The organism is Faecalibacterium intestinale (assembly GCF_040096575.1).
GTDB classification, from domain to species: Bacteria; Bacillota; Clostridia; order Oscillospirales; family Ruminococcaceae; genus Faecalibacterium; species Faecalibacterium intestinale.
In genome coordinates, this window is the sequence record NZ_JBBMEN010000003.1 from 56,793 (window position 1) to 114,463 (window position 57,671).

General features: G+C 51.7%; 49 protein-coding genes, 1 tRNA gene, 1 pseudogene and 1 other annotated feature (2 of these 52 cut by a window edge). Of the genes and pseudogenes, 21 read left to right on the forward strand and 30 right to left on the reverse strand.

All coding sequences use genetic code 11. From position 1 onward, the window contains the following. The 7 genes from WMO20_RS03575 to WMO20_RS03605 form a co-directional block, all read right to left on the reverse strand. On the reverse strand, nucleotides 1–295 hold the start of the coding sequence (locus WMO20_RS03575; protein ID WP_349185872.1) for an ROK family protein. 635 nt of this gene lie to the left of the window's left edge; the window shows 295 of its 930 coding nt (coding positions 1–295); its start codon is at nucleotides 293–295; its stop codon lies beyond the left edge, outside the window. Between the two features lie 18 nt (nucleotides 296–313). Beyond that, nucleotides 314–1,018, reverse strand: a complete 705-nt coding sequence (locus WMO20_RS03580) for an N-acetylmannosamine-6-phosphate 2-epimerase (protein ID WP_097783200.1) — start codon at nucleotides 1,016–1,018, stop codon at nucleotides 314–316. 4 nt (nucleotides 1,019–1,022) lie between these two features. Next, a complete protein-coding gene (locus tag WMO20_RS03585) occupies nucleotides 1,023–1,472 on the reverse strand; it encodes a NanQ anomerase/TabA/YiaL family protein (protein ID WP_349185873.1) in 450 nt (149 codons plus the stop codon). Between the two features lie 73 nt (nucleotides 1,473–1,545). Continuing rightward, a complete protein-coding gene (locus tag WMO20_RS03590; RefSeq protein WP_349185874.1) occupies nucleotides 1,546–2,475 on the reverse strand; it encodes a dihydrodipicolinate synthase family protein in 930 nt (309 codons plus the stop codon). A gap of 316 nt (nucleotides 2,476–2,791) precedes the next feature. After that, complete coding sequence (locus WMO20_RS03595; RefSeq protein WP_097785621.1) at nucleotides 2,792–3,763, reverse strand: carbohydrate ABC transporter permease; 972 nt, start codon at nucleotides 3,761–3,763, stop codon at nucleotides 2,792–2,794. A gap of 14 nt (nucleotides 3,764–3,777) precedes the next feature. Continuing rightward, on the reverse strand, nucleotides 3,778–4,674 hold the full coding sequence (locus WMO20_RS03600) for a carbohydrate ABC transporter permease (RefSeq protein WP_256266809.1): 897 nt from the start codon (nucleotides 4,672–4,674) through the stop codon (nucleotides 3,778–3,780). A gap of 131 nt (nucleotides 4,675–4,805) precedes the next feature. Beyond that, entirely contained in the window at nucleotides 4,806–6,161 is a 1,356-nt protein-coding gene (locus WMO20_RS03605) for an extracellular solute-binding protein (RefSeq protein WP_349185875.1), read from the reverse strand. A 487-nt stretch (nucleotides 6,162–6,648) separates the two neighbouring features. Here WMO20_RS03605 and WMO20_RS03610 point away from each other — a divergent pair, with 487 nt between their 5' ends. After that, complete coding sequence (locus tag WMO20_RS03610; RefSeq protein ID WP_349185876.1) at nucleotides 6,649–7,494, forward strand: MurR/RpiR family transcriptional regulator; 846 nt, start codon at nucleotides 6,649–6,651, stop codon at nucleotides 7,492–7,494. A gap of 73 nt (nucleotides 7,495–7,567) precedes the next feature. On the opposite strand, the gene WMO20_RS03615 is transcribed toward WMO20_RS03610, so the two are convergent. Continuing rightward, a complete protein-coding gene (locus WMO20_RS03615; protein ID WP_349185877.1) occupies nucleotides 7,568–7,780 on the reverse strand; it encodes a hypothetical protein in 213 nt (70 codons plus the stop codon). Nucleotides 7,781–8,059: 279 nt separating this feature from the next. Continuing rightward, on the reverse strand, nucleotides 8,060–8,536 hold the full coding sequence (locus WMO20_RS03620) for a hypothetical protein (RefSeq protein WP_349185878.1): 477 nt from the start codon (nucleotides 8,534–8,536) through the stop codon (nucleotides 8,060–8,062). A gap of 237 nt (nucleotides 8,537–8,773) precedes the next feature. Then, nucleotides 8,774–9,033: a binding site (T-box leader), on the forward strand. 107 nt (nucleotides 9,034–9,140) lie between these two features. Between WMO20_RS03620 and WMO20_RS03625 the strand changes: the two genes are divergently transcribed. Further along, nucleotides 9,141–10,085: a bile acid:sodium symporter family protein gene (locus tag WMO20_RS03625; protein WP_349185879.1), complete on the forward strand. Its 945-nt coding sequence runs from the start codon at nucleotides 9,141–9,143 to the stop codon at nucleotides 10,083–10,085. Between the two features lie 564 nt (nucleotides 10,086–10,649). Next, the gene (locus tag WMO20_RS03630; protein ID WP_349185880.1) at nucleotides 10,650–11,456 is read left to right on the forward strand and encodes an AIM24 family protein; all 807 of its coding nucleotides are present in this window, start codon (nucleotides 10,650–10,652) and stop codon (nucleotides 11,454–11,456) included. Between the two features lie 147 nt (nucleotides 11,457–11,603). Here WMO20_RS03630 and WMO20_RS14520 read toward each other — a convergent pair whose 3' ends face one another. Genes WMO20_RS14520 through WMO20_RS03685 form a run of 12 tightly spaced genes read right to left on the reverse strand, consistent with a single transcriptional unit; the run spans nucleotide 11,604 to nucleotide 31,921 of the window. Next, a complete protein-coding gene (locus WMO20_RS14520) occupies nucleotides 11,604–11,795 on the reverse strand; it encodes a DUF7695 domain-containing protein (RefSeq protein ID WP_423240875.1) in 192 nt (63 codons plus the stop codon). 34 nt (nucleotides 11,796–11,829) lie between these two features. Then, entirely contained in the window at nucleotides 11,830–13,944 is a 2,115-nt protein-coding gene (locus WMO20_RS03635; protein ID WP_349185881.1) for a DEAD/DEAH box helicase, read from the reverse strand. 39 nt (nucleotides 13,945–13,983) lie between these two features. After that, nucleotides 13,984–15,762 carry a GmrSD restriction endonuclease domain-containing protein gene (locus tag WMO20_RS03640; RefSeq protein WP_349185882.1) on the reverse strand — a complete coding sequence of 593 codons (1,779 nt, stop codon included), beginning with the start codon at nucleotides 15,760–15,762 and terminating at the stop codon, nucleotides 13,984–13,986. A 15-nt stretch (nucleotides 15,763–15,777) separates the two neighbouring features. Continuing rightward, nucleotides 15,778–17,880, reverse strand: a complete 2,103-nt coding sequence (gene brxL / locus WMO20_RS03645) for a protease Lon-related BREX system protein BrxL (protein WP_435387754.1) — start codon at nucleotides 17,878–17,880, stop codon at nucleotides 15,778–15,780. Between the two features lie 33 nt (nucleotides 17,881–17,913). Beyond that, nucleotides 17,914–20,436, reverse strand: a complete 2,523-nt coding sequence (gene pglZ / locus WMO20_RS03650) for a BREX-1 system phosphatase PglZ type A (RefSeq protein ID WP_349185884.1) — start codon at nucleotides 20,434–20,436, stop codon at nucleotides 17,914–17,916. A 10-nt stretch (nucleotides 20,437–20,446) separates the two neighbouring features. Further along, the gene (locus WMO20_RS03655; RefSeq protein ID WP_349185885.1) at nucleotides 20,447–22,126 is read right to left on the reverse strand and encodes a hypothetical protein; all 1,680 of its coding nucleotides are present in this window, start codon (nucleotides 22,124–22,126) and stop codon (nucleotides 20,447–20,449) included. 59 nt (nucleotides 22,127–22,185) lie between these two features. Then, the gene (gene pglX, locus WMO20_RS03660; RefSeq protein ID WP_349185886.1) at nucleotides 22,186–25,998 is read right to left on the reverse strand and encodes a BREX-1 system adenine-specific DNA-methyltransferase PglX; all 3,813 of its coding nucleotides are present in this window, start codon (nucleotides 25,996–25,998) and stop codon (nucleotides 22,186–22,188) included. A 13-nt stretch (nucleotides 25,999–26,011) separates the two neighbouring features. Continuing rightward, nucleotides 26,012–26,833 carry a S1 family serine peptidase gene (locus tag WMO20_RS03665; protein ID WP_117554515.1) on the reverse strand — a complete coding sequence of 274 codons (822 nt, stop codon included), beginning with the start codon at nucleotides 26,831–26,833 and terminating at the stop codon, nucleotides 26,012–26,014. A gap of 10 nt (nucleotides 26,834–26,843) precedes the next feature. Beyond that, nucleotides 26,844–30,497, reverse strand: a complete 3,654-nt coding sequence (brxC, locus tag WMO20_RS03670) for a BREX system P-loop protein BrxC (RefSeq protein WP_349185887.1) — start codon at nucleotides 30,495–30,497, stop codon at nucleotides 26,844–26,846. Between the two features lie 18 nt (nucleotides 30,498–30,515). Then, on the reverse strand, nucleotides 30,516–31,106 hold the full coding sequence (locus WMO20_RS03675; RefSeq protein WP_097839703.1) for a DUF1788 domain-containing protein: 591 nt from the start codon (nucleotides 31,104–31,106) through the stop codon (nucleotides 30,516–30,518). Nucleotide 31,107: 1 nt separating this feature from the next. Continuing rightward, nucleotides 31,108–31,683, reverse strand: coding sequence for a DUF1819 family protein (locus WMO20_RS03680; RefSeq protein ID WP_349185888.1), 576 nt, complete (start codon nucleotides 31,681–31,683; stop codon nucleotides 31,108–31,110). Between the two features lie 10 nt (nucleotides 31,684–31,693). Next, a complete protein-coding gene (locus WMO20_RS03685; protein ID WP_349185889.1) occupies nucleotides 31,694–31,921 on the reverse strand; it encodes a helix-turn-helix domain-containing protein in 228 nt (75 codons plus the stop codon). 431 nt (nucleotides 31,922–32,352) lie between these two features. On the opposite strand from WMO20_RS03685, the gene WMO20_RS03690 reads away from it, so the two are divergent. The 12 genes and pseudogenes from WMO20_RS03690 to WMO20_RS03745 form a co-directional block, all read left to right on the forward strand. Then, nucleotides 32,353–35,511, forward strand: coding sequence for a DEAD/DEAH box helicase (locus WMO20_RS03690; RefSeq protein WP_349185890.1), 3,159 nt, complete (start codon nucleotides 32,353–32,355; stop codon nucleotides 35,509–35,511). A gap of 6 nt (nucleotides 35,512–35,517) precedes the next feature. Next, nucleotides 35,518–35,886 carry a hypothetical protein gene (locus tag WMO20_RS03695; protein ID WP_349185891.1) on the forward strand — a complete coding sequence of 123 codons (369 nt, stop codon included), beginning with the start codon at nucleotides 35,518–35,520 and terminating at the stop codon, nucleotides 35,884–35,886. A gap of 14 nt (nucleotides 35,887–35,900) precedes the next feature. Beyond that, entirely contained in the window at nucleotides 35,901–36,299 is a 399-nt protein-coding gene (locus tag WMO20_RS03700; protein ID WP_113621515.1) for a (deoxy)nucleoside triphosphate pyrophosphohydrolase, read from the forward strand. Between the two features lie 324 nt (nucleotides 36,300–36,623). Then, nucleotides 36,624–37,559, forward strand: a complete 936-nt coding sequence (locus WMO20_RS03705; protein ID WP_349185892.1) for a DUF932 domain-containing protein — start codon at nucleotides 36,624–36,626, stop codon at nucleotides 37,557–37,559. An 11-nt stretch (nucleotides 37,560–37,570) separates the two neighbouring features. Continuing rightward, nucleotides 37,571–37,909 carry a DUF3848 domain-containing protein gene (locus tag WMO20_RS03710; protein WP_117949183.1) on the forward strand — a complete coding sequence of 113 codons (339 nt, stop codon included), beginning with the start codon at nucleotides 37,571–37,573 and terminating at the stop codon, nucleotides 37,907–37,909. Then, nucleotides 37,906–38,838 carry a YqaJ viral recombinase family nuclease gene (locus WMO20_RS03715; RefSeq protein WP_349185893.1) on the forward strand — a complete coding sequence of 311 codons (933 nt, stop codon included), beginning with the start codon at nucleotides 37,906–37,908 and terminating at the stop codon, nucleotides 38,836–38,838. Before WMO20_RS03710 ends, WMO20_RS03715 begins: the two co-directional genes overlap by 4 nt. A gap of 121 nt (nucleotides 38,839–38,959) precedes the next feature. Beyond that, nucleotides 38,960–40,159, forward strand: a complete 1,200-nt coding sequence (locus tag WMO20_RS03720) for an ATP-binding protein (RefSeq protein WP_349185894.1) — start codon at nucleotides 38,960–38,962, stop codon at nucleotides 40,157–40,159. Nucleotides 40,160–40,231: 72 nt separating this feature from the next. Next, entirely contained in the window at nucleotides 40,232–40,942 is a 711-nt protein-coding gene (locus WMO20_RS03725) for a Sak single strand annealing protein (protein WP_349185895.1), read from the forward strand. A gap of 112 nt (nucleotides 40,943–41,054) precedes the next feature. Then, nucleotides 41,055–42,728, forward strand: coding sequence for an AAA family ATPase (locus WMO20_RS03730; protein ID WP_349185896.1), 1,674 nt, complete (start codon nucleotides 41,055–41,057; stop codon nucleotides 42,726–42,728). A 90-nt stretch (nucleotides 42,729–42,818) separates the two neighbouring features. After that, the gene (locus WMO20_RS03735; protein ID WP_005924129.1) at nucleotides 42,819–43,157 is read left to right on the forward strand and encodes a DUF3846 domain-containing protein; all 339 of its coding nucleotides are present in this window, start codon (nucleotides 42,819–42,821) and stop codon (nucleotides 43,155–43,157) included. Between the two features lie 12 nt (nucleotides 43,158–43,169). Next, nucleotides 43,170–43,520: an LPD28 domain-containing protein gene (locus WMO20_RS03740; RefSeq protein WP_270834214.1), complete on the forward strand. Its 351-nt coding sequence runs from the start codon at nucleotides 43,170–43,172 to the stop codon at nucleotides 43,518–43,520. Between the two features lie 87 nt (nucleotides 43,521–43,607). After that, nucleotides 43,608–44,061 (forward strand): annotated as a pseudogene (locus WMO20_RS03745) (recombinase family protein); the annotation flags it as partial. Nucleotides 44,062–45,296: 1,235 nt separating this feature from the next. On the opposite strand, the gene WMO20_RS03750 reads toward WMO20_RS03745, so the two are convergent. The 4 genes from WMO20_RS03750 to WMO20_RS03765 form a co-directional block, all read right to left on the reverse strand. Next, nucleotides 45,297–46,436 (reverse strand): XRE family transcriptional regulator, encoded by a 1,140-nt coding sequence (locus tag WMO20_RS03750; protein ID WP_349185897.1) that lies wholly within the window; start codon nucleotides 46,434–46,436, stop codon nucleotides 45,297–45,299. 308 nt (nucleotides 46,437–46,744) lie between these two features. Beyond that, nucleotides 46,745–48,232: a recombinase family protein gene (locus WMO20_RS03755; protein WP_349185898.1), complete on the reverse strand. Its 1,488-nt coding sequence runs from the start codon at nucleotides 48,230–48,232 to the stop codon at nucleotides 46,745–46,747. A 263-nt stretch (nucleotides 48,233–48,495) separates the two neighbouring features. Next, complete coding sequence (locus WMO20_RS03760; protein ID WP_005930833.1) at nucleotides 48,496–49,113, reverse strand: Type 1 glutamine amidotransferase-like domain-containing protein; 618 nt, start codon at nucleotides 49,111–49,113, stop codon at nucleotides 48,496–48,498. Nucleotides 49,114–49,555: 442 nt separating this feature from the next. Beyond that, nucleotides 49,556–49,632, reverse strand: a tRNA-Val gene (locus tag WMO20_RS03765). Between the two features lie 271 nt (nucleotides 49,633–49,903). Between WMO20_RS03765 and WMO20_RS03770 the strand changes: the two genes are divergently transcribed. Next, nucleotides 49,904–50,074: a FeoB-associated Cys-rich membrane protein gene (locus WMO20_RS03770; protein WP_112090835.1), complete on the forward strand. Its 171-nt coding sequence runs from the start codon at nucleotides 49,904–49,906 to the stop codon at nucleotides 50,072–50,074. Between the two features lie 130 nt (nucleotides 50,075–50,204). Here the strand turns inward: WMO20_RS03770 and WMO20_RS03775 are convergent, their stop codons facing one another. Then, nucleotides 50,205–50,498 (reverse strand): hypothetical protein, encoded by a 294-nt coding sequence (locus WMO20_RS03775; RefSeq protein ID WP_349185899.1) that lies wholly within the window; start codon nucleotides 50,496–50,498, stop codon nucleotides 50,205–50,207. Continuing rightward, nucleotides 50,495–50,758, reverse strand: a complete 264-nt coding sequence (locus tag WMO20_RS03780; protein ID WP_112090833.1) for an XRE family transcriptional regulator — start codon at nucleotides 50,756–50,758, stop codon at nucleotides 50,495–50,497. The genes WMO20_RS03775 and WMO20_RS03780 overlap by 4 nt, the downstream gene beginning before the upstream one ends. Before the next feature lie 192 nt (nucleotides 50,759–50,950). On the opposite strand from WMO20_RS03780, the gene WMO20_RS03785 reads away from it, so the two are divergent. From WMO20_RS03785 to WMO20_RS03800, 4 genes are read left to right on the forward strand one after another with little or no spacing between them, the layout of a single operon-like run. Next, on the forward strand, nucleotides 50,951–51,571 hold the full coding sequence (locus tag WMO20_RS03785) for a LexA family protein (protein ID WP_112090832.1): 621 nt from the start codon (nucleotides 50,951–50,953) through the stop codon (nucleotides 51,569–51,571). 24 nt (nucleotides 51,572–51,595) lie between these two features. Continuing rightward, entirely contained in the window at nucleotides 51,596–51,814 is a 219-nt protein-coding gene (locus tag WMO20_RS03790; protein WP_005923111.1) for a hypothetical protein, read from the forward strand. Nucleotides 51,815–51,828: 14 nt separating this feature from the next. Then, nucleotides 51,829–52,527 carry a tRNA (N6-threonylcarbamoyladenosine(37)-N6)-methyltransferase TrmO gene (tsaA, locus tag WMO20_RS03795; RefSeq protein WP_349185900.1) on the forward strand — a complete coding sequence of 233 codons (699 nt, stop codon included), beginning with the start codon at nucleotides 51,829–51,831 and terminating at the stop codon, nucleotides 52,525–52,527. A gap of 12 nt (nucleotides 52,528–52,539) precedes the next feature. Beyond that, the gene (locus WMO20_RS03800; protein ID WP_349185901.1) at nucleotides 52,540–53,418 is read left to right on the forward strand and encodes a LysR family transcriptional regulator; all 879 of its coding nucleotides are present in this window, start codon (nucleotides 52,540–52,542) and stop codon (nucleotides 53,416–53,418) included. 61 nt (nucleotides 53,419–53,479) lie between these two features. On the opposite strand, the gene WMO20_RS03805 is transcribed toward WMO20_RS03800, so the two are convergent. Together WMO20_RS03805 and WMO20_RS03810 are read right to left on the reverse strand one after the other, a co-directional pair. Continuing rightward, on the reverse strand, nucleotides 53,480–54,466 hold the full coding sequence (locus WMO20_RS03805; protein ID WP_349185902.1) for a glycerophosphodiester phosphodiesterase: 987 nt from the start codon (nucleotides 54,464–54,466) through the stop codon (nucleotides 53,480–53,482). Nucleotides 54,467–54,546: 80 nt separating this feature from the next. Beyond that, the gene (locus WMO20_RS03810) at nucleotides 54,547–55,986 is read right to left on the reverse strand and encodes a 6-phospho-beta-glucosidase (protein WP_349185903.1); all 1,440 of its coding nucleotides are present in this window, start codon (nucleotides 55,984–55,986) and stop codon (nucleotides 54,547–54,549) included. Nucleotides 55,987–56,312: 326 nt separating this feature from the next. On the opposite strand from WMO20_RS03810, the gene WMO20_RS03815 reads away from it, so the two are divergent. Then, the gene (locus tag WMO20_RS03815) at nucleotides 56,313–57,182 is read left to right on the forward strand and encodes a phosphoribosylaminoimidazolesuccinocarboxamide synthase (RefSeq protein ID WP_112090827.1); all 870 of its coding nucleotides are present in this window, start codon (nucleotides 56,313–56,315) and stop codon (nucleotides 57,180–57,182) included. Nucleotides 57,183–57,246: 64 nt separating this feature from the next. Here the strand turns inward: WMO20_RS03815 and fabZ are convergent, their stop codons facing one another. Beyond that, on the reverse strand, nucleotides 57,247–57,671 hold the 3' portion of the coding sequence (fabZ, locus tag WMO20_RS03820; RefSeq protein WP_112090826.1) for a 3-hydroxyacyl-ACP dehydratase FabZ. Its footprint extends 46 nt past the window's final position; only the last 425 of its 471 coding nucleotides appear in the window; its start codon lies beyond the right edge, outside the window; it ends in the stop codon at nucleotides 57,247–57,249.

The window sequence follows — 57,671 nt, forward strand, 5'->3', positions numbered from 1 at the left end:
CTTTAATAGGTGCGCCGATGTAGTTGGGCAGATTGCCGCAGGTGCCCGCCACGATGCCCTTGCGGCTGTCGATCTGCCCGGTGGCAGACACGCCGATGCCCGCAAGGCTTTCCGCCGGGACGCTCTGCGCGGCAAGGAATGCCTGTGCAGCTTTGAGCACGGTGGTCAGGATGGGGGTGCGGTAGCCGTCAAAGCTTACGCTCTCCTCAGCTTTCGCCAGCACCATGCCGGCTTCGTCCACGATGCCCAGCTTGACGGCTGTGCCGCCGATGTCGATACCAAGATAGTGTTTCATAGCAGGCACTCCCCTGTGTTATTTTTTTGCGGCGTTGATGGCACCGGTAAAGCGTGCGGTGATCTCTGCCGGGCGGGTAATGGCACCGCCCACCACCAGCGCAAAGGCACCGGCTTCCAGCGCCTTGACCGCCTGCTCCGGGTAGTGGATGTGACCCTCGGCAATGATCTTTGCCGGGCACTCTGCGGACAGCTTGCGGATGAAGTCAAAGTCGATATCGTCAATGCCGGTGGTTTCGGGGGTGTAGCCGCGCATGGTGGTGCCCACAAAGTCGGCACCGGCTTCGGCGCAGAGCATGGCGTTTTCAAAGTTATCGCAGTCCGCCATCACCAGCTGTTCGGGGTACTTTGCCTTGATGGCGCGGATGAACTGCGCAGAGGTAGAGCCGTCCGGGCGCAGCGCACCGGTGCCCTGCACGGCAAGGATATCCACCCCGCAGGCCACCAGCTCGTCCACTTCCTTCATGGTGACGGTAATGTACATGGGCGTGCCGGGGTAGTCCTTTTTGATGATGCCGATGACCGGCAGGTCCACCACCTGCTTGATCTGGGTAATATCCCGCACGGTGTTGGCGCGGATGCCCACAGCGCCGCTCATGGCGGCAGCTTTCGCCATCAGGGGCATCACGCCGCCCTCCTTGGTATACAGCGGCTCGTGCTCCAGCGCCTGACAGGACACGATGAGCCCGCCCTTGATCTGTGCAAACAGCTTTTCCTTATCCATGGTCTTACTCCTCCATTCTGATCTTGACAACGGCCTTGCGCACGCTGACGCATCCGTGCTGTACAAGGCCGGGTTTATGCAGTTCCTCCGGGAAGAACAGTACAAATCGACCCTCGCCCAGTGCACCGGTCACTACGCTGGCGCTAGCCTGAAAGCCGCAGTCCCCGGTAAACTCCCCGATCTCCGCGCCGGGCAGATTGGTGTAGCCCCAGCCCTCGCTGCCGGTAAGGTCTACCTGTAAATCAGCATAAAGCTTGTGGTACTCCGGGTGGTAGCCCGCATCCGGGTGCAAGGTGGCGTCCATCAGGTTGATGAACACCTTGTCCCCGTCCACCTCGGTGCGCCCCAGCGGCAGAGCGGCAAGGTCGTGGGTAAGCAGATAGTCAATGGCGGTATCCAAGTTGGGGTGCAGTCCCCTGTACCGTACCAGATGCTGCAGGGTATCGCAGATCATTTGCGTTTCCTCCAATAAAAGAAGCGCCCGCCTCCCCTCTGGAAAAGAGACGGAGAGGGGCGCTTTTATTTTGTTACAGCTTTGCGATGGCGGCTTCGATCATGGCCTGTGCCGCGGCAACGATGGACTCATCCTCGGGGATCAGGCCGGGCATCGGGGCGCGCACGCTGCCCAGTTCCAAGCCGTACATCCGGCGCAGGATCTCCTTTTGCACCGCATACAGGTTGCCGTGGGCAGAGCACATCTTGTAGATGATGCGGTTGGCCTCGTACTGGATGGCACGAGCCTTTGCGATCTCGCCCTTTTCCAGATGGGCGTTCATAGCCAGATACAGCTCCGGCATCACGGCGTAGGTGCCGCCGATGCCGCCGTCTGCACCGATGACGCGGCCGGAAACAAACTGCTCGTCCGGGCCGTTGAACACCACAAAGTTGCCCTCGCCGCGGGCGGCAATACCAGCATCCTTGAACATCTGGATGTCCTGCGTGGGCATGGAGCTGTTCTTCACAGCCACCACGTTTGGGTTCTTCAGCATCTCGTTCAGCAGGCTCATGGTCAGCGCCGTGCCTGCCAGCTGCGGGATATTATAGATGACGAACTCAGTGTTCGGGGCGGCAGCGGACATATCGTTCCAGTATTTGGAAATGGCGTACTCTGGCAGGTGGAAGTAGATGGGCGGGATGGAGGCAATGGCGTCCACGCCCACGCTCTCGGCGTGACGTGCCAGCTCCATGCTGTCGGCGGTGTTGTTGCAGCCGACGTGAGCGATCACGGTCAGCTTGCCCTTGGCCTCGCTCATCACGGCTTCCAGCACTGTCTTGCGCTCATCGACGTGCTGGTAGATGCACTCGCCGGAGGAGCCGCCCACATACACGCCCTTGACGCCCTTGGCGATCAGGTGGCGGGTCAGCGCCTTGACACCCTCCACCGAAATGTTGCCCTCTGCGTCATAGCAGGCGTAAAAGGCAGGGATGACACCCTGATATTTTTTGATATCTTTCATGTTTCAAGCCCTTCTTTAATTATAATTGTAAGTTGTATCATGCTCGTACGCTTTTCAGTTCGGGCAGCGGCATCAATGCCCTCTTGCGGTGCCCTGCATCCGCTTCGACCCTTGGGCGGGTCTCGCGTCTTGCAGACCGCTGCGCCAAAAATTTCTCCCTGAACATCAAGCTCGTACGCTTTTCAGTTCGGGTAACGGCATCAGCGCCCTCTTGCGGTGCCCTGCATCCGCTTCGACCCTTGGGCGGGTCTCGCGTCTTGCAGACCGCTGCGCCAAAAATTTCTCCCTGTTTCGGCCGCAGGCCGCGGTCGAAATTTTAGCCTTTAACAGCACCCATTGCGATGCCTTTGGTAAAGTACTTCTGGAAGATGAGGAAGATGATGATAATCGGCACAGCAGCCAGTGCAGCACCTGCCATGATCAGACCAAAGTCGGTGCTGTTTTCTGCCTGCAGCTTTGCAATGCCCAGCGAGATGGTCAGGTTGCTGGTGCTGGACAGCATGATCAACTGCATGAAGTAATCGTTCCAGCTGTTGATGAAGGTAAAGATGGCCAGTGCACCGATACCGGGCTTGACCATGGGCAGCACGATCTTGACAAAGGTGCGTGCCTCGCTGGCACCGTCAATGCGGGCAGCTTCCAGCATTTCGGTGGGGATGCCCTCACTGAACTGCTTCATCAGGAACACGCCGAACGGCCAACCCACGATGGGGAAAATGACCGCCCAGATGGTGTTGTACAGGTTCAGTGCGCTCATCTCCCGCAGCAGGGGGATCAGGATGACCTGCTTGGGCAGTGCCATAGCGCAGACGATGAGGGTGAACAGCAGCTTGCGGCCCACAAAGCGCTTTTTTGCCAGCGCATAACCGGCCATGGCGGCGGTCAGGCAGGTAAGGATCATGGACATGACGGCCATGAACACGGTGTTGATCATCCAGCGGATGGCGGCGGGAGCCATGGGACCCACCGAGAAGTAGACAGGCTCGCCGTTGGCGCTGAACTTGGAGCCGAAGGGCACAGCCAGCTGCCATAGCGGGGCACGTTTCCCGGCAAACAGTTTCTGGTAGTTGGTCAGCACCCACTGGCTGGGCCACCACTCCGGGGTGGTCGCGTTGATGGCTGCGCCGGTCTTGAAGGAGCCGGTGATGATCCAGTACAGCGGGAAGGCGAACAGCACCGCCATAATGCTGATGAGGATGATGGCCAGAATGGCGTAGGCGCTCATCTTTTTCAGTTTACTGGGATGGCGCTCCAACGGTTTTTGCTTTTTTGCAGCAGTTGCACGCATTGTTCCGCACCTCCTTAATTATCCTTGTTGCCCAGCTTGAACTGGACAGCAGACAGAATGGCGATGATCACCGCCAGCACCACGCCCATGGCGTTGCCGTAGCCGTACTTGTACTGCTTGAACGCGGTGTAGTAGATGTAGTACATAATGGTATCGGTCTTGTGGTTGGGGCCGCCGGAGGTCAGCAGCTGGATCAGTGCAAAGCACTGGAAGGAGTTGATGGTGGTGATGACCAGGATGTACAGGGTGGTGGGCATGATGGCGGGCCACTTGATCTTCCAGAAGCACTGGAAGTCGGTAGCGCCGTCCACCTCGGCAGCTTCCACGATGGACTGATCCACGTTGCCCAGTGCCGAAACGTACAGCACGATGGGCTGACCTACGGAGGTGGTGAGCAAGATCAGGATGATACAGCCCAGTGCAAACCGCTCGTCACCCAGCCAGTTGATGTTCTTGTCCAGAATGCCAAGGCTCTTGCCCAGATAGTTGAAGATGCCGTAGTAGTTGTTGTACATCCACTTCCACACCACGGTAACGGCGACAGAGCCGGTGACCACGGGCAGGTAGAACACGCAGCGGAAAAGGCTTGTCGCCCACTCCGGCAGGTCCACGATGGCGGAGGACACCCACAGCGAGAAGATGCAGGTGATGGGCACCGACACGATGACGATGACGAAGGTGTTCTTTAATGCACCAAGGAAGATGGGGTCGGCAAACAGGGTCTTGTAGTTTGCCAGACCCACAAAGATATCCGCGCGGTTCATGGTGGAGTCAAAGAAACTGGTCACCACGCAGAGGATCATGGGGTAGATGACGAAGCCCAGAAAGAAGATCAGGCTGGGCAGCAGGAAGCAGTAGGAGGCGAAGGTTTCGCGCCGTACCAGCGCACTGCTGCGTTTGGGCTCTTTCATTGCCGTCTTTGCAGCCAAGAGGATCACCAGACCTTTCGTTTGAGAGTGTTTTTTCCGTAAAAAGGCCCCTCCCTCACCCGGAGGAAGGGGCCTTGCGGTTCAGCTGTGATGCAGTTCAGAGAAACTGGCGCTTATGCCTCGGCAGCAGCGGCTGCGTTTGCGTTGTCCACAAAGGTCTTGACGGCAGTCTCGACGGCTTCGCCGGAGCCCACGCGCTGCAGCATATTCCACCACTCGGTGCGGGCAGTGGTCCAGCCCGGGGTGATCTGGTAGTAGTCGCCCAGATAGCCCATGAACTTGCTGTACTCGCTCATGACCTCGTTGCCGGCGTAGATATCGCCCACGCTGGTGCGGACGGGGAAGTAGGTGGAAGCCAGCACGCTGTCCTTGACCTGAGAGGGGTCGGCAGCAATAAAGTCGATGAAGGTCTTTGCAGCCTTGATCTTGGCCTCGTCGCCGTTATCAAAGATGCCGAAGCCCCAGATGCCGCCGCACAGCTTCGGGTCGCCACTTTCGGTGGGGAATGCCATGGGGAAGATCTCGTCGCCGCTGATGGTCTGGCCTGCGGCAGCGGTGTCAGCGTTCAGCTGCTGTGCAATGTTCCAGCAAAAAGCCATCTGCAGGGTGCCGTTGCGGAACAGGGTGATCTCCTCGCCGCCGTTGATGGAGGGATCAAAGTTGACGCCCTTTGCATCGTACAGAGCCTGAATGGCCTTGATGTTCTCGGCAGAGTCGGCGGTGTACTTGGTGTGGGCTGCATCGGTAAAGGTGCCGCCGTACATATTATTGATGATGGCGCGGGTGCCCTGATCGCCGCCCTGACCGCTGCAGTAGATGGCTGCCACATTCTCGTAGCCGCCCTTGTACAGTGCGTCCACGGTCTTGAGGAAGCCGTCGGTGCTCCAGGTGTGCTTGTCGGTATCAATGTACTGGTCAGCGCCCACTTCCTTGACCTTGGTCATGTTCACTGCCATGCAGTGTGCGGTCATGCACAGGGGGTACTCGTAGTAGTCGCCCTTCTCGTTGTGGCAGGCAGACTCTACAGAAGCGTAGATGTCCTTCTTGGCGTCATCGGTCCACAGATCGTTCAGCGGAGCCATAACGCCCTTGGCACCCCAGTTGGCCACCAGACGCTCGGGGCCTTCCATGACCAGATCGGGTGCGCTGCCGCCCTCGATGGCGGTGTTCACCTGATCGTCGCCGTTGGTGTAGTCCAGATACTCCACGGTCACCTTGATGTCGGGGTACTTTGCGTTGAAGCTGGAGATCAGGTTCTGGACGGTATCGTCATTGCCCCAGCCGCCGATGGGGTATGTCCACAGCTTGATGCTTGCGCCGGTGCTGGCTGCACTAGCAGCAGCAGAGGAAGCGGTGGAGGAAGCAGCAGTGCTGCTGGAGGCGGAACCGCCGCAGGCGGCCAGTGCGCCGGCAGCGCCCAGAATACCGGCAGCCTTCAGGAACGAACGGCGGGAAATGCAGTTTTTCATGGTAGATTCTCCTTGTTCATCTTCTTCGACCCATCAGGGATCGTGCTCCGTTTTGCTCGTAGCGGCTGCTCGTGTCCGCAGCCGTTGTTTGTAGCCTAATTATAGAAAATAATTTTCATTTTGTCCATTCATTCTTTTCATGAATTTTCATTTTTAAACCCAGCAGCCTGCACAAAATTGTGGGATATCAGAAAAAACACAATAATTTTGCACACTTCACTTGTCAAAATAGTTACAAAACGGTACACTTCCCGCTGTTATATTGAAAACAACTTTCAGAGTCCAAATTGTAAAAATGAAAATCATTTTCACAATTTGAAGCGTTTTTTCTGCCAAAACTGTGCCCTCTGCACAGAAGCGGCGGGTAAAATGTGGTCATTACGCCTCTTGCACAGCGGCGCAGTTTCTCTTATACTTTTATATAAGAAGGTAAGCACGAACACGGCACCGGCACCCGCCGGTGGCCCAAGTCAGGAGAAGGAAAAGAATGTCTACGAATTTTTGGGAGCTGCTGCAGCAGCATCAGGGCGACCTGACAAGATCCGGCCGCACGGTGGCCGAATATCTGGTGCAGCACGCTGCAGAGGCACAGTATCTGTCCATATCGTCGCTGGCCAGAGAGTGTCAGGTGGCTGAGGCCACGGTGTTCCGGTTCTGCCGGGCGCTGGGCTTTGAGGGCTACCATGAAATGCGCATTGCGCTGGCACAGGCCAACGCCACCGGCGTGCTGGTGAACCAGCAGGAGCCCGCCCCGGACGCCGACACCGCCACTTTGTGCGAGCACGCTTCGGCGCTGTTCATGACCGCCATCAACGGCACCCAGAACGCTCTTTCGCCGCAGGCGGTGGAGCAGGCCGTGGCGCTGCTGCATAGCGCCCGGCAGGTGTTCTGCATGGGACAGGGCGGCAGCATGGCAGCCGCCAACGAGATCTGCGCCCGGTTTGCCTGCATCACCAACAAGTTCCGCGCCGTTGCCGACAGCCATATGCAGGTAATGGCTGCCAGCCTGATGACCGAGCAGGACGTGGTGCTGTTCGTCTCCTACTCCGGCGCTACCCGCGACCTGATAGAGACCCTGCGCACCGCCAAGGCCAACGGGGCAAAGGTCATCCTGATCACCCACTACGAGGACTCCCCCGGCGCAAAGCTGGCAGACCTTGTGCTGCTGTGCGGCGCACAGGAAAGCCCGCTGGACTCCGGCAGCATCCCCATCAAGGTGGCAGTGCTGTATGTGGCCGAGGTGCTGGTGCTGCGGTACATTCTGGACGACAAGCCCGGCAGCACCGAAGCGCAGGAGCGCACCACCGAAGCGCTGGCTGTAAAGCTGCTCTGAGCGGTTGTCTCCGGCAAAACGTGCAAGCAAAAAAGGTGAAGTGACCAAAAGATCACTTCACCTTTTTGTTTTGTCAGCTCGGCAGCGGGGCGTCCGTGTCCCCGCCGGGGTCTACGCTAAAGACATCGTCCAGTTCCTCCGGCAGCGGGTCGGGGTCTGCATCAAAGGCGGCGTCCGGCACATCGGCAAATACCGGCGTTTGGGCAAGCGCAGTTCCACCCACCGCAAGGCACAGAGCCAGCGCAAACGCAAGGCCCAGCAGTTTTTTTGCACAGTGATTCATCATGTGTCCTCCTTGTGTGGGGTGGCTGCTTTTGAGGTGGGAACTCCCTCAGTCAAAGCCTGACGGCTTTGACTGCTCCCTCGGGGAGGGAGTCTCTGGCGAAACCGAAAGCTTTGTGCTTTAGCCAGAAACCTTCCCGTTCTGCCAAGGGCCCCATCCCAGAGGGGGCTGTCTGCGCAGCAGACTGAGGGAGTCTGGTTTGCCGTAAAGCCCAAAAAGGGGAGAGGGAACAGCTCCCGTCTCCCCTTTGGGTTCAGGTTTGATTCAGGTTGGGTGGGTGGGTTAGGTGGCAGCAACCAACTGTGCCGTAAAGACTACTACGCCAGAGTAGCTGCCCGCTTTTTCGGACACATTTGTACCAGTATCCTTTGTCAAGAAAAACTTCAGCGGGGTATCTGCCGCATATTTACCGGAATCAACACTCATGACCTCACCGCCCACAGCAATTTCATCATCGTAAGTGGTTCCTTTTTTGATTGCATAAATCAAGTAGGCATCCTCATCTGTTTTGATAGCGAATTTCGTTACGCCACCCTCTTCTTTAGTGGTAGTCGAGCTAACGGTGATTTGTAGCTTCTTCTTGTTCGGAATAATGTTCTTTGTAACTTTCACCTTCTGGGTATCCCCGGTATCCGCATTTGCTTCTACTTCTGCGATTGTGTCTGTAAATGTAATCTTGGAAGGTACGCTCCACTCGTAAGAAGCGGTAACAACATATTCCACATTGGTGCTTGCTGTCGTGGTCCGGTTATTTTTCATATTTCATGTTGTATTCTTTAGCAAAGCAGCCTTAATCATTTACTTTTATATAGCAAACGGCAGTTTTTACTTTATTTGTAAAAAGTTGGCAAGCTGCACCGCGCTGCGCGGCGCAGCCCATGTCAAGGCAGCACCGCATGAGCTGTGTTCACCTTTGATGTGAATCAGGTGAAAAAGCAGACAGGCCGCATCCCTTGACTTCCGCCTTTAGGGGGAGTATACTCCGTGGCAGTGAAATATTCGGCTATGACGAGAAAGAGTACCCAGAAAGAATGCTGCAGAGAGCTGCCGGCTGGTGCAAGGCAGTGCAGGGCGTCCGTGGGAAGATCCTCTCCGAGCTTTTCTGCTGAATGGGCGGTGTATACGCCCCAGTAAGCGGGAACGGCAGGCTTCCGTTATCACGAGCCGCGCATTGTTGGATGCGCACTGAGGGGCCGGGCTTTGCACCGGCAATAAGAGTGGTACCGCAGAGGAGTTTATACGCCTTTGTCTCTTACGAACCGTAAGGGACAAAGGCGTTTTTGTTTGCGGGAAAGCCATTTCCCGGATGTTTCATTGCCTTTACATCCGCAAAAATAAGTGTTCAGGAAAAAGGAGTATCATCATGAAAACATTGGAAAAAGTAAGCGATTTTGTGGGCAAGTACATGGCCGTCATCGTCATTGTGGTGGCGGCGCTGGCGCTGCTGTTCCCCGGTCCCTTCAGCGTGGTAAAGACCGCGTGGGTCAACACCCTGCTGGGCATCGTCATGTTCGGCATGGGTCTTACCCTGAAGCCGGAGGATTTCAAGGTTGTGTTCAGCCGCCCGAAGGACGTGATCATCGGCTGCATTGCACAGTTCACCCTGATGCCCTTCCTTGCATGGGCGCTGACCCAGCTGTTCCACCTGCCCACCGAGCTTGCCATCGGCGTCATCCTTGTGGGCACCTGCCCCGGCGGCACTTCCTCTAACGTGATGACCTACCTTTCCAAGGGCGACGTTGCGCTGTCCGTCGGCATGACTGCCGTTTCCACCGTGCTGGCACCCTTCCTCACCCCGCTGCTCACCCTGCTGTATGCCGGCCAGCGCGTGGATGTGAACCCTGTAAATATGTTCCTGTCCATCGTCAAGGTGGTGCTGGTTCCCATCGCACTGGGCTTTGTGGTCAACCACTTCTTCCACGCCTTCACCCAGAACGCCGTCCGGGTGCTGCCGCTGATCTCCACTACCGCCATCGTGCTGATCATCTGCGCCGTTGTGTCTGCCAACTCCGCTAAGATCATGACCAGCGGCCTGCTGATCCTTGCCGTGGTCATCCTGCACAACCTGCTGGGCTACCTCACCGGTTTTGGCGTGGGCAAGCTGCTGAAGCTGGATTCCACCAAATGCCGCGCAATCTCCATCGAGGTGGGTATGCAGAACTCCGGTCTTGCCACCTCTCTGGCCGCTGTCCACTTTGCACAGTATCCGCTGGCAACCATCCCCGGCGCTGTGTTCTCGGTGTGGCATAACATTTCCGGCGCTGTCCTTGCCAACTTCTTTGCCCGCACCGCAGAGAAGAAAGACTGATCCTTCCTACATATAATATAAGGGGCTGCTGCACAAGGTTTCTTCCCTGTGCAGCAGCCCCTGCTTTGTTTATAATATGTGTCGTGCGCGATGCCCTGCCTTTGCCTGTTTGCCGCTCTGTTGCGCAGGCAAATCCTCCGATAAACAAAAAACGCACCCGAACCCTCTCGGGTTCGAGTACGAACTGTTTGGTGGAGAATTAGGGACTCGAACCCCAGACCCCCTGCGTGTGATGCATGATGGCTTTTCGGTTTTTAGAACGATAATTCGTTAAATTGAATCAATTTGCTACAGATCTGCTACAAACGGCAGTTTTTCGACTTGCATCAGCAACCTGTTTTTTATATTCTCACTGGCCAAACTTTCAACTCCTATACTCTCCCCTCGCCAAAAAAGTCTCAAATGTTTTGTGTGGTTTGATGATAGTATTTTCAGTTGACGTATGATACACTGAATTTTAAGGAGTTATTCAGTTGTACTGTGACTACTTATCTAAGCATTTTTACGGACACCAAATCTTGCATACAAAAATGCGAAATCTGCTTTGAAATGGGGTATTTGCTTATGTTTAAAATCAACAATCTGGCAAATCAGACAAGTCACATCGTCACCGAACAGAAGGGTATCTTCTCCATTGTTGAGCACAATGTCGATTTCTCCGTAGCGCCTTGCAATGCAATGGAAGAATACTATATGAGCCAGATGAATGTCAAACGGAAACAGGCCATTGCCAATCTCAACGGAAAAGTTGGGCTTGTTCTCCAAGCGGGCGCAATGCAGTACATTGTTGGCAACGTGCAAGCAACCACCGGGTTGAAGGGTGTTGGTGACTTCTTAGGCAAAATGGTAAAAAGTTCCGTCACAAAAGAAAGCGCAATCAAGCCGGAGTACGTCGGAACGGGTGTGCTCGTGACCGAACCCACCTATAAATATCTTCTGACCGAAAATGTCGGTGACTGGACAGGCGGTCTTGTAATGGAAGACGGCATGTTCCTGGCCTGTGAATCCACTGTCAAGCACGAGGTTCAGGCACGCTCCTCGCTTTCTTCTGCAGCACTCGGAAATGAAGGACTCTTCAATCTACGGCTTGCTGGCAATGGTGTATGTGTACTGGAAAGCAATGTTCCCCGTTCGGAAATCGTAGAAATCGACCTTCAAGACGACGTTTTAAAAATTGATGGCAGCTTTGCGATTTGCTGGTCCGGCAGTCTCAGCTTTACGGTTGAACGTTCCGGAAAAACCTTGCTTGGTTCTGCCACATCCGGTGAGGGTCTGGTAAATGTTTATAAGGGAACTGGCAAAGTATGGCTTGCTCCATTAACGCCTTCTCAATCACTGGTTAGCGCAACGCATGCAAAAAGTGCAAAGTAATTGAACACCTGTTCTTCTTGCTTTCACCGTTTTACTTCTTCAGAGCATTATCTTTGCAAAAAGCTCTTGGCCTTTAATATAGAGGCCAAGAGCTTTTTTTTGCTTGCCGCTGAACTTCTGCTTCAAAGACCGTGTTCAGCTTAATTTTCAATCATCTACACTTTGCGTTTCAGATAATTCTTCCCAGTCTTCCGGGTTTCCACACCTACGGAGATACTCATGCCCGCCATCGACTGCACACGATCCGCAAGAACAAAATTTGAAATCATGTACAGTGCAGCTTTCAATAACGTCCCTGCACTTTTTACACCGAATCATATTTCTCACTATTTTCATCATGCACGTCACCCGCAGTCAATTATCGAAGTTCATATCATTTTTTGAGCCGCAAATAGTATTTTTCAAGGCTCTTATCGCAGACATCCACAATATGCAGCCAATCTTCCCGTGTGAGCTTGCGGAAAATGATCGGGTTTACCTCGATAGTCTCCACGTCCTTGCAGCGCATCAAGAATCGCATATCCTCAAAGCGCTTGAAGGGATTGGAGAGGATGTTCTTCTCCACATCTTTCCGGGTATAGCCACCCTTCTGATAAATGCTGGTGGATTTCTCTGCGATCATCCCGTGCGCCTTGCGGTCCTCGTAGAAGTCGATGAAGTAGTCCACCACATCCGGCAGGGCAACTCTGCCGCTGCTGTCCATGTACTCATAGATTGCTTTGAGCAGCACCGGCTTGTAGGAATAGCTCATGTCCATCGTTTCGATAAATTTCATGAACTTGTCCGCCATATTCTGCGGCGTAATGAGATCCCAGCCATACTGTTTCGCAATGTTGCGGATGCTTTCCTCCCGGAAATAGTGGAACATCCGCTTATCACCAAAGGGAATCGAAAGGTCCGGTTTGACTTTTCCGTCCTTAATGTAGCGTTCCACCGTCTCGGACTGTACATCCACCATCCGGACGAACTCGATCTGCGAGATCATATCCTTCGCCATGGGCTGATATTTTGCAATGTCCAGCACCCGGTGCAGGCTGTAGGGCATATTGAACATATTAGCGTTGTCCACAAAGTCAACCACCAGCAGATCCTCTTTGCCCGGGCAGCGGCGTGTACCACGACCAAGCTGCTGCAAATAAATCGTTTTGGACATGGTCGGGCGCGCCATGAACAGCACCGTGGTATGCGGGCTGTCCCAGCCTTCGTTCAGAAGGTCGCAGGCGCAGAGAACATTGGTCGAGCCGGTTTCATAGTCCTTCAGAATCTTTTCCCGAACCTCCACACGATCCCGCCCGGAAATTGCTTCTGCCTTCACGCCGCTATCTCGCAGCAACTTTGCAATTTCGGCTGCATGGTCTACGCTGGCACAGAAAATTACTGTCTTTTTGCCGTTGACGTACTTTAGATAAGTGTCAACGATCAACTGATTGCGTTCCGGGATGAACAGCTTACTTTCCAGATCTTGCGAATTGTATTTGATGCCGTTGATCCGTACATCGGTCAGGTCGATGTTGGTCTTGACCCGGATGCAGCGAATCGGCACCAGAACGCCACGCTCTACAGCAGTTTTGAGATCCATTTTATGGGCAACGTTCTGGAACAGCTCCAGCATATCTTCACCATCGCTGCGTTCCGGAGTGGCGGTCAGACCCAGAATGAACTTCGGGTGGAAGTAGGTGAAAATCTTCTGGTAGGTGTTGGCTGCCGCATGGTGACATTCGTCCACGATCAGGTAGTCAAAATCTGTAGGCGAGAACTTTTCCAGATCCTTGGATATACTCTGCACCGTTGCAAAAAAGACCGTCTGGGTCATATCCTTCTGGCTTCCGGTGTACTCCCCCAAAGTCGCTTCCGACCAGACCTTGGCGAAAGTCTCTTTTGCCTGAGATGCCAGCTTCAGGGCGTTGACCAGAAATAGCGTGCGTCCGCCCACTGCCTTGGCATCCGTTGCAGCCGTGATGGTTTTTCCAACGCCGGTCGCATGGTACAGTAGCGCAATGGTCTTGCCGTCCTCTCGCATTTTCTGCAGATTCTCGGTAGCCTCCTGCTGGTAATCCCGAAGCTCGATGGTCTGCCCCATCTGAACCGGCAGGTCCGCTTCAAAAGCCTTGAATATAGGGCTGGTGCCTAAGAAAGTAATCAGCTCATCCTTGACCTTTTCCGGTTGCTTTTCCAACTGGCTGTAAATCCAACGGTATACTTTCCAGTTGTCATAGATCAGGCTGTTCTGCTTCAAGAGGTCATCGGCATACTTGTTTTCGGACACCTTGCTCGGGTTGTGGTAGGTCTCACCGTCAATTTCGATTGCAATCTTAGATTCAGGCGATTCCAGCGCAAAGTCGATATAGCGGTGCCGACCATAGATGTCCACGCAGGGGTACTGGACCTGCAGATTTTCGGTCTTTTCCGGGCCAAAAGCCTCACAGAAAAGCTGCACAAACAGCTCCTCCGCACGGCTGTTGACACTGATTGCTTTCATTGGCTCCATGGTGGCCTCCTAAATTCAGACATGCTTTATTCTCACAGATTATAGTAGTGCTCCACCAAAGTCCTGAATTACGAGATCACTGTCACGGCCGGAAATCGATTTGCCAGTCGCTTTTTCAATCTCATTCAAAATAGCAGTTGCACGCTTGATGAAGAAATCATCAAACCGATCCGCGCGGATATCGCCCGTATCGATCAAATGTGTCTTAAGATAGCCATCCAGTATATCTGGTTCTACTTGACCTTTCTTCTCAATCTTGGTCAGATATTGGCTTGGTGCTACTCCGCCAATTTCACGGTTTGTAGAATATGTAATAGGTGTCTTATTCACAACAGAATTCCATTTTGCACGCGGCAGACCTTTTTTCTCACAATAATCTCGTGGAAATATATGGTGAATATCTATGCTCTCTGCTTTATAAACCGTAAAGTCCATTTCACGACCACTGATAAAATCTTTGCACTGATTCTTCAAGATCCGTGCCATAATACCTTTATAGGCGGCACTCAATCTTGATTGCAAGGATAGCAAGCGCACCGGGTTAAAATAAAACTCCTGAACCGTTTTAGGAGTTTTACACGCATCTTCCAACCACGCCATTACTCCCACCACATCGTACACATAGCGTGTTTCATTTGCGCTTCCATACATTTCGCCAAAGACACCGCACCAATACCATTGTTTTATTTTATCTTTTACGCTCGTTGTTTTGATGCGGTTATGGTCTGCCAGCAACGTGCAAAGAACTGCAAGTGGAATCAACTGCGTCGTATATGGCAGGTCTTTACTAGAAAAGATCCGTTCTTCCTGTAATATTTTTTCCGCTTCCACAAAGCCTTCCGTCAAATCATCTGCATAGCGTTGGTATTCCGCCAGCGTCAGATTCAGCACATCTTTCTTTTTGCAACTCACGGTCCCGCCTTTTTTATACGAAGATAACAGAGTACAAGCCGTCAGGAAATCCGTCGCAGAGGTCACTGAAAGAATGTCGTCACTGAAATATTTTTTCTGTCTTTCTTCCCAATCCTTGCGTAGTTCAAAATTATCCATTGCAAAAATGGCAGTAACCAGCTCAAATACAGTAAGCGACACCCCACCTGTATTGACATTTTCGAAGACCTGACAAACCGCCTCCTTGGGGGTATCCTTGTCCAATGTAATCACTGGAATCGTATACTGCCCCAACGGAACAATTACTTTGGAGAGAAAGTCCATATACAATTTTGCAGCATTTGAATCGTACTGATGATATTGCATATAGTCCATTTGCCACTTGCTGTATTTGCTCGGATCAAGAATAATGTTTAGCGGGAACACGTTCTGAGCGTATTCCTGAGATGCCGACGAAAGATCCAGCTCAACCTTTCGACCAAAATCTGAAGTTATTTTCCGATCCTTAGGAACCGAAATAATCGAATCCACCCGGTCAATCGTGCTGTTAACAGCTTTGGCCATATCAATATAGTAAAAGCGTTCTATTTCTTGCCCTTTGTCTGTTCTTGTTCTAACTGCCTTCTCACTAAAAAGTGAAGAATAGACAGATGTCAGTCTTTGTTGTCCATCCAGAATAAGTTCATCAGGTATCGCCTTGTCTGCAGAAGGCGCCCCTTCAACAACTCGTGATTTGAAGTGAATACTCTCATTACCGTATTCCAGAAACATTGCTGCACCGACAGGATAACCATTTGTAATACTTGCAATCAGTGCTTTTATCCTACCATCATCCCATACCCAGCCTCTTTGAAAATCAGGAAGTTGCGTTTTTCCTGTATGGATTGTGGCCATCAGGTCTGTGATTTTTCTATCATTCGTTTTCATAGAGCACGCCTTTCTTCACTCCACACCAAGTGCTTTAAACACCGCATCCTCTGCGCTGCTGTAGAAGATCAGATTGAAGCTACCCACCAATTCCGGTGGAACAGTCCCCAGATCAACGGCACTTGAAATCGGCAGCAGAACCTTCTTTGCACCGCTATCGAGGCAGACCTGCAGGCTGTTTGCAAGCTCATCTACCTTCAAGATCGTTCCACTGATGCTGATCTCGCCCAGAACTGCAAGGGTACTGACCGTGGGACGACCAAGGGCAATGCTGCACAATGCAATCAAGGTGGGCAGTGCCAGCTTTCCTGTCATACCGATGCCCTGAAGATCCTGATAGTTGATGATGTAGTCCTTAGATGCCGTGCTGATGCCACCGCTGATGCGGTTTCCATTTGCTTTCAGGAAGTTAAAGGCTGTGTTGGTGGATTCTCTGCAGTCACGGTCGCTGCCAAGACCGGTGCGTTCAAACTTTCCGCTGCCCGGCAACATCTGGCTTTCCAACCGGAACACACCAATCATGCCGCTTTTTCCACGCGAAACAGTGTAGATCTGTCCCGGATTGCACATTCCATCCGGGATCAGCTTACCGCCACCCTGTTCGGGAACCGACACAAACTTTTCTTCAAAGGTATCCAGATCAATGTAGCTGAAATTCACATCATAGAACTCCATACCACCCAGCTTTTTCAGTTGTTCTTTCACTCGACGGCGCATTTCCAGCGCAAAGACAAGGATTTCCTCCAGTTGCTCTTTGGTAAACTCACCATCCGGGTACAGCAGCTTTACATAGCCGCCTACGATCTTACGCACTGCAATCGTATCGCGCTGGTTCAGATTTTTACCAAGGCGGAAATACTTATCTAGTGCATCGCCGTACTGCTCCTTACGCAGTTCCCGGATAAATTCAGCAAGATAATCCGTGATGAAACCGTAGTCGTTGGTGAAATGCTCCGGGCGGAATTTTGGGATCTCCCAGCCGGGAATGTAACAATGCAAGCGATCCAAAAATGCAGTGTCTGTTCCCATTTCAGGCGGGAACGGGTCAAACAGGCTGGAGGTTTTTAGCAGCACATCCACGCTCTGGTTAATATTTCCCACAAAGACCATCGAGGCCGAGGCTGCCTTTTCCTTTTTGCCACGGGCGAAGGAGCCGGAAGCCATATAGTCCTTCATGATCTGGATGCCGTCTTTGTCCTTGAACTTGATACCAGCAACCTCATCAAAAGCCACACAGTCCCACAGACCCACTAAACCAACGGTCTTTCGTCCCATGTTGTAGAACAGGTTTGCCACAGTCGTTTGTCCACCGGACACCAGAATGCTGTTAGGGCTGATTTCCTTATAGATGTGGGATTTACCGGTGCTGCGAGGACCAAGCTCGCAGAGGTTGAAGTTGTTCTCCACCAGCGGCAGCATACGAGCCAAAAGGAGCCATTTCTCCCGCTGGTTCAACTGCTCCGGCTCATAACCGCAAGAACGCAGCATTACATCCATCCACTCGTCCTGCGTGAAGGCTTTACGTCCAGCGCGCACTTCCTCAATGTCGATATGGGGCATCTGGATGGGGGTCAGCTTGCGGATGCTGATAGGCGAAACATCCTTCTGCTTTTTCTGCCGGGGTTCGCTGTCAAGATCTTCAATACCAAAGCTGCTGTCACCTTCGGATTCATATTCCAGTTGAACGATGCACCAGATGCCACCACAAAGCAAACGGTCATATTTTTCCGGGTAGTCGTCCGTAATGGGCACATTGGAGAGTCCCAGATTGGAAAACTCTGCAAAGAAGCAGTCTTTCTTGATGTCCAGATGCACGGTCACCATATCGATAATGGTGTGGCTGCCGTTCCGACGCAACTGAGAAAGCACCTTCTGCACCTCATCCGGGCGCACAAAGTTGTCCGCCAGAATATGCTTTACGTTCTGCACGCCCTGCTCGATGATCTCCTCATCGTCCGAACTGCAATACTGCCCCAGCAGAAACTCCAGCACATAGACCGGTACGTTGGCACCTTCCTTGATCTTTTTGGTCAGATCCTTGCGGACGATGCGACCATCAAAGTTTTCCCGCAGTTTCCGGCGCAGTTCTTCCCGGTTTCCCTCTGCTGCCTGATCCATCATTAGCATACGGTGTACCCGCCTTCCTTTTTGTTAGAATCCAAAGCCAAAATCGTCTGCAAAAGCAATATCCATCATCACCGGATGGCGCCACTGTTCCAGACCTGTATCCTCATCATAGACCACAAGATAATACTGCTTATCCTTGTCGTACTTCTTGTTCTTAAAGGTAAAACGCAGCCGGAAAATGCGCTTTTGTGCGCTAAGCTCCCGGTTGTCTGCCACATAGGTGTTTTCGCTGGAGATCTTCTCGTTGTCCTCCGAGATAAAGAACACCCGGTACTTTGCCGGTTTCACAGTATCGCTGACGGCTTCCGACTGGACAAAATCCATGGAGGTGATCAGATTCGTGATCTTGTGGAGAATGCTGACCAGTGCGATCTCTGCATTCTTGGTCTCCTGATGTCCACGCTCCATTTTGATATCCAGCACTGGCACCAGCATCTCCTGCGGCGAGGAGCCGCCGTGGACGTAGTTGGCACCGCCGCCAGCAACCTTGAACACGTTGCTGCTGACCGGGTAGGAAACCACCTTGGCATCCTGATTGCCCAGTACTGCGCCCATGCTCATGTGCCCGATGCCGTCATCCTGAAGCGGAGCAGCGGACACCACAAAGCGGCGGTTGACAAAAGCATTTTCCATGCTCTTGCCTGCGATTTTCTCGCTCTCGGACAGCTTATCTCGCTTATAGATAAAGCCGTGGTCTGCCGTTACGATAAAGTGATGGGTGTTTCCGCTACCATTGATGCGGCGGATCAGATCCATGATCTCCTGCACGGCTTCCTCACAGGCGTTGAACACCTCATCCTCGGTGTTGGGCTTGTCGCCACGGGCATCGATCTGATTGTGGTACACATAGATGACCTGCCGCTTGGTAAGGACATCCCGCAGGTCTGCCACCTTCATGCTCTTGATCTCGTCAAACTGGATGCAGACACTGTCCGGCACATAGTTTTGCAGCACCTGCTGACGCCCTGCCAGCGTATCGCAGAGGGTGCCATCCACCAGAACCTGAAAGTCATCGGTCATTTCCAGCGTGCGGTGCGGGAGAAGCGCAGCCATGCCCAGCCGGGTGTAGGAGGGCAGCACGCCCAACTGCACGCTCAACTGCGCCGAGCACTTGGGGTCATCCTGCATCCGGGCAAAAAGCTCCTGCCCTACCTCATACCGCATGGCATCGGAGATAATGACCACGGTACGCTCCTTGGCGTAGCGCAGGTTGGCATTGTAGAAATCTCGCTGCAAGGGCAGCACTGCCAAAGCTTCCTCCTGCCGGAGCCCCTCGTTCCATGCCGGGAGAAGGGTGGCAAGATATTCGTTGGTGTAGATGTTCTCCACCAGTTCCCGCAGCGGTTCAAAGGCTTCGGTGTTTTCCAGCTTGTCGTAATAGAAGTAGAACTTCCGGTACTGCTGGTCTATCTGATGATCTGCGGACAGATACCGGTCCACAATGGCTTTGAAGCCCTCGGCGCTGCGATAGTTTGCCGCCTGCACCATGCAATAGGCGCTTTGCAGCAACTGGTAGGTCTTGTCGGTCTTTCTGCCAAAGTGCATCTTGGCACGCTTTTCGCACACCTCCGGAATGGTCTGCTCGTTGAGCTTTGCCCCGGTATCCTCGGCAAGGAGCCGCCCCATCAGCCACTTGACCAGCACCTGATCCACTGCAAGGAAGGTATCGCACTCCACCAGATCATCGGCACGGCAGCCAGAGAACGCCTGATAGACGTTCAGCCCCTTTGCCACATGATCCGAAAGTTCATCGTACTTATCCCGGTAGAGGACGCTGTTCATCAGGCTGTCGAGGAAGGCAATGATGTTGCCTGCCTTGTAGGACACAAAGGACTTCCACGCCGCAGGCAGCTCCGTCTGCACATAGCGGGCGGTATAGGTGACGAAAAGGGTCACCAGCAGCCGTTCCAGCGTAGGCTTTACGTCCGTATAGCCAAAATGCTGCTCGCACAACCGCCAGAAGGACGGCAGCAGGTCGTACTGTTCAAACTGCTGCAAGTAGACATTCTCCGACAGGCTGCCCTCGGTGAGCACGACACGCACCACCTCCTCAAAGGAGCAGGTGCGTGCTTTGCAGATGGCACTGAGCAGTCCGGTGAGGATGTTTTCCTCGTTGAAGTTCTCGATCTCCAGATCGTAGAACCGCTGGGTGCGCTTTTTATCGGCAAAGAACTTGATGTGCTTTTCGAGGATAGGCTTATACTTTTCCTCAATACCAAGGTCAACCGATAGCAGAGAAGCACGGTCGGCAAAGAACCGCTTGGAGTACAGCATGGTATCCTCCAAGTGGTTATCCCTTACATCAGGCTTTGGGAACGGCGCATAGATCAGGTAATTCGTGGTGGTATCCACCCGTTCCAAAAAGTATTTGGTATAAAACTGGTTATCTGGCTGGAGATGGTAGATTTTTGCATTTTCCAGTTCTACATTCTCCATATCCTCGGCAAAGTCCGCCTTGTCATCGTACCAGAATACCAGCTTGCGGGTGTCACCGGTAAATTCCGCATTCAGGCGGTCTATGATTTGTTTTAGATTTAATTCGGCCACGTTCTATACCTCATTGTTGAAGTGTATCCAATGTAGTTGGTTTCTCAAAAGTTCTTTTTATTATTTCTTCAAATGCCCGGTCAAATAAAAGAGATACATATTCCGAGCATCTATATTTCTTGTTAAATGTGTGTAAGAAATTCGATAAAACAACTACACTTCGAGAATCTTTTCTTTGATCTTCAAACCATCTCAGTAAAATAGCTGATACCTCTTCTGGATAGTCCTCAATTAAGCCGCAGATTACTTCATAATCTTGAATGCTGACATTATGATATGCAACAACATTTGTTCCAGAAATAGTTTCCTTTACTCTCTCATCAAACTCATAAAGTAGTTTTCCAACAGGCTGAACTTTTTCCATGCTTACGGACAAAATTATAGTACGTTCAATTCCTTCAAAGAACTGTTTTTCACCATCAGTAATTTCTGCTTTTTCCGAAGTGATTTCCTTCAAACGCTTCGCAGCTTGTTCGATAGGTGCAACCATTAATTCGTTAACTTCTGTTTCAATCGCCTCGTGTGCAACTCCAGAAATTGTATCCGAGTGCGGGCTCTTAGCTTTAGCTTCAACCGCAACCAAAACGTCATTTACACGAAGATAACAGTCAGTTGATGCTTTCTGATTGCCTTCGTATCGATAAAGAAATTCATTTTGATATCGGACTATTTTTCCAGACCGATTTGCGCTTTCGCGAGATATTTCTTGAATATAATGTTCAAATGGTTTGCCGAAATCCGTCATAAACTCCACGCCATCATCTCTTTGCAACGTATAGCGAACATTCCAATAAAGGCCTTCCCATAACTGATACAATATGCTATCAACAGAAAAGGCAATTTGTTCGTCTTTGATTTTTATAAACGGGTATCTATAAAACGGTTCAAAATCCCATACTTGCTCTAAATCTCGTCGAAGCCCGCTCCTTATCGTTTTCCTGTCTGCCCGAACCGTTTCCATTACTTTGTCGTACACGGGAGAAAGACCTTGTGCATTAAATCCATTGACTGTAGTATATACTCCGCTGAAAAAGTCCGGAAGCGTATAGCGGGGAAGCATATGTGCCAACGAATTTGTCAATACAGCCAACCGCTGTTCCAGTGAAAAACCACACTTTTCCTCGTATTGCTTTAACCAAGAGGATGTTTCGTTATCTTCATATGCAAGTTTAGAAAACACATAATAAGACCGTGCAATCTCATTTTTTATCGCCTTGTGCGTGTTATGATACAGCATCAGGTAAAGATACTCTGTCTCATTTCCTTCAACTTCACTCTTGGGCAGCTTGTCATTGACAACAAGCAACAAATCCATTATCAGGCAAACATCTTTCTGTGTTATCGGCTCTGCATTTGTGCTTACCGGGCAGTATTTTATTGCCCATTTATCAAGCACAAAAATAGATTGTGAACACATAATAAACCTGAATTGATTATATATGTACTTATTGCCACCCAAATCATCTATATGTACAGAATGTATGAATCGTAGATAATCATTCAACTTCATTGCAGCATCATCACCGTTACAGACAGCAATATGTAAACAGGAAAACCGTGATAGTATTGCAAGTATTTTCTGACAACTGATGTGTGACAGCTTATCTATTAGCGATGAATCGTCTAATGGATGTCCAAATACAGAACTATATTCTGCAACCGCCTCATATCTCAAATGATTTATTTCCATTTTGACCCACCTCGTCTAGTCAATAATAGACAACCTTTTCAATGTTGAAGTTCTGGTCGTTATTTCTTCTCTTTCACCATGATGTTCTTGCTATCCGCCAGCACCTCGTAGAACTTGCCATCGGCGGCGGTCTGGAGTTTGCGGTAGTTCACCTTTACGCCGTCATCGAGGTCCAGCGCAATGCGGGAAAGCGCCAGATGGCTGATCTTTTCGTCGTAGTCCCGGCACTCCTTCAACTGCTTGGTCAGCTTGTCCTTGCGCTTGGCGGCGGCAGCAGCTTCGCGGGCGTTGGTGGTGTGGTCCATCATGTCCTGCATCCGGTTGATCTCGGATTCGTACACACGCTGCATCTTGTGCAGGTAATCCACACGCAGGGTGCCGATGGTATCCGGGGTGTAGCGGTGGAGGTAGACCAGTGCCTTAAAGCCGTTCTGCTTGCCGCTGTCGAACAGCCAATAGATGGGGCGCTTGCCGGAGCCGGTGACCGAGTAGGTCTGGCAGTGATCCTTGAAGAAATCGTTCACAAAGTAATTGCGGATGACCTCCCGGCTGGTGGTGCCCTTATTGCCCAGTGCCTTGGCAATGTAATCCAGGTTCGCTTCCAGCGTATCCGCACCGTACACCACCTTCAGCCAGTCGCACAGGCGGGCAATGATATCGTCCTCCAGATACTCCTCGTCCGTAATGGGGATCACGTTGTCCACATCCGGGGCAAAGGTGCACTGTTTTACGCCATCCTCGGTGCGGAGGTACAGTGCGCCCGGCGCACGCAGCAAACCCGGTGCACCCAAAACGCCAGTTCCGGTCACAGCATTGCTGGCGTGGACAAACTTCTCCTCAAAGGGCTGACCAGCCAACACAAGCCCGGGCACATCCAGCGAGTAGCGGCCAAACATACAGCCCACGGCATAGCTGAGCAGGCTCTTGATGTCTCGCTGCAAATCTGCCTTGCGCACGGTCACATCTTTCTCTTCCACTTCCGGGGTCAGTTCATCCTGCAAACCGTAAATATCAATAAAAATGCGGTTCAGTTCTTCCTCGTTGGCTTTCAGCTTTTCAAAGCGCTCCTTGCACTGGCCCTGCCACAGCAAATAGCAAATTTCCAGCGGGCAGCTTGCCTCCGGCAAGTAGCCATAAAAGTAGTCCATAGCAGCAGCTGTACTGGTAGCATCCCATAAACCCTTGCTCATGCTCACAAGGGGGTGGGTGATAAAGTCCCAAGAGGTTTCAAAGGAATCCCAATCTACCTTTGAAATCTCAACATTAGTTTCAACAAGGCTGTCTATTTGATGCTTTTTTTGACCATTTAAAATAAAGGGCAGCTTGCGAATGGGACCTTGATTGAAATCCAGCGTTGGCGAAAGCAGTTCCAAGAACATCATTGCTACTCGACTGTTTAAGAAGCCAAAGATATAACAAAAGGTATCCTTTTTGAGAGCAAAACACATTGGTCCTTTTGAATCAAACAAATATCCTCTGGGAGTATATCTAAAAGAAATGTCTCCTGTCGTCAAAGCCGACCATGACATTCCTTCGCGAAAATAGTATTCTTTGCTAACTAATCTTCCCATTGGAGTTCGATGTTTGTTAAGCCATTCAGCCCATTCTCGCAATTCTTTTCCATCATTTTTCCAATTGATCACATACGCAGCATTTCCATACCATTTCCGATATAAACCTCCCTTATTATATGGATACCACTTTTTGTCACAATCAGTCGATTCTTTATGTGAACAGCAGTTAAAGGTAATGTTATCCATTTGCGTTTCAAACCACAAACGAAGAAATCGATCATTATCCGAAGTGGATAATCCCTGCCGTGGCTCTGCGAATTCAGACAACGCTGTTTTTTCAAAACTATCAAGAACAGGTTCCTTCAACCAATAAGCAAAAGGGAAACCACTGACTTTATAGAAAGATTCTTGCCTGCTCACATAGTCATTATCTGTGCCGTGAAAAGCTGTTTCTTTTTCTTTCTCACCAACATAAGCTGTTAATCGTTTATATAACCCTCTATAGTTTGAAATATTCGCTGATTTTCTAATAGTAAATGTACAAGTTTGTACAACTTCTCCTCCAATTTCATCAAAAGCGCGAGCCCCGAGATGTATTAAACTAACGATTTGATTGTTTAGCATTTTTTCTCTCAAGACCTGGAAACCAGTCAAAAACATTACCCCATTTTGAACAATTAACGAATAATATCCATTACTTCTGCACAAATCATTCGCTTTATCCACGATGACCCCATACAAGTCATTCCGTACATCTGGATAATTTTCGATTAAATATGAGTTCAGCTTTTCATCCATAGATTTTTTGTGCATATACGGCGGATTCGTGCAGGTAACCCAATACTTTCGTGCCATAGTTTCGCCAAGGTCGATGAGCTTTGCCAACTCCTCGGCGGTCTGCTCCACACCGGCGCTTTCCAGAGAAATTTGCACCTCATCGTCAATGCCATCCACAAACCGGCGCAGCAATGCCCAGTTATACTCCGGTACATTGAGGATGGAGCCGTATTCCTTGGCATCGGTCAGGATATCCAGCAGACCCTCCAACTGCATTTTGGCGGTGTTCTTTTCCAAGTCCGAAAGGCCCGCCCCAAAAAACTTGAGGTGAGCCCGGTTGATGGGGTTGCTTTCCTGAATGGCGTGGACGTGGCAGGTGTTTTCGCCGTTGAGGATGCGGCGGTTGTACTGCCGTGCCTTCATCATCACGGCAAAATAGGCAAGCTGATAGGCACGGTCGTCAATGTCCAGACCGTAGAGGTTGTGTTCCAGAATGCTCTTGGCGGCATCCCGCTCGGAGTAGCCCACGCTGGTATAAATCTGCATCAGCACGTCAAAGGCGTACACCAGAATATGGCCGGAACCCATGCAGGGGTCGATGAGGGTCAGGTCCTCCGGGTTCAGGGCGGCGTACTCTTTACGAATTTCTGCAAGCTTTGCCTGCACCTGCGGCTCCTGCGGGGCTTCGTCCAGATAATACTTCCAGTTCTTCCGCAGGTCGCTGTCCGGGTGACCCTCCAGCCACAGGCGTCCAAGGCTGTTTTCCACCATGTAGCGGACGATCCAATCCGGTGTGAACAACTGAGTCACCGCCGGGATCTCTTCCTTGGTGATCTTGCCGTTTTTGGCAAAGGCGGCCGCCTTGGGCTCGGTGTTGTAGTACTGGTACAGCCAGCCGATGATCTCCACCTGACCGCCCTGCTCGATGTTGAAGTCCTTTTCCGGGATGTCGTGGGTCAGCTTGTACACCACGCCCTCCTGATCCACCACTGAAAGGTTCAGCAGGACTTCGGTGTAGTCGGTGGTCTTTTCAAACAGACCGGGCAGGATCTCATTCAGCGCATTGCACTGCTTGATGAACAAAAAGCGGAACAGCTCATCCAGTTTGTTGTCCTGCTTCCATTGGATGATCTGGGCTTCTTCCTCGGCGGTAAAGGGTAGCTCGGCATCAAAGGGGGTGGTGACCAGATCCGGCTCCACCTTACCACTCTCGGAGGAAAGCACCCGCAGGTGGGAGGGCAGATAGTCGTTGACCTCCATGAACCGCACAGCAATCAGGCGGTTGAACCATGTATACGCCACTTCCTCCATGATGTACTGGTAGGCGGTAGCGTAATCGGTGTCGGCCTCCTTCTCCCGGATGGCGCTCACAAGCTGCCGCCTCTGCTTGATGGCCTCGCCTGCAACCAGATAAGGCTCCGCTGCACCAATATCGTAGAACTGGGCATCCAGCGTGCTCTGGGGCAGAGGGTCTGCAATGCCCTTTTCAGTAATGCCCATCAGTCCGGCACGGTAACAGATATCTGCAATCAGCTTGTTCCGTGCCCAGATGGCAAAGTTTTTAATGGCTGTTTTGTTCATGGTTGTGTCTCCGTTACTCACCATCAATAAATTTCTTAAGCATCGGCTTAAATGCCAAAAGCTCGTATGATTTAATGTAATAACCTAAATTCATCATCATCCGCGATTGAACGATTGCTCTTTGTTGTGTTGGAACATCAACCACAGATATATCGCCGTTGACTCCAATTGTTGGTCCTTGAAATAATACACCTAAAAGGATAAACCTACTTTTTCCAATATAATGTGTTCCTTTTTTATCTGTATAGCCATTTTGATCTAGAATAAAGATAGGTGATCCCGATGAGCCAGGAAAGCATGCCATATCAACAACACCTATACTTCTTTCATTGAAATCGTACCCCGGATGACTCGCAGTAAACCCCTTTCTAAACAACGGATAATTGTGAATTTCATCCCACAACCCACGTGGATAACCAACCATTAAAACGCTTTCTAGTGCATCTAACTCTTTCAAATGTTCTTCATCGCAAATCAAGTTTTCTTCGTTTATACGGCAAAAGACTCGTTTTCCAGTTCTACGATAAACTTCATCGAATAGTGGCTTGGTAAATGTAGCGCACAAATCATGCGTAGGATGAAATAACCACTGTGTTTGATATGTTACCAAATAATTCTCGCCGGAATCTCCATGATCATCGCCCATCAGGTGAAGTTCAAAGCGCATGGTTTCATTCGGGTTATTATTCACTACATGCTTATTTGTAACAAGCATCAAAATGCTCTTCCCATCAATCTCAAAATTAAAGAAAAAACCAGTTCCGGAACCACCGTCTAATGTTTCTAAGCGTACAGTATTATATAGTGTTTGTTCCGCAATACTTTCAGGTTTCATAAAATCAACCTCACAGTTCCACATTCACGATCGAATCATCGGCAAGTTCCTTCAGCAGGCTCTGCCGCAGGGCATCCAGATATTTATCCACATCCTCTGCACTTTCCAGCCGCCAGGACGCTGCCCGTGCCACCGTTTTGATGGAGAGATTTTTAGTGGTGCGCACCTTGACGGTAGGTTGCTGGACCTTCGGCTGCGGCACGGTGACGGTCTCGCCACGCTTGCGGGCTTCCTCTGCAAGACGCTTCTGTTCCGCTTCTGCCTGTGCAAGTGCCTGCTGTGCCAAGCGGTTGTCCTCGTCCACCATCTCGTTCAGCAGGCGGATCTTCAGCGCATCGGACTTATCCTGATAGCTGCGCAGCACCGACACATTGTTGCAGTGTACGGCACCGTCCAACAGCTCCTCGAACCGCTCCATGTAACCACGGTGCTTTGCGTCCTTGTAGGGCTTGTCGTTCAGCACCTCCAGCACACGGTTGCGGTCGTCCTTGATGGCTTTTACCACCGGTGCCGACTGCTCCTCCAGAATCTCGTTGTACAGGGACATGAACTTTTCCCGCAGCTCCGGCAGCTTGGGGATCTCACGGTAGGGTGTTTTCATGCCCACGATGCTGCGCATCTGCCGGACAACATCTTCCAGTGCGGTGTTCACGATATAGGTCTTGCTGTCATCGTAAATGCCCAGCATATCCAGTGCACGGCGGAAGATCTGCTCCTGCTCGCTGTTGGGGCTGAAAAATTTCTGCACCGGCTCAAAGTCCTCGCCAAAATCCAGCAGCTCGTCCTGCCCGTCGCTGACTTCCTTGAAAAATTCCAGCGGAGCATTGATCTGCAGCAGGCTGCTCATCAGCTTTTTGCCCTCGGCAAGGACCTGCCTGCCGGGGTAGGCGTAAAGCTGATACCGGGGTTCCAGCCGGTCGATGGAAGTAATGGTACGCTCGCAATAGCGCCGGAACTCGCTCATCATGGTGTCCTCATCCTCTGCGGTCGGGGTCACGTTGAACAGCTCCTTCATAATGGTGCGGACAGCCTTTTTCTGCTTTTCCGGCACCCGGACACGGACTTCCATCAGCAGCTTGTCCACAAACTGCTTTTTGGTGATGTAGCCCACAAGCTCTTCCTCGGTGCGATTGTTGGCGTTCACACTTTCGCCGTTCACCGTAAAGGCAAGGTCGCCCCGTTTGAACAGCCGTGCCACCAGCCACTGCACATCGTCCTCCACAAAGCCGTAGGGAGCTTTCATGAACCGATCCTTGATGGTTTTCATGGAGGTCTTCATGTGCATCCGGGAGTTGCCGCCGATAAATTGCAGAACGTCATCCAACGCATGGACATTTGCCTCAGAGCTGTCCTCCAAGGTGAGGGAGAGCTGGTTGCTGCTGCGGAACAGCTTGCGGATGTCGGTCTCGCCCATGGGGGCGGTAATGTAGGACAGTTTATGGTAGACCGTCTGCACCAGACGACCGATTGCCTCGTTGATGCGGCTGTTCACTTCCTTGCCGGAGGTACGCAGCACATCACCGTTTACATAGATGGTAGCATCCTTCAGTGCCTCGGTCAGGTAGAGCTTGGCGTTGCTGTTGCGTTCCCGCATCTCCACCCGCTTTGCTTCCTTGATGGCCTCGTACTTTGCAAGCTGTACCGAGGTATTCTTACGCAGGAAGCGCTCGATCTTCAGGTAGGCGCGCATTTCGGTCAGGAAGGAGTCATCGTTGGGCAGTGCCACAAGCACTTCCTTGCCCTGCCCGGAGATCATCCGCAGGGTAGAGTCCTCCACACCACCCTCATACCACGGGGTCAGCACACGCAGCCCGATGTCGTAGCTTTGGTTTGCCTTGTAGGGACGGTCATCCACCATCTGGTTGAACGGGAAGGTGTACCGTCCGCCGAATGCCGGATACTGGTACTTTTTGCTGGGGAAGATGTCCTCAAAGATCATCTCAGCGATCTTGGTAAGGACTTCCGGCATCTCCACGTTTTCTTTTTCAATTTCGTTGTTGATCTCCTGCTCCTCGTCGGTCAGGAACACATAGACGCTGCCGTTTTTCTGGATCAACATCTGGCGCATCAGCACCTTCAGGGCTTCCTCTACCTCTGCTTTCAGAGCAAGGCGGTCATCGTCGATGTTGGAGATCATCAGGCTGGTGATGTTGTCCACATTTGCCTCGATCTCCACCACATATTTGATCAGGAACAGGGTCTTCAACACGTTGATGGCAAAGACGTCCTTTTCCTTCTTTTCCGGGTTGATGTAGCTGTTATCATAGGCACGAATGATCACGCTGCTGTGGCTGTGGTCAAGGAAGTTTTCCAGTGCATCGTAGAATTTATGGAACGGCACGATGGCACCGGTTTCTTCGTTCATCAGCTGCATGGCAGACTCTTTGAACAGTGCCAGCATAGAGCGCTCACCCTCGGACAGATGCTTACCGGATGCACCGTGGGTACGGATGCTGGTCAGCACACTTGCCAGAAGGTTGAACTGATAGGGCACAAAGGGGTACACCTCTGCAAAATCCTCCGCATTGGCATACAGCTTTTTCTCCACACCGTCGTTGAAAACAATGAGGTTCTTGATGATGGTGCCCTTCTGGTCGTAGATCAGCCGCAGGCTCTGGGCTGCGGTGTCGGTCTTTTCCAGAATACGCTTTTTGATAACGGCATCCACGTTTGCAGAAGACAGGGACAAACGGGTGTCAAAGCGTCCCTGAATCTTGGAGAAATCGTTGCCCTTCACCTTAGTGATGGAGTCGATATCCTGCTGAGAGGTCACAATGACCCACGCCTTGCCCTGACATTCCTTGCCCAGTTCCTCGGTCACTGTCTGGAGGTTCAGCATCAGCTTGGAGTCATCGCCGATATACTGACCGATCTCATCCACCAGAAAGACAACATGGTGGTTGCTGCCCTTCTTATCCAGATAAGCCTTCACACGCTTGGCAAAGTCCTCGATGCTGATCTGGTAGGGCTCCATTGCCTTTTCGCACCAGTTGCGGGCGGCGGGCTCGCTCATGCCCATATCCACCAGAACCTCCACAACGGTGTCCTGAATAAAATCAAAGTCTTGCCGGGAATCCTCCCACGCATCGCCATAGGCATCCTCAAATTTTTCCTTGAACGCAGCAAGCTGGTTCGCCTCAGCAAGGTGGCGTTCCAGATCCGCAAGGTAGGGCATGGAGCCGCAGAAGCCCTGCATCTCGTTGAACACCTTCAGGAACACGTTCACGATGGCATCCTTGTTCTCCTTGCTGTTGGATTCGCTTTTGGAGTCGATATTGAACAGGATCACATCCGTTGGCGTGTCTGCTGCCAACTTCATATCTGCCAGAACCATCTGGTTCGTGATCTTTTTATCGTCGATGAAGAAATCCAGTGCGTGCTTATCGCCCACCTGCTTGTTTTCCAGCAGATAGGACAGGATCTTCAGAAAGTGAGATTTACCGCTTCCAAAGAAGCCGGAGATCCATACACCCATTTTCGGTGTGGTGCCCAGAATACCTTTTTTATAAGCCGCAAAAAAATCCGCAAAGTGCCGCTGCAGTTCACGAGTCACCACATACTCTTCCAGTTCCTGTGCAACATTGGTCTCTGCGCCCTGACCGACTACGATAACACCCTGAAGTTCACGGTCGATCTCCTTACGGAACATCTCCTTGATCTGCATAGCTACTGTATCCTCCCTTTATTTCACCAGCCGGAATGCCCGGTAATAGTTATCGTCCTTAATCTCGTTGAACAAGATCAGTTCCTGTTCGTTGTAGGTGCCCGGAAAGAACATTACGACCGGGCAGCGGACAAATGCCTGATGCAGGTTGTTCAGAACCTTATGGGACCGCAAAATCGGATAGCACTTTCCGATACCCGTCAAAAACACGATGGCGTTCTCCGGCGTATGTTCCTTGATATACTGCACGATGAGGCTGTCGTTGTCATTGATCTTCATGGCGTTGGTAACCGCTTTGGTGATCCGCTCCATCCCGTTTTTCTTTTCAAAGTCATAACACTTTTCCAAAAAGCGCTTCTTCTCCAGAAAATCAATGATGACATCGTAGAGATCAAATACCACCAGATCAAAGTCATCATCGCCACGGGCATTTTTGCCTTTCATATACTCGATTCGAGCACGAACTTCCAGCTCTTTTTCCGGTGGATAGTCGAAAACCCAGTAGTTCACCTCGTTGGCTCTGCCGGTTCCCTTGCGGAAGGACGTTTTTCGGATTGCCGCTTCCATCTCATCCAGCCGGTCGCTCAGGCATCCATTCACAGTTTCCATCTTATCTTACCCCCGTAAGCGCATTGACCATAATGGCATATCCATTGTCTTGCAGCCAGCGTTCCAGCGCAATGTCCAAAATCGGGCGCAGGATCTTGCGTGAGCTGCCCTTGTTTCCGTCCAGCATTCCTGCCTCGTAGAGCTGCGTTTTGTATGCCGCTCCCAGCCGATGCAGCGTGTAGTCCTGAAAGGCTGCTACTTTCTCGCTTTGCGCCTGCTTGTCCTTGAAGAACACCCGGATATCCACATCAGTCAGTTCGTCCACTCCAAGGATCATCTTTTCCCGCACAACTTCGTACACAAAGTCAAAGAAAAGCGTATCGTGTGCAAGTGCTGCTACCAGCGCAAACATCTTCTGCGTTGCAATATCGCTGCTCAGGAAAACCGGGTAAAAGCTGGGGTCTAGCATCTTTATGCGTGCCGTGACGGTAGAGTAGATCATCTGTGCCCGTGCCTTTGTGGATGCACTATAAATGTTTTCCTGCTCGTTCAGGAGCTTAATATCCGAAAAGCTCTTGCCCTCTGCCAGCAACTGAACCGTTTTCCGAAACTCAACAAACCAGAATGAAAATTTCACGGCTCCTGCACTATATGGTTTTCTGTTCATCTATATCTTCTCCATTTTCATTCTTCGATTTAATGTATTTTCCGCTCTTGACTCTAGCATCTTTTGGTTTTGAAGCATCTGCCGGAATGATCCATTGATGTCCAACGCGCTGTGCTCCTTTGATGCGGCCTTCTGTACATAGGGTTTGCACTCGTCTTGCACAAACGCCCCATTTTTCAGAGATTTGTTTAATTGATACGTATTCCATAGTAACCCTCAACATCGCTCTTTCACGGATGTGGCAGTCTATAATAAACCATTTTTATTTTACTCTAACAAACGAACGAAATCAATGCAAAGGTCTTACAAATCTCGGAATGGTTTTTGTATATCAAATACACCGTTCCCACTCGTTCAACAATAAGCGTGGAGTCTCTTTTCAAGGTTCCGCTCCTATTGTTCGAAATATAAATACTGTTATTTTCTTCCCGATAACGCTCATGTTTAACTAGAGCTAAAATTGGCTGAATACGGACTGAAAGGATGCATTGTTGTGGCAAACTGCGCAAGGCTGACATCATACGAGTCGTCACCCTGATCTAAGTGGTAGAGAATCGCAAAGCATATCTCATACCCTCGATCATTGAATATTCTTCTAACGGACGCTATAATAAAAGAAAACGGCAAGGAAGTGCACCTATGCTCTACCCCGGACTGTACGAACAGGTCATCAATAACGCGCTGAACAGCGAGCTTGCGAAGATCCCGGAAGCCCGCAAGTCCACTGCGCCCATCGACACAGCAGAGGCTGCCAAGGTGCTGGCGCAGTATCTGACCGACGTGGTACAGAAGGGTCTTGAGAACGTGCAGGACAACGGCGGCGGCATCGAGGCGCAGATCCAGCTGGCAAATCAGATCGTGACCACCATCCAGAACACCACACAGGAAGCTGACTTTGCCGCGCTCGGTGTTGATCAGCGGGCAGAGCAGCTTCTTGCGCTTTTGCAGCAGAATGACCCGCGCCTTGCTACAGGAAAAAGCGCAAAGGACCTTGACCGCCCGGAGACCTCCATTGCGCAAAGTTCCCTGTTTACCGGCGCTATCCATGAGCCGCAGATGTACACGGAGCTGAAAAAGGAGATCGTTTCCGCCGACCGCATTGATATGCTGGTCTCCTTTATCAAGTGGAGCGGCTTACGCCTCATCATGGACGAGCTGCGGCAGTTTGCGCAAAGCGGCGGTGAGTTGCGCATCATCACCACCTCTTATATGGGCGCTACGGACGTAAAAGCCATCGAGGAGCTGCGCGCGCTGCCCAATACAAAGATCAAGGTCAGCTACGATACCAAACGTACCCGCCTGCACGCAAAGACCTATGTATTTTACCGGAGCACCGGCTTTACTACGGCGTATGTAGGCTCCTCCAACCTGTCCAACGCAGCAATTTCCAGTGGTCTGGAATGGAACGTCAAGGTGACCCGAAAGGACCTACCGGAGACCATTGAAAAGATCGCAGCCACCTTTGAAAGCTACTGGAACTCCAGCGAGTTTGAATATTACGATGAAGGGCAGCGGGAGCGGCTGGCCCGTGCTCTGAAAGCCGAAAAATGCAGCGAGGCCGACCATAGCGGGATCTATACCCTGGATATTCTGCCCTATTCCTATCAGCAGGAAATCCTGGACCGGCTGGATGCCGAGCGCACCGTTCGGGGGTATAATCGCAACTTGGTGGTGGCCGCTACCGGCACCGGCAAAACCGTGATCTCCGCACTGGATTACAAGCGCTTCTGCAGGCAGCATCCGGGGCAGCCCTGCCGGTTGCTGTTTGTGGCACACCGGGAGGAAATCCTGAAGCAGAGCCTGTACACCTTCCGGGCGGTGCTGAAGGATGCCAATTTCGGCGAACTGTATGTGGGCAGCCACAAAGCCGACAGCATCGACCATCTGTTTGTTTCCATCCAGACCTTCAATTCTCAGGAGCTTGCCGCCAAAACGGCAGCGGATTTCTACGATTACATCGTTGTAGACGAATTCCATCATGCAGCTGCACCCACCTATCAGAAGCTGCTGGAATATTATCAGCCGAAGATCCTGCTGGGGCTGACCGCTACCCCGGAACGCATGGACGGCAAAAGCGTTCTGGACTATTTCGGCGGGCGTATTGCCGCCGAAATTCGTCTGCCGGAGGCCATTGACCGGAAACTGCTCTGTCCCTTCCAATATTTCGGCGTCACCGACACCGCAGATCTGAGCAGTCTGAAATGGCGCACCGGCGGCTACGATAAAAATGAGCTATCCAACCTGTACACCCTCAGCGGCATGGTGGCGGAGCGCCGCGCTGACCTTGTGGTGAACTCCATCCTGAAATATGTCACTGATATCGACGACGTGAAGGGTCTGGGCTTCTGCGTTTCCATCGCTCATGCCCAATTTATGGCGCGCTACTTTAATACCCACGGCATCCCGTCTATGGCACTGACCGGCGATTCTCCTGACGAGGAGCGCAACGCCGCCAAGCAGCGACTGGTTTCCGGGAAACTCCGATTCCTCTTTGTAGTGGACATTTACAACGAGGGCGTGGATATCCCCGAGGTGAACACGGTGCTGTTCCTGCGCCCTACCGAGTCGCTGACCGTGTTTTTGCAGCAGCTGGGGCGCGGCTTACGTCTGGCAGAAAACAAGGATTGCCTGACCGTTCTAGATTTCATCGGGCAGGCCAATAAAAAGTATAATTTTGAGGAGAAATTCGCAGCACTGCTCTCAAATACCACCCGCAGCGTCAGTCGGGAGCTCAAAGAGGGCTTTGTCTCTGCGCCTAAGGGCTGCTACATTCAGCTGGAGAAAATTGCCGCAAAGTATGTGCTGGATAATATCAGCGCCTCCTATGACCGCACCTCCGGGCTTGTGGCGCGGGCGGCTGCCTTTACCGAGGATACCGGTCTGCCCCTGACACTCGGGAACTTCCTCGACTACTACCATTTTGACCCGCGTGCGATTTACAGCAAAAAGATCTGCTTCAGCAGGCTGTGCGTCCGTGCAGGGGCGGCATCAGATTTTGCAGAACCTTTGGAAGAAACTATGACCAAAGCCTTTGCACGCTTTGCGGTCATCGATTCCCGCAGGTGGATTCGTTTTTTGCTGGGGCTTCTGCCAAAATTGGATAACACCGACTTTGCAGCCCTGCCGCCGGTAGAGCAGCGGATGCTGCAAATGTTTTATGTGACCCTCTGGGGCAAAACTGCAGAAAGCTGGGAGGATGAAGAAGTTCTCGATAACCTGTATGCTCTCTCGGATAGTCCCGTTTTGCTGGGGGAACTGCAGGCACTTTTGCAGTATCAATATGACCGCATTGATTTTATCGACGAGCCGGTGGATGTAGGCTTTGATTGTCCGCTGGACCTGCACTGCACCTATACCCGCGACCAGCTGCTGGTAGCACTGGACTTTTTGAAGCCTGCTACCGTCCGCGAGGGCGTGAAGTGGCTGCCGGAAAAGCAGCTGGACGTATTCTTTGTGACCCTGAACAAAGCGGACAAGGATTACTCTCCCAGCACCATGTACAAGGATTATTCCATTAACGAAAGCCTGTTCCACTGGCAGAGCCAGAGCACCACCGCCGAAAACTCTGCCACCGGGCAGCGGTACATCCATCACCGGGCAAAAGGAAGCCGGGTTCTGCTGTTCGTGCGCGAGTTCAAGGCAGATGCCCGTTTTGGCGGTGCAGGGGCGTATACCTATTTGGGCACGGTGAACTATGTGAAGCACGAGGGCTCCCGCCCCATGAACATCACATGGAAGCTGGACCGCCCGATCCCTGCAAAGTTCCTCAAAAAGACCAACAAATTGATCGTGGGGTAACATACTATGGACGATATGCTGGCTCGAACCATAATTGAAACTCTTGCAAAAGGTATTAATCCTTTAACCGGTTGGATTCTGTCTGAAAATGATAGTTGTGCTCAGGAAGAAATTCAAGAAGCATTAAAAATCGTATTGGAACATTGCTCCATTGAATCTACCACTGAATATCTGAAGTCTCTTCCTCGAAACAAAAAGGCGGAGCGTTATTCTCGCGCTGGAACAGCATGGTCGCAAAAAGAAGAACGTGAATTATTGCGGCTCCACCAGCAGGGAAACAGCGTCAAACGAATTTCTTTGATTCTAAAACGTTCTACAGGAGCAATCGAATCCAAATTGAGAAAACTGGGTTGTCCGCTCTATTATGAAAAATAATTCAGGAGATTTTCATGAAAATGATTCGCGTTGTTGCAGCCGTGATCTGCGACGATATTCAGACGAAACATAAAATTTATGCCACTGCCCGCGGCTACGGCGAGTACAAGGGCGGATGGGAGTTCCCGGGCGGCAAAATCGAGCCGGGTGAAACCCCGCAGCAGGCACTGAAACGAGAGATCCGGGAAGAACTGGATACCGAGATCGCGGTAGGCAACCTCATCGACACCATTGAATACGATTATCCGACCTTTCATCTTTCCATGGACTGTTTCTGGTGTGAGGTAGTCTCCGGCAAACTGGTGCTGAAAGAAGCCGAGGCTGCACGCTGGCTGACTAAAAAGGAGCTTGATTCTGTTCCGTGGCTTCCGGCGGACCAACTTCTTTTAGCGCAAATTCGTCCGGCATTATAATTTTTTATGATAAATCCCTCTCTTTAGCTTTCTCAAATTTCCATTTTTCACCCAGATATAATAATCATGATTCATAGCCTCTGAGTCGAAAGACTCAGGGGCTTTTTTATGTCTGGAGGTGAGCATTTTGTTATTCCGCACCATCACTATCATTATTACCATCGTATTTTAAAGCGCAGCTGCGCAGAAAGGAGAAAGCCTTATGAACTTTTGGTCCGAAATCGTCAAAGAGGTTGGCACCGTCCTGGTGGAGGTCCTCGTCCGCATCGCTGAAGAAATGGAAAACAACAATTGATCACAGTACACTGAAAAGGAGATTTTACTATGCCCGCAAATGTTGAAACGATGTTCTCTGTCCGTGAGACCCCTTGGCACGGCCTTGGCCGTATCATTATGGATGCCCCTGCAAGCCGTGAAGCCTTGGAACTGGCCGGTCTGGATTGGCAGGTGGAAAGCCGTAATATCTATTCCGGCACGGGTGCTATGATCCCCGGTTATCGCGCAAATGTCCGCAGCACTGATGATGCTGTTCTGGGTGTGGTATCCGACCGCTACCGCATTGTGCAGAACGAAGAAGCATTTCAGTTCACCGATGACCTGCTGGGTGAAGGTGTCACTTATGAAACTGCCGGTTCCCTGCAGGGCGGCAGAAAGGTCTGGATGTTGGCAAGGCTTCCGAGGAAATATCTTATTGCTGGAGATCAAGTAGTACCATATCTTGTGATCTTCAACAGTCATGACGGCAGTTCTGGTGTGAAAGTGGCCATGACTCCAATCCGCGTGGTCTGCCAGAATACTCTGAACCTTGCGCTGAATACAGCAAAGCGCAGCTGGACTGCACGCCACACCGAAAATGTTCTGCTCCGCGTGCAGGATGCCCGTGAAACCCTGCAGCTGGCCAGCAACTATATGGTTGAACTTGGCAACCGTGGCGAAGAGCTGGCTCGCATCGATTTATCCGATCACAAGGTGCAGGAGTTCATCAATGAGTTTTTCCCGATTTCTGAGGACCTGTCCGATTGCCAGCGGAAGAATAATCTGCGCCTGCAGGAAGAGCTGAAGGCTCGCTACTACAACGCACCGGATCTGGAATGGGTCGGCAAGAACGGTTGGCGCTTTATCAACGCAGTCTCTGATTTTGCTACCCACGCAGACCCTCTCCGCAAGACCAAAAACTACAACGAGAACCTGTTCCTGCGCACCGCAGAGGGCAACCCCATGATCGACAAAGCCTACAAGATGGTGCTGGCAGCAGCATAAAGGAGCAAGCCATGAATGATGTAAATAACCGCATTTTCAGGGAATTCACGGAATTCTTTGACAACGTTGAGAAGAGTGCTTCTGAAATCAGCGTTACCATGGCTTATGAGATCACGATGAAAAGTACCATCAGCACCGCCATTATTGTTTTGGAATCCGAGGGCAGACTAGAGGAGCGCTACTGGAACCATCTCAGGGTGCAAAATAATATTCTGGATTTTCTTTATGACCTGTGGGTTGGCTCTTGCCATTCGTTAGCTGCCGACTTTTCCACCATCATGAAAGACTTGGTGGAATATGACTTCATTCTTGCCGAATCTATTATGAAAGAAAGGATGCAAAGCGCATGAAAAGATTGATTTCAACTTTGAACCTGTCCAAAGAAGATTGGCTCCGTTACCGCAAATGCGGTATTACCGGCACGGATGCCGGGGCTATCCTTGGCCTGAATCCCTACCGCTCGGCATTTCAGGTTTACTGCGACAAAAACAGCGAAACTATTGAGAACATCGATAATGAGGCTATGCGGCAGGGCCGTGACTTGGAGGATTATGTAGCGCAGCGCTTCACCGAGGCCACCGGTCTGAAAGTACGCCGGGCAAATGCCATCTACCAGAGCGAGGAACATCCGCTGCTTCTGGCAGACTTTGACCGCCTGATCGTTGGGCAGAAGGCCGGACTGGAGTGCAAGACGGTCTCGCCTTTCTCTGCGGACAAGTGGGCGGATGGCAAAATCCCTGCACATTACATGGCTCAGGTCAATCACTATCTGGCTGTCAGCGGTTTTGACTGCTGGTACATTGCTGCTCTGATTTTCGGGAAGGAGCTGGTGATTCACAAAATCACAACCGACAAAGAAGTTCTGAACAACCTCATTGCCAAGGAAGAGCACTTCTGGAAATACAACGTAATGCCCGAAATTCCGCCTGTACCTACCGGAAGCGAGGGGGATACACAGCAGATCAATCAGCTATACTCTGCAGATGATCGAAACAAAACTGCCGATCTGAATCCCATCCGTAATCTGTTGGACAAGCGACAGGAGCTTTCCACCCAAATCGAGCAGATGGAACAGGAGAAAACGGCTATCGAGCAACAGGTCAAGCTGCAAATGCAGGATGCTGCCTATGGCACAGCACCGGGCTATAAGGTATCGTGGGTATCCTCCGAAAGCAAGCGTGTGGATTCCCAGCGTTTGAAGAAAGAACAGCCCGATATTTTCAATCGGTACAGCAAGAATGTAAGCAGCCGCAGGTTTACCATTATCCATGCAGCATAATTTTTGTACGCCTATAGGCACACAAAATTTGCGCTTCAGCTATTTTTGTTTAATAGAAAAGCACAATACTGTTTACACAATAATAATTGTATGCTAAGATAAGAATATGAGGTGATGCACGATGGTTCTGCGCAAAAGTTATTTGGATAAGATCATTCCTTTTATCGATCAGGATCTGATCAAAGTTCTGGTTGGAATCCGGCGCTGTGGAAAAACAGTCCTTCTCGGTCAGATCAAGGACGTGCTCCTCCAGCGCAACATTCCCGCACAGAACATTATTCAGGCCAATTTTGAGTCCATGCGCTTCCGCAACACCCGTACTGCAGAAACGCTTTACGACTACATCGCAAAAAAAGCGGAAGGCTGCACCGGCAAAATTTATATTCTTCTGGATGAGATTCAGGAGGTGGAGCGCTGGCAGATTGCAATCAATTCTCTTCGTGTCGATTTCGATTGTGATATTTACCTGACCGGCTCCAATTCCAAGCTGCTTTCCGGCGAATTGGCAACCTATCTTTCCGGACGATACATCCAGATTCAGGTTTTCCCCTTTTCGCTGGCCGAAGCAAAACAGCAATGCATTGAAAACGGAACCTATACTTCGGATGAAAAGCTCTTCGCAGACTATTTGAAGTACGGCGGTTTTCCGCAGCGTTTCTTCCTCCCTGACGATCATTCAATCACCACCTATCTGGACGATCTTTACGAGGCTATCATTGTCCGTGACATCATGCTGCGCCACAATATTCGCGAACAGACCGCATTACGTAATGTCCTTGCATTCCTGCTGGACAATATCGGCAATCCGTTTTCTGCCCGTAATATCAGTGGACGCATGGTTTCGGAAGGAATCAAGACAACCACTGCTACCGTACTGAACTACGTTGATTATTTCAAGGAAGCCTTTATCCTTCTGAATGCAAGCCGCTATGATATCAAAGGAAAAGCGCTCCTGTCCAGCACAGAAAAGTACTATGCAGTCGATCTCGGCCTGCGGAACGTTATCAAGAAAAGCGAAAAACTTGACAGCAACAAGCTGTATGAGAACATCGTATATCTGGAAATGCGGAGCCGTGGCTATGAAGTTCAGGTCGGCAAGCTGGACGACACCGAAATTGATTTTATCTGCTACCGTGGAGATGAAAAGCTCTATATTCAGGTTGCTTACCTGATCACTCCCGCCGATGAAGAACGGGAGTTCGGTAATCTTGAGCGGCTGCACGACAACTATCCTAAGTATGTTATCAGTGGTGATTTGGCGAATTTAAGCCGAAACGGAATCATTCATCGAAACATCATTGATTTTCTGCTCAATCCGTAATTTTCACATCATGGGGCACAACAGTTGACGCTGTTGTGCCCTTTTTTCTTTATCAGAATTGGAGGCATTCATATGGAAAATCCATTCGTAAAATTATTTGCTATTGACTTCAAAGATCATCTGGAAGTCAAAAAGTCCGGCAGCACGGAACTGAAATATGTAAGCTGGGCGTATGCTTGGGCAGAGGTGAAGAAGCTGTATCCCGCTGCCAGCTACGAGGTCAAGAAATTCAACGGCCTGCCCTATGTTTATGACCCCATAACCGGCTTCATGGTGTATACCTCGGTCACGATTGAGGGCGTTTCGCATGAAATGTGGCTGCCTGTACTGGATGGCGCAAACAAAGCCATGAAAGCTGTGCCTTACACCTACACCACCCCGAAATGGGACTACAATCCGCAGACCCGCCGCCGTGAAAAGATCGGCATGGAAGAGCGCACCGTAGAAGCAGCCTCCATGTTCGATGTGAATAAAGCCATCATGCGGTGCTTGGTGAAGAACCTCGCTATGTTTGGCCTTGGCCTCTATGTCTATGCCGGAGAGGATTTACCGGAAGATGCTGCACCGCAGCCGGATGCAGAACCGCAAAAGCAGCCGAAACCGAGATCTGCTGCCCCGAAGCAGGAACAGCCGCCTGTGCCCTGCATCTGTGCCCGGTGCAACCAGCCTATCAAGAGGGTCAAGCTGAAAGATGGCTCCATCATGCAGGCGGCAGAATTTGCCGCCACCCATGAGGGAATGTGCGCCGACTGCTACAAAGCCACCAGATTGAACGTAGCATAATAAAACTGCTCTATTTCGATGTCACTTGATTCTTGTATGATTCTATATTTCATGGTACACTTACAGTAGTGAGTTCTGAAAGCTCTCCTCTGTGAGCGGAAAGGAGCATTGCATGAAAGATTTAATGTTTCCTGTTGGAATCTCGAATTTTGAAAAGATTCGAGAAGGCGGGTATTATTATATCGACAAGACCAATCTGATTTCTGAACTTCTTAGCGGAGGTATCGCTGAAGTAACATTGATTACTCGCCCTCGTCGCTTCGGAAAATCCCTTGGTATGAGCACTCTCGCAAATTTTCTGGACATCCGCAAAGACAGCAAGCAGATGTTTGAGGGATTGGCGATTTCCAAAAATACAGAACTTTGCAAAAAATGGATGAACCAGTGTCCTGTGGTATTTTTCTCTTTCAAGGATACGGACGGTCTGACCTTTGAAAGTGCCTATGGAATGCTGTGCATGAAGCTGGCATTTGCATTTCAGGATTATCAGTTTCTTTTGGACGACGATGCTATTTCTGACGATGACAAAGGCATCTTTAAGCGGATTCTGGGACGCACTGCATCCATAGATGAAACCAAAAGCTGCTTTTTGCTATTGACCCGGATGCTGGAAATCCATTTCAAAAAATCGGCGGTCGTCATTCTGGATGAGTATGATGTTCCCATTGCAAAAGCCAGCAGCAACGGATATTATTCGCAGATGCTGGACGTGATGCGGGCTATGATGAGCACCACGCTCAAAGACAACACTTCGCTTGACTTTGCTGTGGTTACTGGCTGCCTGAAAATTGCCAAAGAAAGCATTTTTACCGGGACGAACAATTTTGTCTCGGATACGATTCTTTCTCCCCGGTTGAGCGAATCCTTTGGGTTTACACAGGCAGATGTAGATCAAATGCTGAAAGATGCTGGTCTTGAATCGCAGTCTGCTGAAATCAAGGCATGGTACGACGGTTATCATTTTGGCGATGCAGACATTTATTGTCCGTGGGATGTGATCAGTTATCTGCGGGATTTCCAGTATGGTGTAGCACAGAAGCCGAAAAGCTATTGGAAAAACACCAGTGATAACGCCATCATCCGTTCTTTCATCGACTATGCAGGCGACAATATCACCACAAAGCTTGAAACTCTGATGGCTGGCGGCTCTATTGTTCAGCATATTGAAGAAAACCTGACCTACGATTATCTGCACTCCTCTGAGGAAAATCTTTGGAGTGTGCTGTATCTGACAGGCTATCTGACCAAGGTGCGGGATAAGGATCTGACGGATTCGCTGCCGGATGGCTGCTCTGCGTTGATGATTCCCAATGCAGAGATTCGGGAAATTTTTGAAACCACTGTAAGCAAATGGTTTGATGACAGTGCAAAGGCATGGAACCGCAGCCCGTTGTTTGATGCAGTCTGGAGCGGAAACAACGAAGCTCTGACAAAAGAGATGACCAAGCTGCTGCGTATGACCATCAGCTACCACGACTACCGGGAGGATTTTTACCACGCTTTCCTTGCAGGCATCTTTACTGGTGCTGGCTATGTGGTAGAATCCAACAAAGAGCATGGCGAGGGGCGCAGCGATGTCATTGTAAAGGATATCCGCAATGGCCGCGTGGCAATTTTTGAAGCCAAGTATGCCAAAACTCTGGATGCTCTGCCAGATGCCTGCGATACTGCCATTCAGCAAATCAATGACCGGATGTATGCAGCGGACTTCCGGGATGACTATGATGACATCCTCTGCTATGGCATCGCATTCTTCAAAAAACGTTGCATGGTAAGAAAAAAATAATTATCTACTGGGGAGTATCTTCGGATGCTCCCTTTCACTTTTTACAGGACAATCCATTTGGATTGTCCTGTTTTTATTTGGAGGCACACAATGAAAGAAGAAAAAATCAAAGTCCTTGCGCTCCTGCCAATGGAGCTGCCAAAGGAGATTGATCTGGACAACACCCTTGAAGCCATGCAGAAATTTGTAGGCGGGCTGATCGAATGCATCACATTGAGTGATACCGGTTCAGAGGTCACACTGGTCTGCAATGATGAAGGCAAGCTGCTTGGCCTGCCGCTCAATCGTCCGCTGTGGGATGGAGCCGATGTTCTTGCTGGGCCGGGATTTCTGGCCGGATGTGACAACGAAGGGAATCTGACTTCCCTGCCGCAGAGTACAATGGATTTCTACAAAGAGAAATTCAGAGCTTTTATCATTGAAATCTAAGGAGGACAGATTATGACCTTTAATGCAATGACCGAACACTACGAAGAGATCACGGTTTGCGGAAAGCCTGCGCTGTTCACCAGCATCCGCATCAAGAGAGATACCATCCCGGATGGTCTGTACGCCTACGATGTCCGGCACGACGATGAGTGCCGGGGCATCCCTTGTGAAATCGCACCCTTTGTGATGGTCAACCACTGGGGCACCATTATCCTTGCGGAACCGCTGGACCTGCCGGACGATGGGCGGCGATATATTGACGAGGATACCGACTGGAACTACGCTCCTTTGGATGGCGAGGACACCGCCAATCACAAACCGTGTACTACCATTTCTGATTTTATGACTGCCTATGCCCACTAAAGCTGTATTAAAAATACCGTATATTCTGTTTTGTATTAAAACCAGCCGTTTTCAGGCCGTTTCAAGGTGCAAAACACAGTCTTAAAAATGTCGCTCGTTATCTTTGAGCCAGAAAGGAGACTCATGAACATCTATGGCTATTGCCGCATCTCTACGGCAAAGCAGAGCATTGACCGTCAGATTCGCAATATCAAGGCCGAGTATCCGACTGCCCATATCGTACAGGAAGCCTACACTGGTACATCTATCTTTCGCCCGGAATGGCTGAAGCTCTATCGGATTCTAAAATCTGGGGATATGGTGGTGTTCGATTCGGTGTCCCGAATGTCCAGAAATGCAGAAGAGGGTTTTGCTCTGTACGAAGACCTCTACCATAAGGGCATCCGGCTGGTGTTCTTGAAAGAGCACCACATCGACACCGAGACCTACAAAAAAGCCCTGTCCGGCAGCATTGCCATGACAGGGACAAATGTGGACTTCATCTTGAAGGGCATCAACGAGTATCTGATGGCTTTAGCAAAGGAGCAAATCAAACTGGCCGTTCCAGCCAAACGAGAATCGCCCCGGCTGAAAGTCTCATCTGGCAATGGCAGCATCACACGAATGTCCGGGATACGCCGTAAGCCGTGGCTGCTCCGTATGCCAATCCCTGACCCTCACACAGGTATTACAGTTGTAAAAACTGTCGGCACTTATGTCACCCGTGAAGAAGCCGAAGCGGTTCGTGCTGAAATGATGAAACGCCCTGCTACACCATATCAAGATTCCACCTTAGCAAAAATTCACGAGATCTTTCTGGAATCTCGTGAGTACAAAGGCCGTTCTGATAAGGCCCGTGAACTGTATGATCTGGCATGGAAATACCTAAAACCACTTTGGTATTACAAAATTGCAGCCCTTTATGCACAGGACTTCCAAAACATCCTTGATAAAATGGCCGATGATGGCCTGTCTCAGAGCATGTTGGAAAAAGAGCGTACTCTTATCAGCAAGCTGTATCGCACAGCCATTGGCTGGCGTGTCGTGGATGCCAACCTTGCATCTGTCCTGAAAGTTGAGGGGCGTAAATCGCCGGAACGTGAAATCTTCACGGATGAACAGGTAACGCTGATTCTGAGCCAGAAGAACACTCCCACGGGGCAGATGGTAATTGCTCTTCTGGCCTGTGGAGTTCGTATCTATGAGCTGCTGCACTTCAAACACGAAGATTTTCACCGCACGGAATCCGGCGCTTATCTGATTGGCGGCTGCAAGACCGAAGCTGGACGCAACCGCATCATTCCCATTCTTGACTTCGGAATCCCGATTTTTGAACATGCGTATGCCACCTCTGTGGAAAACGGCCCACTCTTTCCTAACGGAAAAGGTGGATTCTGGAACGAAAAGAACTGGCGTAATCGCAAATTCTATCCGTTCTTGGAGGAAATCGGCATCCAGCCAAATCCTTACGACGAAAACGGCAAACGTAAACCGGAGTTTGCCGGGAAGCTCGCCACTTATACGCCCTACACCACCCGGCATACATACGCCAGCCTTTGTGACCGTGCGGGTGTCAACAAAGATATCCTGAAACGTGCTGTCGGGCACACGCCCAAATCCAAAACGCTGGATGAAGTCTATCTCCATCCGAAAGCCAACCAGATGATTGAAGCCTTTGACTCGGCCAATCAACTGGTCAAAGATGAAGTTCTGGCTCTACCAGAAGAATAATCCCCACAAACCAAAAAATCGCCAATGCATGAGAGAAAAATCTCTCACGTTTGACGGTTTTCTTTTTTACCCTAAAAGTACTCTTGCTCTGCGCTGTACCTCTTTTTCGATCATCTTCAAGCGATTTGGCGGCAGATTATAACGTGTCGCTCTGCGGTCAAAATGGAAATCCAGCAGCTTATGGAGCATTGCACGGTGACGAGGTTTCATTGCACTCTTTGCAGCTGCAAAAAAATCATCGTATGCAAGCGGAAGCAGTGTGCGGGCATATTCATCAAATGCTTTCTGGTTGTCCCAAAGATCCGTTCCGCCCAGACTGAACAGCGAGTTTCCGTGGTCAAACAGCGGTGCAGGTGCCGCAATCGTGTTGGTCTTATTATCCACCAACACGCCAAAGTTTCCATAGTGGCGGTCAGTGTTGCAGATGATCGCATCAAAGACCAGCATATCTTCCAGCGCATCCACAAAGTTCTGACCTAACGTCTGATAATACGCAAAAATTGCTTTTATTCCACCTTTGGACACAAGCTGTCCGATGGGAATATAAGAATACTCTTTGCTGGTGAACAGCTCACACTTGGAACAAAGCGTCTTTTTCAGGTCTTTCGTCAGAGTGTAGCGAATCGCATTCACGCCCATCACCTGTGCAACTTGATAAGCGTACAGTTCCGAGTACGGTTCAAATCCCAGATTACTGAACCCTGACGTGCCACCTTTATAAAGATAGATTTTTCCGTTTTGTCTGCGCCAGCATTTTGGCAGCATCCCGTTGGTCGAGAACTCCGGGCAGGACGCAAGCGAAGTTCGTATGCTGCTGCCATATCCTGTAAAGGCGATTGCTGCCAGCACCTGACTGAATCGGTTATCGTAAAGATTTACTTTTTCAAAGGTGTCACCGGAGCCCTCTGCATCTACCCAAAAGCAATCATTGAGTGAAAGACCTTTATTGGCTGCAATAATTCCAAGCGGTCGATTCAAAGAAAGCCCCACCTTAGAGAGCAGAGCGTCTACATACGCTCGGTTCTTCGGAATTGTGCGATGCCGCAGCCAGCGTTCTACACCATCTTCTGATACAGTCAGGTTCAAAGGTAGAAAGGAACGGTTTTCTTCGTAGACCTTTATAATATGGAGGTCAGTATCTGCACTGTCCATGTTTGCTTCAAAGGTAAGCAGTGGCAAATCAAAATGCCTGATGGTGTAGCGCACAGCGATTTCTCCTTTCATCCATGATCTTTTTCTTTATTATACGGCATCAGAATCCGAATGAAAAGCACCGTCGTCATTCTGCACAAAATTCAAGGATAAAATTTTACACCCAAAAATCTGCAAAAATCGGGTTTCTGAGGTCATTTTGCCGTTCCTCTCCGAATTTTGCTACAGATCTGCTACAAACTTGCTACAAACGACTGAAAAGGGGGCCTCCTACACGTTTCATTATCAATATGCAAAAGTGAATCCGCTTCACTTTTGCATATCAAAAAGCACGTAGGTACAAGAAAAAGCCGCTTACCTTTTCAGGTAAACGGCCTTACGTTTGGTGGAGCATTCTCCACAGCACTCGAACCCAACACCTCTTCACGGGAGATGGTTTTGGAATCGTCCGTGAAGTTGAAATTGAGCACGACCCGGTCGTCAAAGACGTAGACCGAGTTGACAAAGGTATCAATGATCTGCCGCTGGTGCTCCATGTCTCTCATGTCACCCTTGCGGAATTTTTCAAACCAGAACCGCATCCACTCGCGGGTCAGGACGGGCTTTTTCAGCTCTTCTTCCAGAATGCTGGTGTTCAGAGCTTCTTTCCGGGCTTCCAGTTCGTCCAGCCGCTGCTTGGTGGTCGGGGTCAGGATGCCCTGTTCAATGGCTTCCAGAAGGTTTGCCAGCCGCTTCTCTGTATCCCGGAGCTGGTCTTTCAAAACAGGCAGTCGGGTGTTCTCCTGCTGCTGGGCTTCCATAATCAAATCTATCAGCTGTTCGATGATTTCATCGCTGAAAATCACCTTAATGGCAGTCTCCACCACGAACCGTTCCAACGGCTCTTTGCGGATAGCTTTCAGGTCGCAGTGCGCCTTGCCGTGGCGTTTGGCGTTGCCGCACTTGTAGTAATAGTAGGTGTTTCCCATGTGGCTGGTGCCGCTCTCGCCGCCCATCAGGGTGCCGCACTTGCCGCAGAACAGCTTGGTGGTCAGCAGATAGCTCACATCCTCTTTTGCGGGTCGACCATGGGCAATCCTATTTTGCTCGAAACGCTGCTGCACCCGGTCGAACAAGTCCTCGTCCACGATGGCCGGAATGCCGCCCGGTGTCACGATGTCCTTATATCGGTATTCACCTATGTAACGGCGGTTCCGGAAAATCTGGAAGAAGCTGTTCTTGACAAAAGGCTTGCCGGTACGGGTGCGCAGCCCTCGCTCGTTCAGGGATGCTGCGATTTTCTCGGCAGGCTCGCCGTTGGCGTACCGGGTAAAAATCTCCTGCACAATGGGAGCCGTCTCCGGGTCGATATGGTACAGTCTGTCCTCCTTGCCAATGGTGAAGCCCAGCGGCACCACACCGCCGTTGTACTTGCACTGGAGGGCGTTTTCGCGCTCACCGCGCGCCACTTTCAGGGCGAGTTCGGCGGAATAGTATTCCGCCATGCCAATCAGCATACTCTCCACCATAATGCCTTCAGGCCCCTGCGAGATGGGTTCCATGACAGACACCAGATGGACACCGTTCTTTTCCAGCTGGTACTTGTAGTTCACGGCATCGAATCGGTTCCGGGCAAAGCGGTCCAGCTTCCAGACCAGAACTACGTCGAAGATTTTCTTTCCGCTGTCCTTGATCATCCGCTGAAAGTCTGGGCGGTCATCCGTTTTGGCAGAGTAGGCACGGTCAATGTAGGTGCCGACCACGGTGATGCCGTTCTTCTCGGCGTAGTCCTTGCAGTCGCGCAGCTGTCCCTCAATGGACGCTTCACGCTGGCTGTCGGATGAATAGCGGGCGTAGATCACGGCGGTCATGGTTGCACCTCCTTGGCGCGTATTCGACTTGCCTTTATAGTATCGGGTCAAGCGCAGCTTGTCAACAATCTGCGAGCAGATTGAAATGTGAAAATTGCGAAACGCAGCGAAAAAGGGGAGAGCAAGAATCGTCCCGTGGCCACAAATTTTCAATTCTTGAAAATTCTTGCCACTTTGGGACAGCTTCTTGTTGGGGCGTGCCTGCCCCAAACCCTGCTGGAACGAGTACGGCAAACTGGAATTTGACTAATCCTACATGTGCATCATATTACACTCATGTAATTATCCTCTACATAAACAGCTTTTCCATCAGCAAGCTTAATCTCATCTTTGCCGTTCGGTAATACTGTTGTTTCAGAACCATTCCAATGGGGGATAATAGGATTGTCAATAATATGTAATCCATCTGTTAAATTTCCCGCCGCATACATACTTCCTGCACTGATTCCGACATATATAAGTCCGTTTTTAATTGCATTATTAAGTATTCTATCAAAACCAGTTCTAGACATTTCACGACAAAGCACAGATACATCACCACCACTGACAAAAACAGCATCAAATTGGTTTAATTCTTCAAAAGTTAATAGCCTTGTAAGCATAAACGGGGTTGTAACATACGAAGAATAGGTTCTTTGATAGTCTTTTGAAAGAATTAATTCCAGATTGTACACTAATATATTTTCGTACTGAATTCCCATTAGAAAGAGTTCATGAAAACATATTGCAAGCGACTCTCTTGCACCATCTGTTTCAATGCCAGCTGTTGGAATATAAAGCACTTTCACATCCTTCGGACACTTTCCAATAATATCAAAGAATTTCTCTTTCATCTTATCGGTCAACCCTGCAGATGTAAGAAATAGATGTTTTCCATTCATATTCTTTTACCTCGTCAAACTCCGATTTACTGGGCTAAGCCGAGTATACCACACTCCACCATGAAAGAACACCCCGATATAGTGAAATTTTGCCATTTTTCTGCGTACGTGCGTACACGCTCCGCAGGGATTCTAAGGGGCTTGACCCCTTGGCACACAGACTTTGGCACAAAGTCTAGTGTGTTACACCTTGTCAGAGGTGTACAGGCTCCCGGTACGCACGTACGCAGCGACTACTCCCAAACGCGCCATATAGGGGGACGACCAAGTTCGCACAAAGCGAACTTGATTCCGCAAAGCAAAAGGCAGGATACCACTATCATAGTGATACCCTGCCTTTGCTCGTTTACCGTTCCGAGTAGTCCTTCCGCAGAACTTCCGATAAACAAAAAACGTACCCAAACCCTTTTTCATAAAGAATCGGGTTCGAGTACGAACTGTATGGTGGAGAATTAGGGACTCGAACCCCAGACCCCCTGCGTGTGATGCAGGTGCTCTAACCAGCTGAGCTAATCCTCCATATTCGCTTGTGTTGTGCGCTCCGAACTGGAACGTGATTATTATAGCACGGCCTTTGCCGAAATGCAAGCCCTAATTTGAAAAACTTTTACTTTTTTCGAAACCTTTTTTCTGGCTGCAAAAATGTTGCGCCGAACACCGGTCGTGCAGCATTGCCGCCGGGCAGCCGCACCGGCTGCGCCCTGCACAAAAAATGTGCGGCAGGCTGTTGCTCTTTGCCTGCAAATCGTGTATACTTGGGGGCAGAAAGCTGCATAAGAGAAATCGAGGGATGAATATGCTGACACTTCGCGGGATCATCACGCTGGTAATATTGGCTGTGCTGTTTGCGCTGGCTGTGGTCTGGATCTCCAGACAGGGCGGCTGGAAGGGCGAGGGCTGCAGCGGCAACTGCGCCTCCTGCCACAGCCATTGCGAGGATCCGGACGCTAAAAAGAAATAACCAAAACAGGGCTGCTGCACGAAACACGGTGCAGCAGCCCTGTTTTATGGGAAGGTTTCCTTTTATTATACGTTTGTGCCCCAGAAACGCCCGTGAGCGTTTCCGGGGCACTTTTCACTGTTATTTCCGTTCAGAACGCGCCGCGCTGGGCGGCGTAGACGGCGATAGTGCTCAAAAGATCCTGCAGCGCCTTCTGGTAGGTGGTGCGGCCGATGTGCAGCTGCTCTAAGATCTCGTCCTCCGGGCGCTGTTCAAAAAAGCGCATCCGCAGCAGATCTGCCCGCATGGGGTCGTGCGCTTGATAGTAGTCGATGCCCTCATCAATGGCACTTTGCCAGCGGCGGTTTTCCGGCGTGCGCGCCCAGTGACGCTCGCCGTACCTGCGCAGAGCGTTCCGGGTCAGATTTCGTTGTTCCTGCGTCACTGGCGCTTCCCCCTTTTGGGCAGTTCCAGCGCTGCACTGCGCGAGAACCGGTTCTCGGCATCGAAAAAACAGGCGTCCCGCTCGGCCATCGTCAGCCCCAGCATGGTGGAAAGCCGCTCGGCTTCGTCCAGCTTGAACTGGGTCTCGCCCAGCAACTTGTGCCGCAGGGTGTTGCTGCTGATGTGCAGCACACTGGCCACATACTGCAGCTTGTAGCCGCTGTCTTGGATGTAGGTGTAGATCAGGTTTGTGTTTGCCATGGCTTCGCTCCTTTTTTGTAGTTCACCGCATTTGCAACAATCATTGGTTGTATTATACTCCGTTGTTGATTTGTTGTCAACCTAAAATTCCCAAAACGCGCGGGAATTGTTGATTTTCAGGAAATTTTCTGCTATACTCAACCCAGAACATTCTATCGCACATTACAACGCATTGTTTTTAGGAGAACTGCCATGTCCGATCTATCTACCCGTGTCCGTCTGCGCCGGGAGCAGCTGGGTCTTTCGCAGGAGGAGCTTGCCCGGCGCATGGGCTACCGCTCCCGTTCCTCTATCACCAAGCTGGAAAAAGGCATCAACGACCTGCCCCAGTCCAAGGTAGAGGAACTGGCGCAGGCGCTGGAGACCACCCCCGCCGCCCTGCTGGGGCTGGGCGCACCCTGCGCCTGTCCCCCGGGATTTGAGCCGCTGCCTGCCATGGTGCAGGTGCCGCTGATCGGCTCCATCGCCTGCGGCACGCCCATCACCGCCGAGCAGAATATTGAGTGCTATATCGGGGTGCCTGCCGCATGGCACGCGGATTTTGCTCTGACCTGCCACGGAGACAGCATGGCACCCACAATATGCAACGGGGACATCGTCTGCATCCGCTGCCAGCCCGAGGTGGAGCAGGGCGAGATCGCCGCCGTGCGGGTGGGCGAGGAAGCCACTCTCAAGCACTTCCACCGGCAGGGCGATGCCGTGATGCTGCTGGCGGACAACGCCGCCGTATGCCCGCCCATGTTCTACGCCGGAGAGCAGCTTTCGGAGCTGCACATCGAGGGCAAGGCCGTGGGGCTTTGCCGCGGCCTATAAGATAAGGAGAGAAAGGAGCAGCCTGTGTTCGGCAAAAAGAAAATGTCCCCCTCCTACGACCCCACCGCCCAGAAACCGGTGCTGCGGTGCAGCATCTGCACCGGGGAGCAGGTGGCCGGGTTTCAGGATCTGCACACCGGCCATTTTACTGAGGTGCAGCTGATCCGCAGCCCGCAGGAATTGCAGGCCTTCCGCAGCCGGTACGGCATCCCCGCCGACTGTCCCATTGAAAAGATCTATTGAGCAAGGAGTTCATCATGCAGCAGGCACCCGAAGCCATGACCCTGAAGGTCATTGCCCATATCCATACCGCCTTTCCCACCAAGTTCGGCATCCCGCGCCAGAGCGGGCTGGTAGAAGAGCTGCGGGGCGAGATCATCTTTACCCCGGAATACCGCAACCCCGATGCCCTGCGCGGGTTAGAGGATTTCAGCCACATCTGGCTGGTATGGCAGTTTTCCGGCGCAGTACGGGAAAGCTGGTCCCCTACCGTGCGCCCGCCGCGCCTTGGCGGCAACACCCGGGTGGGCGTGTTCGCCACCCGGTCACCCTTCCGGCCGAATCCGTTGGGACTTTCCAGCGTTAAGCTGGAGGCCATTGAGCAGCGCCCGGACGTGGGGCCGGTGCTCATCGTGCGCGGTGCCGACCTGATGGACGGCACCCCCATCTACGATATCAAGCCCTATATCCCCTACGCCGACTGCCACCCGGACGCCGCCGAGGGCTTTACCGGGCAGACCCGCGCCCACCATCTGGAAGTGTCCTGCCCTGAAGCGCTGTGGCAGACCGTACCGGAAGCCGACCGCGCCGCTTTGCAGGGCGTGCTTGCCAGTGACCCCCGCCCCTCCTACCAGCACGACCCGCAGCGGGTGTACGGCATGGAGTTTGCCGGGCTGGAGGTGCATTTTACCGTGGACGGTGATCAGCTCACCGTGCGGGACATCACCCTGTTATAAAAGGAGCTGTTCATGGAACTGCGGACTGTCAACACCTTTCTGCACATCGCCGAGCTGCACAGCTTTTCCCGCACTGCGCGGCAGCTGGGCTACTCGCAGTCGGCGGTGTCCTCCCAAATTGCACAGCTGGAAGCCGAACTGGGCACCCCGCTGTTTGACCGCGTGGGCAAAACGGTACGTCTGACCGATGCCGGGCAGACCTTTTTAGGCTACGCCCGCACCCTGCTGGAAACTGCCCAGCAGGCGCAGGCCGCCTTGCAGCCCGCCCAGCAGGTGCGGGGCAGCCTGCGCATTGCGCTGGCGGATTCCGTATGCAGCACCTTTTTGCCGGGACTATTGCAGCGCTACCACGCCCGCTGCCCGCAGGTGGAACTGGTGCTGCATACCGCTTCCACGGACGAGATGCTGCAATTGCTGAGCACCAATCAGGTAGACCTTGTCTACACGCTGGACCAGCCCCTTTTGCAGCCTGCGCTGGTGCTGGCGGCAGACGTACCGGAGCCGGTGTGCTTCATTGCGCCGCCGCAGCATCCGCTGGCGCAGGAAAACACCATCCCGCTGGACCTTCTGCCCCGGCAGGAATTCCTGCTTACCGAGCGGGGCATGAGCTACCGGGACGCGCTGGACCAGTGCATGGCGGCGCACGGTCTTGCCATCCACCCCTATCTGGAGCTGGGCAGCGCCGCGCTGCTGTGCCAGATGGTGGAGCAGGGCATGGGGCTTTCCTTTTTGCCTGAGTATATCGTGCGCAGCGCACTGGCCGAGGGGCGTCTGGCGCGGCTGAACGTGCCGGACTGCACCGTCATGATGCACCGGCAGCTGTTCTACCACCGGGATAAATGGGTGACCCCGCAGATGAACGTGTTCATCGAGCTGGTGCAGCAGCAATAACGGCGCATTACACAAAAAACACCGTCGTGCCCGCAGGCACGACGGTGTTTTTTGCTTGACATTATTTGCCGGCAGCCGTTGCTGCCTGCTCCTTTTCCATCCATTCCCGCACACGGTCGGGACGGTTGGTGATGTAGGCATCGGCGCTGGTACGCAGCAGACTGCGGACGGTATCTTCCATATCCACCGTCCACAGAGACACCTTGATACCCATCTCGTGCAGTTCGTCAATGAAACCGGCGTTTTTGTAGGCGGTGTGGTACTCGCAGCTGACCCACTCCGGCACAAAGTCCAGACTGCGGATATAGGCGGGCAGATCCCGCTGCGCCATCAAGTTCTTGTAGATCTCGTTCAGGCTCTCGCCGGGAAAGCTTGCCCGCAGCATACTTACCTTGTCGCTCATCCAGCGGGTCATCCAGCTGCAGTTTTCCTCATCTGCTGCGCTCTCCGGCAGGGCGGTATCCATGGCTTCCATTTCGTCCATGCCGTTGGTCAGCCCCAGATCCTTCCAGATGATGGGCGGCGGCAGCAGCAGGCTTTCCAGCTCGCCGTATACCAGCGCGCCTACCCGCAGTTCCGGCAGCAGCTGCTTTGCCTGCCGCAGCAGCGCGTGGTTGAAGGAGACAAGGATCACCTGCTCCACCATCTCGGTCTGCTGCAGTACCTCCAGCACCCGGGGCACAAAGTCCGGGTCGTTGTCCATGGTGGATTTCAGCTCCAGATGCACGGTGCACCCCGGCATCTGCCTGCACAGCTCCATGGCCTCCTGCAGGGTAGCGATCTTCTCGTCCTTGAACAGTACATCCTTCCAGCTGCCGAAATCCAGCGTCTTTAGATCGCCCATGGTCATATCGTAGATCTTACCGGAAATATCCGTGTGCAGATCGATCATATAGTCATGGTGGATCACAAGCCCGGCATCGCTGGTCTGCTGTACGTCCATCTCCACACCGTCCGCGCCCAGCTCCATGGCTTTTTTAAAGGCGGTCAGGGTATTTTCCGGTGCAAGATAGGAAGCACCGCGGTGTGCAATGATTTGTGGTGTCATAAATTTTCTCCGTTATCGGTTCGTCCTCACACATGGATGCCCCGGCGCTGCTGTTCCGCAAACAGTGCCGGGGCGTTGGCTCAAGCCAAGTCCTCGCCGTCCGAAGCAATGACCTTTTTGTACCAGTAAAAACTGTCCTTCCGGCTGCGGGCAAGGGTGCCGTTGCCGGCGTTGTCCTTGTCCACATAGATAAAGCCGTACCGCTTTTTCATCTCGCCGGTGGAAGCGCTTACAAGGTCGATGGGGCCCCATGTGGTGTAGCCCATCAGGGGCAGACCGTCCTCGTTGACGGCCTTTTCCATCTCCTTGATGTGCGCCCGCAAGTAATCGATGCGGTAGCTGTCGTGGATGGAGCCGTCCGGTTCTACGGTATCCACCGCACCCAGACCGTTCTCCACGATGAACATGGGCTTTTCGTACCGGTCGTAGATGGTGTTCAACGTCACCCGCAGACCCACCGGGTCGATGGCCCAGCCCCACTCGCTGGCTTTCAGGTAGGGGTTCTTCACCGATGCCGACACAGCGTTGCCTTCCGCATTTTCTGCCGCCATCAGTTCTTTATCCACCGTGATGCAGCGGCTGGAATAGTAGCTGAAGGACACAAAATCCACCGTGCCCTCCCGCAGCGTGCGGTCGTCCTCCGGTTGGGTGCACAGCTGCACCCCGGCACGCTCCATCCGCTTTTTAGCCCACACGGGGTAAGCGCCGCGCACCTGCACATCGGTAAAGAAGTAGTTGTCCCGATCGGCTTCCTGCGCCGCCCGCACATCCTCCGGGGCGCAGGTGCGGGGGTAGAACTGTCCCGCTGCCAGCATACAGCCCACCATGGCGTCCGGCATTTTTTCGTGCGCCAGCTTTACCGCCTTTGCGCTGGCTACCAGCTCGTGATGGGCAGCCTGATACTTGACCTGCTCCACGTTCTCGCCGGGATAGAACACCAGCCCTGCGCCGGTAAAGGAGAGGTGCAGCAGCATATTGATCTCGTTGAAGGTGAGCCAGTACTTCACCTTGCCCTTGAAACGGTCGAACAGCACCTCGCAGTAGTGGACGTAGGCGTCCACCATGCGGCGGTCTTTCCAGCCGCCGTATTTTTTGATCAGCGCAATGGGGGTGTCAAAGTGGCAGATGGTGACCAGCGGCTCGATGCCGTACTTATGGCACTCGTCAAAAATGCTGTCGTAGAAGGCCAGCCCCGCCTCGTTGGGCTGGGCGTCATCGCCGTTGGGCAGGATGCGCGTCCATGCAATGGACAGCCGGAAGCACTTGAAGCCCATCTCTGCAAACAGGGCGATATCCTCTTTATAATGGTGATACAGGTCAATGGCTTCGTGGCTGGGGTAGAAATGCGCATCGTCACAATCCAGCATCTCCATATAGCCCGTTGCCACCGGGAAACGATCCGGGCCGAAGGGGGTCACATCCACCGTGGCAAGACCCTTGCCGTCTGCCTGCCATGCACCCTCGCACTGGTTGGCGGCGGTAGCGCCGCCCCACAAAAAGCCCTTGGGAAATTTGCCCATACTCTTTACCTCCTCATCTGCTGTCGTGCCCCCTTGCAGGGGCACACGTTCTCTTATATTCTTATGATACCGCAACTGGCGGCGGTTGTCCATGACTGCATTTTGCAAAGGTGCGTGCATTTGGGGATAAAGTACGACTTTTATCGTCAAAACGCCGAAATTTCCTGCTGTTTTTTGCGCACTTTTCACGATAAAAACATAAAACTTGCCCGTTTTTCTTTTATTCTGTTCCTTTTAAACCGCGCGGCAGTATGGTAGAATAGTAGGGTAAGAACTGCGCTGCGCTGCTGCGCTGCCGAGAACATGGAAAAATGGAGTGTTTGATTATGACTGAGTTCAAACCCATCAAAGAAGGCAAGGTCCGCGAGATCTACGACAATGGCGACAGCCTGATCATGGTTGCCACCGACCGCATTTCTGCGTTTGACGTCATCCTGAAAAACAAGGTCACCAAAAAGGGTACCGTGCTCACCCAGATGAGCAAGTTCTGGTTCGATTATACCCGCGATCTGCTGCCCAACCACATGTTGAGCGTGGATGTGCAGGATATGCCGGAGTTCTTCCGCCAGCCCCAGTTCACCGGCAACAGCATGATGTGCCGCAAGCTGACCATGCTGCCCATCGAGTGCATCGTGCGCGGCTACATCACCGGCAGCGGCTGGGCCAGCTACCAAAAGACCGGCAAGGTGTGCGGCATCCAGCTGCCCGAGGGTCTCAAGGAGTCCGATAAGCTGCCCGAGCCCATCTACACCCCCTCCACCAAGGCAGAGATCGGTGACCACGACGAGAACATCTCCTACGAGCAGAGCATCGACGTGCTGGAAAAGCAGTTCCCCGGCCACGGTCTGGAGTACGCTACCAAGCTGCGCGACTACACCATCGCGCTGTACAAAAAGTGCGCCGAGTACGCACTTTCCCGCGGCATCATCATTGCCGACACCAAGTTCGAGTTTGGTCTGGACGAGGACGGCAACGTGGTGCTGGGCGATGAGATGCTGACTCCGGACTCCTCCCGCTTCTGGCCGCTGGAGGGCTACGAGCCGGGTCACAGCCAGCCCTCCTTCGACAAGCAGTTTGTCCGCGACTGGCTGAAGGCCAACCCCGACAGCAACTACGACCTGCCGCAGGATGTCATTGACAAGACCATTGCCAAGTATCTGGAAGCCTATGAGCTGCTGACCGGCAAGAAGCTGTAAGCGCTTTGTAAATCAAACGCTCCCGTTCATCGCCACAGGGGATGAACGGGAGCGTTTTCTGTTTTTATTCTGCTGCTTCGGTCAGCACAAAGGTCAGCTCTGCGGTGACGGCGCACTTGCCGTCCACCCATGCCGAAGCCTTGCCTACGCCCACAGCGCCGTGCTGCTGCACCAGTTCACAGTGCAGAGTGAGCACATCCCCGGGGACGACCTGCCTGCGGAAGCGGGCACTCTTGATGCCGCCGAACAGCGCCAGCTTGCCCTTGTTTTCCGGCAGGCTCAGCGCTGCCACAGCGCCGGTCTGTGCCAGCGCTTCCAGCAGCAGTACGCCGGGCATGACCGGCTGTGCCGGGAAGTGGCCGTTGAAGAATTCCTCGTTGCGGGTGACGCACTTGCGGCCGATGGCCCACTGCCCCGGCTCGTAGTCCAGAATGCGGTCCACGAGGGCAAAGGGATAGCGGTGGGGCAAGATCTCCGCGATCTGCACGC

Excerpts from the sequence above, each read along its gene's own strand:
- WMO20_RS03580 (WP_097783200.1), bottom strand. The coding sequence starts at position 1,018 with ATGGATAAGGAAAAGCTGTTTGCACAGATCAAGGGCGGGCTCATCGTG.
- WMO20_RS03585 (WP_349185873.1), bottom strand. The coding sequence starts at position 1,472 with ATGATCTGCGATACCCTGCAGCATCTGGTACGGTACAGGGGACTGCAC.
- WMO20_RS03590 (WP_349185874.1), bottom strand. The coding sequence starts at position 2,475 with ATGAAAGATATCAAAAAATATCAGGGTGTCATCCCTGCCTTTTACGCC.
- WMO20_RS03595 (WP_097785621.1), bottom strand. The coding sequence starts at position 3,763 with ATGCGTGCAACTGCTGCAAAAAAGCAAAAACCGTTGGAGCGCCATCCC.
- WMO20_RS03600 (WP_256266809.1), bottom strand. The coding sequence starts at position 4,674 with ATGAAAGAGCCCAAACGCAGCAGTGCGCTGGTACGGCGCGAAACCTTC.
- WMO20_RS03605 (WP_349185875.1), bottom strand. The coding sequence starts at position 6,161 with ATGAAAAACTGCATTTCCCGCCGTTCGTTCCTGAAGGCTGCCGGTATT.
- WMO20_RS03610 (WP_349185876.1), top strand. The coding sequence starts at position 6,649 with ATGTCTACGAATTTTTGGGAGCTGCTGCAGCAGCATCAGGGCGACCTG.
- WMO20_RS03615 (WP_349185877.1), bottom strand. The coding sequence starts at position 7,780 with ATGATGAATCACTGTGCAAAAAAACTGCTGGGCCTTGCGTTTGCGCTG.
- WMO20_RS03620 (WP_349185878.1), bottom strand. The coding sequence starts at position 8,536 with ATGAAAAATAACCGGACCACGACAGCAAGCACCAATGTGGAATATGTT.
- WMO20_RS03625 (WP_349185879.1), top strand. The coding sequence starts at position 9,141 with ATGAAAACATTGGAAAAAGTAAGCGATTTTGTGGGCAAGTACATGGCC.
- WMO20_RS03630 (WP_349185880.1), top strand. The coding sequence starts at position 10,650 with ATGTTTAAAATCAACAATCTGGCAAATCAGACAAGTCACATCGTCACC.
- WMO20_RS14520 (WP_423240875.1), bottom strand. The coding sequence starts at position 11,795 with ATGATGAAAATAGTGAGAAATATGATTCGGTGTAAAAAGTGCAGGGAC.
- WMO20_RS03635 (WP_349185881.1), bottom strand. The coding sequence starts at position 13,944 with ATGGAGCCAATGAAAGCAATCAGTGTCAACAGCCGTGCGGAGGAGCTG.
- WMO20_RS03640 (WP_349185882.1), bottom strand. The coding sequence starts at position 15,762 with ATGAAAACGAATGATAGAAAAATCACAGACCTGATGGCCACAATCCAT.
- brxL (WP_435387754.1), bottom strand. The coding sequence starts at position 17,880 with ATGGATCAGGCAGCAGAGGGAAACCGGGAAGAACTGCGCCGGAAACTG.
- WMO20_RS03655 (WP_349185885.1), bottom strand. The coding sequence starts at position 22,126 with ATGGAAATAAATCATTTGAGATATGAGGCGGTTGCAGAATATAGTTCT.
- pglX (WP_349185886.1), bottom strand. The coding sequence starts at position 25,998 with ATGAACAAAACAGCCATTAAAAACTTTGCCATCTGGGCACGGAACAAG.
- WMO20_RS03665 (WP_117554515.1), bottom strand. The coding sequence starts at position 26,833 with ATGAAACCTGAAAGTATTGCGGAACAAACACTATATAATACTGTACGC.
- brxC (WP_349185887.1), bottom strand. The coding sequence starts at position 30,497 with ATGCAGATCAAGGAGATGTTCCGTAAGGAGATCGACCGTGAACTTCAG.
- WMO20_RS03675 (WP_097839703.1), bottom strand. The coding sequence starts at position 31,106 with ATGGAAACTGTGAATGGATGCCTGAGCGACCGGCTGGATGAGATGGAA.
- WMO20_RS03685 (WP_349185889.1), bottom strand. The coding sequence starts at position 31,921 with ATGGAATACGTATCAATTAAACAAATCTCTGAAAAATGGGGCGTTTGT.
- WMO20_RS03690 (WP_349185890.1), top strand. The coding sequence starts at position 32,353 with ATGCTCTACCCCGGACTGTACGAACAGGTCATCAATAACGCGCTGAAC.
- WMO20_RS03695 (WP_349185891.1), top strand. The coding sequence starts at position 35,518 with ATGGACGATATGCTGGCTCGAACCATAATTGAAACTCTTGCAAAAGGT.
- WMO20_RS03700 (WP_113621515.1), top strand. The coding sequence starts at position 35,901 with ATGAAAATGATTCGCGTTGTTGCAGCCGTGATCTGCGACGATATTCAG.
- WMO20_RS03705 (WP_349185892.1), top strand. The coding sequence starts at position 36,624 with ATGCCCGCAAATGTTGAAACGATGTTCTCTGTCCGTGAGACCCCTTGG.
- WMO20_RS03710 (WP_117949183.1), top strand. The coding sequence starts at position 37,571 with ATGAATGATGTAAATAACCGCATTTTCAGGGAATTCACGGAATTCTTT.
- WMO20_RS03715 (WP_349185893.1), top strand. The coding sequence starts at position 37,906 with ATGAAAAGATTGATTTCAACTTTGAACCTGTCCAAAGAAGATTGGCTC.
- WMO20_RS03720 (WP_349185894.1), top strand. The coding sequence starts at position 38,960 with ATGGTTCTGCGCAAAAGTTATTTGGATAAGATCATTCCTTTTATCGAT.
- WMO20_RS03725 (WP_349185895.1), top strand. The coding sequence starts at position 40,232 with ATGGAAAATCCATTCGTAAAATTATTTGCTATTGACTTCAAAGATCAT.
- WMO20_RS03730 (WP_349185896.1), top strand. The coding sequence starts at position 41,055 with ATGAAAGATTTAATGTTTCCTGTTGGAATCTCGAATTTTGAAAAGATT.
- WMO20_RS03735 (WP_005924129.1), top strand. The coding sequence starts at position 42,819 with ATGAAAGAAGAAAAAATCAAAGTCCTTGCGCTCCTGCCAATGGAGCTG.
- WMO20_RS03740 (WP_270834214.1), top strand. The coding sequence starts at position 43,170 with ATGACCTTTAATGCAATGACCGAACACTACGAAGAGATCACGGTTTGC.
- WMO20_RS03755 (WP_349185898.1), bottom strand. The coding sequence starts at position 48,232 with ATGACCGCCGTGATCTACGCCCGCTATTCATCCGACAGCCAGCGTGAA.
- WMO20_RS03760 (WP_005930833.1), bottom strand. The coding sequence starts at position 49,113 with ATGAATGGAAAACATCTATTTCTTACATCTGCAGGGTTGACCGATAAG.
- WMO20_RS03770 (WP_112090835.1), top strand. The coding sequence starts at position 49,904 with ATGAATATGCTGACACTTCGCGGGATCATCACGCTGGTAATATTGGCT.
- WMO20_RS03780 (WP_112090833.1), bottom strand. The coding sequence starts at position 50,758 with ATGGCAAACACAAACCTGATCTACACCTACATCCAAGACAGCGGCTAC.
- WMO20_RS03785 (WP_112090832.1), top strand. The coding sequence starts at position 50,951 with ATGTCCGATCTATCTACCCGTGTCCGTCTGCGCCGGGAGCAGCTGGGT.
- tsaA (WP_349185900.1), top strand. The coding sequence starts at position 51,829 with ATGCAGCAGGCACCCGAAGCCATGACCCTGAAGGTCATTGCCCATATC.
- WMO20_RS03800 (WP_349185901.1), top strand. The coding sequence starts at position 52,540 with ATGGAACTGCGGACTGTCAACACCTTTCTGCACATCGCCGAGCTGCAC.
- WMO20_RS03805 (WP_349185902.1), bottom strand. The coding sequence starts at position 54,466 with ATGACACCACAAATCATTGCACACCGCGGTGCTTCCTATCTTGCACCG.
- WMO20_RS03810 (WP_349185903.1), bottom strand. The coding sequence starts at position 55,986 with ATGGGCAAATTTCCCAAGGGCTTTTTGTGGGGCGGCGCTACCGCCGCC.
- WMO20_RS03815 (WP_112090827.1), top strand. The coding sequence starts at position 56,313 with ATGACTGAGTTCAAACCCATCAAAGAAGGCAAGGTCCGCGAGATCTAC.